General features: G+C 69.4%; 50 protein-coding genes and 1 tRNA gene (2 of these 51 only partly in view). 25 read left to right on the top strand and 26 right to left on the bottom strand.

Translation table 11 applies throughout. The annotated features are described in order from the left end of the window. The 3 genes from DOE79_RS11025 to DOE79_RS11035 form a co-directional block, all read left to right on the top strand. Nucleotides 1-2,428: the 3' portion of an excinuclease ABC subunit UvrA gene (locus tag DOE79_RS11025; protein WP_162942712.1), read on the top strand. The gene continues 158 nt to the left of window position 1, outside the view; the window shows 2,428 of its 2,586 coding nt (coding positions 159-2,586); the start codon falls outside the window, past its left edge; the stop codon is at nt 2,426-2,428. Nucleotides 2,429-2,511: 83 nt separating this feature from the next. Then, a complete protein-coding gene (locus tag DOE79_RS11030; RefSeq protein ID WP_120338527.1) occupies nt 2,512-3,738 on the top strand; it encodes an aminotransferase class V-fold PLP-dependent enzyme in 1,227 nt (408 codons plus the stop codon). Nucleotides 3,739-3,774: 36 nt separating this feature from the next. Continuing rightward, entirely contained in the window at nt 3,775-4,797 is a 1,023-nt protein-coding gene (locus DOE79_RS11035) for a DsbA family protein (protein ID WP_162942713.1), read from the top strand. A 186-nt stretch (nt 4,798-4,983) separates the two neighbouring features. Here the strand turns inward: DOE79_RS11035 and DOE79_RS11040 are convergent, their stop codons facing one another. The 6 genes from DOE79_RS11040 to DOE79_RS11065 form a co-directional block, all read right to left on the bottom strand. After that, a complete protein-coding gene (locus DOE79_RS11040) occupies nt 4,984-5,733 on the bottom strand; it encodes an ABC transporter ATP-binding protein (protein WP_120338529.1) in 750 nt (249 codons plus the stop codon). Beyond that, a complete protein-coding gene (locus DOE79_RS11045; RefSeq protein ID WP_120338530.1) occupies nt 5,730-6,521 on the bottom strand; it encodes an ABC transporter ATP-binding protein in 792 nt (263 codons plus the stop codon). The genes DOE79_RS11040 and DOE79_RS11045 overlap by 4 nt, the downstream gene beginning before the upstream one ends. Beyond that, complete coding sequence (locus DOE79_RS11050; protein WP_120338531.1) at nt 6,518-7,375, bottom strand: ABC transporter permease; 858 nt, start codon at nt 7,373-7,375, stop codon at nt 6,518-6,520. The genes DOE79_RS11045 and DOE79_RS11050 overlap by 4 nt, the downstream gene beginning before the upstream one ends. Beyond that, nucleotides 7,372-8,334, bottom strand: coding sequence for an ABC transporter permease (locus DOE79_RS11055; protein WP_120338532.1), 963 nt, complete (start codon nt 8,332-8,334; stop codon nt 7,372-7,374). The genes DOE79_RS11050 and DOE79_RS11055 overlap by 4 nt, the downstream gene beginning before the upstream one ends. A gap of 54 nt (nt 8,335-8,388) precedes the next feature. Beyond that, nucleotides 8,389-9,885, bottom strand: a complete 1,497-nt coding sequence (locus DOE79_RS11060) for an ABC transporter substrate-binding protein (RefSeq protein ID WP_120338533.1) — start codon at nt 9,883-9,885, stop codon at nt 8,389-8,391. A gap of 86 nt (nt 9,886-9,971) precedes the next feature. After that, nucleotides 9,972-10,748, bottom strand: coding sequence for a DUF1684 domain-containing protein (locus DOE79_RS11065; RefSeq protein ID WP_120338534.1), 777 nt, complete (start codon nt 10,746-10,748; stop codon nt 9,972-9,974). Nucleotides 10,749-10,962: 214 nt separating this feature from the next. Here DOE79_RS11065 and DOE79_RS11070 point away from each other — a divergent pair, with 214 nt between their 5' ends. Next, nucleotides 10,963-12,249, top strand: a complete 1,287-nt coding sequence (locus DOE79_RS11070; protein ID WP_120338535.1) for an ATP-binding protein — start codon at nt 10,963-10,965, stop codon at nt 12,247-12,249. 7 nt (nt 12,250-12,256) lie between these two features. Here DOE79_RS11070 and DOE79_RS11075 read toward each other — a convergent pair whose 3' ends face one another. Continuing rightward, a complete protein-coding gene (locus DOE79_RS11075; protein ID WP_120338536.1) occupies nt 12,257-12,994 on the bottom strand; it encodes a FadR/GntR family transcriptional regulator in 738 nt (245 codons plus the stop codon). Between the two features lie 253 nt (nt 12,995-13,247). On the opposite strand from DOE79_RS11075, the gene DOE79_RS11080 reads away from it, so the two are divergent. Together DOE79_RS11080 and DOE79_RS11085 are read left to right on the top strand one after the other, a co-directional pair. After that, nucleotides 13,248-14,642, top strand: a complete 1,395-nt coding sequence (locus DOE79_RS11080; protein WP_120340293.1) for a GntP family permease — start codon at nt 13,248-13,250, stop codon at nt 14,640-14,642. A gap of 2 nt (nt 14,643-14,644) precedes the next feature. Further along, a complete protein-coding gene (locus tag DOE79_RS11085) occupies nt 14,645-15,223 on the top strand; it encodes a gluconokinase (protein ID WP_120338537.1) in 579 nt (192 codons plus the stop codon). A gap of 166 nt (nt 15,224-15,389) precedes the next feature. Here DOE79_RS11085 and DOE79_RS11090 read toward each other — a convergent pair whose 3' ends face one another. After that, on the bottom strand, nt 15,390-16,019 hold the full coding sequence (locus DOE79_RS11090; protein ID WP_120338538.1) for a hypothetical protein: 630 nt from the start codon (nt 16,017-16,019) through the stop codon (nt 15,390-15,392). A gap of 348 nt (nt 16,020-16,367) precedes the next feature. Beyond that, the gene (locus DOE79_RS11095) at nt 16,368-16,883 is read right to left on the bottom strand and encodes a mycothiol transferase (protein WP_120338539.1); all 516 of its coding nucleotides are present in this window, start codon (nt 16,881-16,883) and stop codon (nt 16,368-16,370) included. A gap of 227 nt (nt 16,884-17,110) precedes the next feature. On the opposite strand from DOE79_RS11095, the gene hutH reads away from it, so the two are divergent. Genes hutH through hutI form a run of 5 tightly spaced genes read left to right on the top strand, consistent with a single transcriptional unit; the run spans nt 17,111 to nt 24,415 of the window. Further along, entirely contained in the window at nt 17,111-18,691 is a 1,581-nt protein-coding gene (hutH, locus tag DOE79_RS11100; RefSeq protein WP_120338540.1) for a histidine ammonia-lyase, read from the top strand. A gap of 40 nt (nt 18,692-18,731) precedes the next feature. After that, a complete protein-coding gene (gene hutU / locus DOE79_RS11105) occupies nt 18,732-20,528 on the top strand; it encodes a urocanate hydratase (RefSeq protein ID WP_120338541.1) in 1,797 nt (598 codons plus the stop codon). Continuing rightward, the gene (locus DOE79_RS11110; protein WP_120340294.1) at nt 20,521-21,729 is read left to right on the top strand and encodes an allantoate amidohydrolase; all 1,209 of its coding nucleotides are present in this window, start codon (nt 20,521-20,523) and stop codon (nt 21,727-21,729) included. The genes hutU and DOE79_RS11110 overlap by 8 nt, the downstream gene beginning before the upstream one ends. Beyond that, the gene (locus DOE79_RS11115; RefSeq protein ID WP_281270237.1) at nt 21,726-23,204 is read left to right on the top strand and encodes a formimidoylglutamate deiminase; all 1,479 of its coding nucleotides are present in this window, start codon (nt 21,726-21,728) and stop codon (nt 23,202-23,204) included. Before DOE79_RS11110 ends, DOE79_RS11115 begins: the two co-directional genes overlap by 4 nt. Beyond that, nucleotides 23,204-24,415, top strand: a complete 1,212-nt coding sequence (gene hutI / locus DOE79_RS11120) for an imidazolonepropionase (protein WP_120338542.1) — start codon at nt 23,204-23,206, stop codon at nt 24,413-24,415. The genes DOE79_RS11115 and hutI overlap by 1 nt, the downstream gene beginning before the upstream one ends. A 61-nt stretch (nt 24,416-24,476) precedes the next feature. On the opposite strand, the gene DOE79_RS11125 is transcribed toward hutI, so the two are convergent. The 5 genes from DOE79_RS11125 to DOE79_RS11145 all read right to left on the bottom strand — a co-directional run bounded on the left by DOE79_RS11125 (nt 24,477) and on the right by DOE79_RS11145 (nt 29,874). Beyond that, nucleotides 24,477-26,033 carry a Mur ligase family protein gene (locus tag DOE79_RS11125; RefSeq protein WP_245976899.1) on the bottom strand — a complete coding sequence of 519 codons (1,557 nt, stop codon included), beginning with the start codon at nt 26,031-26,033 and terminating at the stop codon, nt 24,477-24,479. 137 nt (nt 26,034-26,170) lie between these two features. After that, nucleotides 26,171-27,079, bottom strand: coding sequence for an ABC transporter permease (locus DOE79_RS11130; protein ID WP_120338543.1), 909 nt, complete (start codon nt 27,077-27,079; stop codon nt 26,171-26,173). After that, a complete protein-coding gene (locus DOE79_RS11135; protein ID WP_245976900.1) occupies nt 27,066-28,049 on the bottom strand; it encodes an ABC transporter ATP-binding protein in 984 nt (327 codons plus the stop codon). Before DOE79_RS11135 ends, DOE79_RS11130 begins: the two co-directional genes overlap by 14 nt. Next, nucleotides 28,046-29,107 carry a LolA family protein gene (locus DOE79_RS11140; protein ID WP_181445819.1) on the bottom strand — a complete coding sequence of 354 codons (1,062 nt, stop codon included), beginning with the start codon at nt 29,105-29,107 and terminating at the stop codon, nt 28,046-28,048. Before DOE79_RS11140 ends, DOE79_RS11135 begins: the two co-directional genes overlap by 4 nt. A 98-nt stretch (nt 29,108-29,205) precedes the next feature. Further along, nucleotides 29,206-29,874: a histidine phosphatase family protein gene (locus DOE79_RS11145; RefSeq protein WP_162942714.1), complete on the bottom strand. Its 669-nt coding sequence runs from the start codon at nt 29,872-29,874 to the stop codon at nt 29,206-29,208. Nucleotides 29,875-30,099: 225 nt separating this feature from the next. On the opposite strand from DOE79_RS11145, the gene DOE79_RS11150 reads away from it, so the two are divergent. Beyond that, a complete protein-coding gene (locus tag DOE79_RS11150) occupies nt 30,100-30,711 on the top strand; it encodes a CueP family metal-binding protein (protein WP_120338545.1) in 612 nt (203 codons plus the stop codon). Nucleotides 30,712-30,800: 89 nt separating this feature from the next. On the opposite strand, the gene DOE79_RS11155 is transcribed toward DOE79_RS11150, so the two are convergent. From DOE79_RS11155 to DOE79_RS11175, 5 genes are all read right to left on the bottom strand, one after another. Then, nucleotides 30,801-31,658 carry a Cof-type HAD-IIB family hydrolase gene (locus DOE79_RS11155; protein ID WP_162942715.1) on the bottom strand — a complete coding sequence of 286 codons (858 nt, stop codon included), beginning with the start codon at nt 31,656-31,658 and terminating at the stop codon, nt 30,801-30,803. 79 nt (nt 31,659-31,737) lie between these two features. Next, nucleotides 31,738-33,159 carry a glycoside hydrolase family 1 protein gene (locus DOE79_RS11160; protein WP_120338547.1) on the bottom strand — a complete coding sequence of 474 codons (1,422 nt, stop codon included), beginning with the start codon at nt 33,157-33,159 and terminating at the stop codon, nt 31,738-31,740. Between the two features lie 83 nt (nt 33,160-33,242). Further along, nucleotides 33,243-35,093 (bottom strand): beta-glucoside-specific PTS transporter subunit IIABC, encoded by a 1,851-nt coding sequence (locus DOE79_RS11165; protein WP_120338548.1) that lies wholly within the window; start codon nt 35,091-35,093, stop codon nt 33,243-33,245. A 196-nt stretch (nt 35,094-35,289) separates the two neighbouring features. Beyond that, nucleotides 35,290-36,189, bottom strand: a complete 900-nt coding sequence (locus tag DOE79_RS11170) for a PRD domain-containing protein (RefSeq protein WP_120338549.1) — start codon at nt 36,187-36,189, stop codon at nt 35,290-35,292. A 110-nt stretch (nt 36,190-36,299) separates the two neighbouring features. Then, complete coding sequence (locus DOE79_RS11175) at nt 36,300-36,815, bottom strand: DinB family protein (protein WP_120338550.1); 516 nt, start codon at nt 36,813-36,815, stop codon at nt 36,300-36,302. 239 nt (nt 36,816-37,054) lie between these two features. On the opposite strand from DOE79_RS11175, the gene DOE79_RS11180 reads away from it, so the two are divergent. The 4 genes from DOE79_RS11180 (at nt 37,055) to DOE79_RS11195 (ending at nt 42,910) form a co-directional block, all read left to right on the top strand. Further along, nucleotides 37,055-38,557, top strand: coding sequence for an MDR family MFS transporter (locus DOE79_RS11180; RefSeq protein WP_120338551.1), 1,503 nt, complete (start codon nt 37,055-37,057; stop codon nt 38,555-38,557). A gap of 226 nt (nt 38,558-38,783) precedes the next feature. Further along, nucleotides 38,784-39,581, top strand: coding sequence for an HAD family hydrolase (locus tag DOE79_RS11185; protein WP_120338552.1), 798 nt, complete (start codon nt 38,784-38,786; stop codon nt 39,579-39,581). Beyond that, nucleotides 39,578-42,094 (top strand): glycoside hydrolase family 65 protein, encoded by a 2,517-nt coding sequence (locus DOE79_RS11190; protein WP_066591530.1) that lies wholly within the window; start codon nt 39,578-39,580, stop codon nt 42,092-42,094. The genes DOE79_RS11185 and DOE79_RS11190 overlap by 4 nt, the downstream gene beginning before the upstream one ends. Before the next feature lie 261 nt (nt 42,095-42,355). Then, the gene (locus tag DOE79_RS11195; protein WP_162942716.1) at nt 42,356-42,910 is read left to right on the top strand and encodes a DUF4287 domain-containing protein; all 555 of its coding nucleotides are present in this window, start codon (nt 42,356-42,358) and stop codon (nt 42,908-42,910) included. 9 nt (nt 42,911-42,919) lie between these two features. On the opposite strand, the gene DOE79_RS11200 is transcribed toward DOE79_RS11195, so the two are convergent. The 3 genes from DOE79_RS11200 to DOE79_RS11210 all read right to left on the bottom strand — a co-directional run bounded on the left by DOE79_RS11200 (nt 42,920) and on the right by DOE79_RS11210 (nt 44,691). Further along, on the bottom strand, nt 42,920-43,354 hold the full coding sequence (locus DOE79_RS11200) for a DUF2269 family protein (protein ID WP_120338554.1): 435 nt from the start codon (nt 43,352-43,354) through the stop codon (nt 42,920-42,922). A gap of 141 nt (nt 43,355-43,495) precedes the next feature. Continuing rightward, a complete protein-coding gene (mtnN, locus tag DOE79_RS11205; RefSeq protein ID WP_120338555.1) occupies nt 43,496-44,242 on the bottom strand; it encodes a 5'-methylthioadenosine/S-adenosylhomocysteine nucleosidase in 747 nt (248 codons plus the stop codon). Beyond that, nucleotides 44,239-44,691: an S-ribosylhomocysteine lyase gene (locus tag DOE79_RS11210; protein ID WP_120338556.1), complete on the bottom strand. Its 453-nt coding sequence runs from the start codon at nt 44,689-44,691 to the stop codon at nt 44,239-44,241. The genes mtnN and DOE79_RS11210 overlap by 4 nt, the downstream gene beginning before the upstream one ends. Nucleotides 44,692-44,838: 147 nt before the next feature. On the opposite strand from DOE79_RS11210, the gene DOE79_RS11215 reads away from it, so the two are divergent. Next, nucleotides 44,839-46,212 carry a hypothetical protein gene (locus DOE79_RS11215; RefSeq protein WP_120338557.1) on the top strand — a complete coding sequence of 458 codons (1,374 nt, stop codon included), beginning with the start codon at nt 44,839-44,841 and terminating at the stop codon, nt 46,210-46,212. Nucleotides 46,213-46,220: 8 nt separating this feature from the next. Beyond that, the gene (locus DOE79_RS20545; RefSeq protein WP_162942717.1) at nt 46,221-46,376 is read left to right on the top strand and encodes a hypothetical protein; all 156 of its coding nucleotides are present in this window, start codon (nt 46,221-46,223) and stop codon (nt 46,374-46,376) included. Nucleotides 46,377-46,455: 79 nt separating this feature from the next. Here DOE79_RS20545 and DOE79_RS11220 read toward each other — a convergent pair whose 3' ends face one another. Together DOE79_RS11220 and DOE79_RS11225 are read right to left on the bottom strand one after the other, a co-directional pair. Further along, complete coding sequence (locus tag DOE79_RS11220; protein ID WP_120338558.1) at nt 46,456-47,394, bottom strand: aldo/keto reductase; 939 nt, start codon at nt 47,392-47,394, stop codon at nt 46,456-46,458. A gap of 213 nt (nt 47,395-47,607) precedes the next feature. Continuing rightward, a tRNA-Leu gene (locus DOE79_RS11225) sits at nt 47,608-47,691 on the bottom strand. A 226-nt stretch (nt 47,692-47,917) separates the two neighbouring features. On the opposite strand from DOE79_RS11225, the gene DOE79_RS11230 reads away from it, so the two are divergent. The 7 genes from DOE79_RS11230 to pknB all read left to right on the top strand — a co-directional run bounded on the left by DOE79_RS11230 (nt 47,918) and on the right by pknB (nt 56,839). Beyond that, complete coding sequence (locus tag DOE79_RS11230; protein WP_120338559.1) at nt 47,918-48,661, top strand: FHA domain-containing protein; 744 nt, start codon at nt 47,918-47,920, stop codon at nt 48,659-48,661. Then, the gene (locus DOE79_RS11235; RefSeq protein WP_120338560.1) at nt 48,658-49,248 is read left to right on the top strand and encodes an FHA domain-containing protein FhaB/FipA; all 591 of its coding nucleotides are present in this window, start codon (nt 48,658-48,660) and stop codon (nt 49,246-49,248) included. The genes DOE79_RS11230 and DOE79_RS11235 overlap by 4 nt, the downstream gene beginning before the upstream one ends. 3 nt (nt 49,249-49,251) lie before the next feature. Further along, a complete protein-coding gene (locus DOE79_RS11240) occupies nt 49,252-50,481 on the top strand; it encodes a PP2C family protein-serine/threonine phosphatase (RefSeq protein ID WP_120338561.1) in 1,230 nt (409 codons plus the stop codon). After that, nucleotides 50,465-51,865: an FtsW/RodA/SpoVE family cell cycle protein gene (locus DOE79_RS11245; protein ID WP_120338562.1), complete on the top strand. Its 1,401-nt coding sequence runs from the start codon at nt 50,465-50,467 to the stop codon at nt 51,863-51,865. Before DOE79_RS11240 ends, DOE79_RS11245 begins: the two co-directional genes overlap by 17 nt. Continuing rightward, a complete protein-coding gene (locus tag DOE79_RS11250; RefSeq protein ID WP_120338563.1) occupies nt 51,866-53,317 on the top strand; it encodes a peptidoglycan D,D-transpeptidase FtsI family protein in 1,452 nt (483 codons plus the stop codon). Further along, on the top strand, nt 53,314-55,056 hold the full coding sequence (locus DOE79_RS11255; protein WP_120338564.1) for a protein kinase domain-containing protein: 1,743 nt from the start codon (nt 53,314-53,316) through the stop codon (nt 55,054-55,056). The genes DOE79_RS11250 and DOE79_RS11255 overlap by 4 nt, the downstream gene beginning before the upstream one ends. Nucleotides 55,057-55,207: 151 nt before the next feature. After that, complete coding sequence (gene pknB, locus DOE79_RS11260; protein WP_245976901.1) at nt 55,208-56,839, top strand: Stk1 family PASTA domain-containing Ser/Thr kinase; 1,632 nt, start codon at nt 55,208-55,210, stop codon at nt 56,837-56,839. A gap of 31 nt (nt 56,840-56,870) precedes the next feature. Here the strand turns inward: pknB and DOE79_RS11265 are convergent, their stop codons facing one another. Beyond that, nucleotides 56,871-57,509, bottom strand: coding sequence for an anthranilate synthase component II (locus tag DOE79_RS11265; protein ID WP_120338566.1), 639 nt, complete (start codon nt 57,507-57,509; stop codon nt 56,871-56,873). Further along, a protein-coding gene (locus DOE79_RS20550; RefSeq protein WP_162942718.1) for a hypothetical protein crosses the window boundary here: on the bottom strand, nt 57,506-57,518 show its final stretch. 149 nt of this gene lie beyond the right edge of the window; 13 of the gene's 162 nt are visible here — the last part of the coding sequence; its start codon lies beyond the right edge, outside the window; its stop codon occupies nt 57,506-57,508. Before DOE79_RS20550 ends, DOE79_RS11265 begins: the two co-directional genes overlap by 4 nt.

A 57,518-nucleotide genomic window follows, 5' to 3' on the forward strand; every position in this document is an offset into this window, starting at 1 on the left:
CTCCGGCTCCGGCAAGTCCTCGCTCGCCTTCGGCACCATCTTCGCCGAGGCCCAGCGTCGTTTCTTCGAGTCCGTGGCGCCCTACGCGCGGCGCCTGATCCAGCAGGGCCACACCCCGCACGTCGACCTCATCACCGGGCTACCGCCCGCCGTCGCGCTGCAGCAGCGCCGGGGGTCGCCCAGTTCACGCTCCAGCGTCGGCACGGTCACCACACTGTCCAACTCGATGCGGATGCTGTACTCCCGCGCCGGCACCTACCCGGCCGGGTCCGACCTGCGCCTGGACTCCGACGCGTTCTCGCCCAATACGGCTACCGGTGCCTGCCCGGTGTGCCACGGTCTGGGCATCTCGCACACCGTGACCGAGTCGCTGCTGGTGCCCGACGCGAGCCTGAGCATCCGTGACGGCGCGATCGCGGCCTGGCCCGGCGCCTGGCAGGGCAAGAACCTGCGTGACGTGACCGCGGGGCTGGGCTACGACATCGACGTGCCCTGGGCGTCGCTCAGCCCGGAGGACCGCGACTGGCTGCTCTACACGGAGGAGCAGCCCGTTGTGGAGGTCACCCCGCAGCGCGACAGGGTGGCCAAGCCCTACAAGGGCCGGTTCTGGAGCGCGAAGAGCTACGTGATGCATACCCTGGCCGACTCGAAGAGCGCCCAGATGCGCCAGCGGGTGCTCGCCTTCGTGCAGACCGGCCCGTGCGAACTCTGTGGCGGCAGCGGCCTGCGGGCCGAAGCCCTCGCGGTGACGTTCGCCGGTCGACCGATCAACGAGCTCAACGCCCTCACCCTCAGCGAGCTCGCCGACGTCCTCCGCCCGACAGCGGAACTCACCGATGCAGCCAGCTCACACCGCTCCATCCAGTCCGGCGAGGTCACCGAGGTGGCCGTCACCGTGGCCGGCGACCTGGTGCGCCGGCTGACGGTGCTCATCGATCTCGGGCTCGGCTACCTCAGCCTGGGCCGCGCCACCCCCACCCTCTCCCCGGGCGAGATGCAGCGCCTGCGCATCGCCACCCAGCTGCGCAGCGGCCTGTTCGGCGTGATCTACGTACTCGACGAACCCTCCGCCGGCCTGCACCCCGCCGACGCCGAGCCGCTGCTGCTGGTGCTCGAACAGCTCAAGGCATCCGGCAATTCGGTCTTCGTGGTCGAGCACAATATGGATGTCGTGCGCCGCGCCGACTGGCTCGTGGACGTGGGGCCGCGAGCCGGCGACGGCGGCGGCGAGGTGCTCTACAGCGGGCCGGTCGGCGGCCTGGCCGAGGTCGAGACCTCGGTCACCCGCGGCTACCTGTTCCCGACGAGCCCGAGCGAGGCGCCGCCGGCACCGCGCGAGGCTGCCGCCTGGCTGGGCCTGACCGGCGTCACCCGACATAACCTTGTCGATCTCGACGTTCAGGTGCCCCTGGGCGTACTCACGGCCGTCACCGGGGTCTCAGGGTCGGGCAAGTCGACCCTGGTCAGCAAGGTGCTCGCGGATGCCGTGGGCCGGGAGCTCCGCCAAGGCTCTGTCGACGCCGTGCCCGCGGGCGCTGCCGCGGTCGATGCCGACGACGACGAGGCGACCGACGAGGACGAGGCCGGCACCGACCGGGCCACCACGATCGTCGACGCCGTCACCGGAGCCGGCGCCATCGACCGGCTGGTGCGCGTGGACCAGAAGCCCATCGGCCGGACCCCGCGGTCCAACCTGGCCACCTACACGGGCCTCTTCGACGCCGTGCGCGCCACCTTCGCGGCCACAGCGGCGGCTAAATCGGCCGGGTTCACCGCGAGCCGGTTCTCCTTCAACGTGGCCGGCGGTCGCTGCGACACCTGCCTGGGCGAGGGCTTCGTCGCCGTCGAGCTGCTCTTCCTGCCCGGCAGCTACGCGCCATGCCCCGCATGCGGCGGCTCCCGGTACAACGCCGAGACCCTCGCGGTGCACTACAACGGCAAGTCCGTCGCGGATGTGCTCGGCCTCACGGTGGATGCCGCCGCAGCCTTTCTCGCCGACGTGCCCAGCGCCTCCCGCAGCCTGGAGACCCTGCGCGAGGTGGGCCTGGGCTACCTGCGGCTCGGCCAGCCCGCCACCGAGCTCTCCGGCGGCGAAGCGCAACGCATCAAGCTGGCCACCGAACTGCAGCGCGCCCGCCGCGGGCACACGCTGTACCTGCTTGACGAACCCACCACCGGGTTGCATCCAGCCGATGTGGACCTCCTGATGACACAGCTCGGCCGGCTCGTCGACGCCGGCAACACCGTGGTCGTGGTGGAGCACGACATGGGCGTGGTGGCCGCCGCTGACTGGGTCATCGACCTGGGGCCGTCCGGCGGTACTGCGGGCGGGCGCATCGTGGCCGAGGGCACCCCGGCCACCGTGGCGGCGCATCCGCACAGCCGCACTGCCCCGTACCTCGCCCGACGCTTGGAGCTAGCTGTGTAAAGGGCGTCTCACCCGGTCAAACGGGACTTTGGTCCCCACTCCCGGTTCGGCGGCAATTCTAAGCTGAGCCGGGAGTTGAGAAAATGAAGCGCAGCACGCTGTTCCGCCGCTCGCCCGGCCCGCTCGAGACGAGCCGCACCGGCGACTTCGGCTATCTGCAGCCGGGCGAGGTCTATCTCGATGCCGCCTGCCAGAGCCTCCGGCCGCAGAGCGTCATCGACGCCCTCACCGACTACTACACGAGCTACAACGCCTGCGGCGGACGCGTGAAGTACGCCTGGGGACAGAAGGTTGACGCCCAGGTGGCCGACACCCGCAAGGCGGTCCTCGGCCTGCTTGGACTCTCGGCCAGGAACCACGCCGTCTCGTTCACGCTCAACACCACCTACGGCCTCAATCTGCTGTTGCAGCAGCTTCCGCTGGGGCGTTTCGACCGCGTCGTGACCAGCCACATCGAGCACAACTCGGTGTTCCTGCCCACCATCACGGCCGCCCGCCGGCTGGGCGTTGAACGCCTGGTGCTGGATCGCGCCGCCGACGGCGCCCTGATCTACGAGCCGGCGCAGCTCGAGAAGGCCGTCGTGGTCGTCAACGCGGCGTCCAACATCGACGGCCGGCAACTCACCAACCTCAGCGACCTGGTGCGCGACACCCACGCCCGCGGCGGCATCGTCATCGTCGACGCCGCGCAGGCCATGGGGCATGCGCGGGCGCTGCTGCAGAAGACCGACGCGGATGCACTCTGCTTCTCCGCACACAAGATGTACGGCGCGAGTCTCGGCGTCGTCGTGGCCCGGCACGAGCTGCTGGCCTCGCTCGAGCTCACCTTCGTGGGCGGCGGCATGGTGCAGGACGTGCGCGAAGAGGACTTCGACCTCGTGCAGGGTGACCCTGCGGCGCTGCTCGAACCGGGCCTGCAGGCGTGGGGCGAGATCATCGCGCTCGGCCGGGCGATCGAGTGGCTCGGCGGCATCCGCCCCGGCGGTCTCAACCCCGCCGAGCACATCAGCGGCCTCTCCACCCGACTCTTCGACGGTCTCGCCGCGGTCCCAGGGCTCACCCTGCTGAACGACGTGCCCAGCCCGGTGATCAGCGTCTACGCGCCTGCGCATGACTCGCACCGGCTCGCGGTGTTCCTCTCGCACTCCCAGATCATGGTGCGCAGCGGCTATTTCTGTGCGCACCACCACCTCAAGGAGCAGCTCGGCCTCCCGCCGCTGCTGCGGTTCTCCCTCGGCCTGCACTCGACGGAGGCGGACATCGACTCCGCCACCGGGGCCCTCACTCGGCTGATGAAAGGCCTCTCCTAAGTGTTCTGCATCGCGGCATTCATCATCCTGGTCATTATGGCCGCCTTCTCGGCGCGGTACCGGCGCTACGTCGGTAAGGCCTGGAACTGCACGTGGCGGAAGGTCACCTTCCGGCCCTGCGACACCACCTTCAAGCAGGACATCAAGGATCACCTGCTCGCCCCGGTCGCCGCTCGTCGGCCCGGCCTGGTGAAGCCGGCCAGCATCGGCCTGGAGATCCTCGCCGTGCTGGTTCTGCTCACCACCATCTGGTCTGGCTACACAGTGGTCAAGAGCGCCGTCAACCTCTACGTCTACGGCACCTGCAACAAGCAGGATTCGGCATCCTGCACGCTGGGCGCCGAAGCTTGCTCGATCCCCGACGAGACCCCCGGCTTCATGGAGTCACTGGGTGCGTTCGATGTGGTCGGCGCCTTCGGCAACGAGTTCGCCAGCCTCGGCGAGACCTTCGCGGCCATTCCGGCCCGCCTCCAGAACTGGACCTCAGAGGACTACCTGCCGGCCAACGCCACCTACCTCACCGAGGATGCCGCCAACCCGATCGCCGTCGAGGTCATCGACCCGGGCTGCACCTTCTGCAAGGCGCTCTTCGCGAACATCGAGGAGTCCGGCTTCGAGTCCACCCACAACCTCACCTACATCGCGTACCCGATCAAGGGCACCGACGGCTACAAGTTCCCCAACTCGCTGCTCGTGACGCAGTACCTCGAGGCCCTGCGGCTGCACCCGCTGGACGGCGCCGACACCCCTGTCGACTGGCAGATGCTCAAGCGCATCTTCACCGAGAAGACGGATGCCGGCCTGCCCTGGCAGGGTGCGATCAACTCCATGGATGCCAAGGAGGCCACCTCCACCCTGGTGGGCTGGCTCGACGAGTTCGGCCTGAGCGCCGACCAGATCGACGTGGTCGTGGCCGAGGCCGGCTCGGACAAGGTGACCGACATCATCGACGCCAACAAGACGCTCGTGGAAGAGAAGATCGCGACCATCAAGATTCCCACGATCATCTTCGACGGCCGGCGCCACGACGGCCTGGTCTCGGTCGACGGCCTGCGCTGACCCCCGGCCGCCGGTCGAGCGCAGCCGCTGGTCGAGCGCAGCCGCTGGTCGAGCGCAGCCGCTGGTCGAGCCTGCCAGCCCCCTGACCCGAACTCAAGACGCACGCTGCATCCGGTCGTCGACTCACGAGGTCCCGACAGGCTCGACCAACGCGCAGGGCGTCGTCGAGGTCGACTCGCGTTCGGGTCAGGGGGCTGGCAGGCGCGGCACGGCCGCGACGAGGCGCCGGGTGTAGTCCTCGCGGGGCGCGGTCAGGATGCTCGCGGTCGGCCCGGACTCCACCACCCGGCCCTGGTTGAGCACCACGGTCTGCTCGCACAGCGCCGCGATGGCGCTGAGGTCGTGCGAGACCATCAGGATGGCCAAGCCCGTGGAGGCCCGCAGCTCGGCGAGCAGGTCGATCACCTGGATGCGCGTGGTCACGTCGAGCGCACTCACCGGCTCGTCCGCGAGCAGCAGTCGCGGGTGGCACACGGTGGCCCTGGCGATGGCGATGCGCTGCCGTTGGCCGCCGGAGAACTCGTGCGGGTACCGGCCGAGCACATCGGCGGGCAGCCCCACCGCGGCGAGCGCCGCCGTCACCTGCGCCCGCGCCTTGTCACCGCGGGCCAGCCCGAGTGAGCGCAGCGGTTCGGCCACGATGCTCTCGATGTTCTGGCGGGGGTCCAGCGACGAATACGGGTCCTGGAACACGGTCTGCACGGCGGCCCGGAACCGCCGGATCGACGCCGGCGCGATCGGCTGCCCCTCGAAGAGCACCGACCCTGTGGTGGGCCGGGCCAGCGCGAGCATGAGCCGCACGATGGTGGACTTGCCGCTGCCCGATTCGCCGACCAGGCCCACACTCTGCCCTGCGGCCACGCCGATCGACACGTCGTCGAGGGCGAGCGCGCCCGCCCGGTACCGGTAGGAGACATTGCGCAGTTCCAGGATCATGCGCGCTCCCCCAGCATCTCGTCCAGCGACCGGGCGCTCCGCACGAGTTCGGCGGTGTACGGATGCTGCGGTGCCCGCAACAGGTCCCCGATCGCCCCGCGTTCCACGGCGCTGCCCGCCGACATGACAATGACGTCGGTGGTCATCGCCGAGACCACCGCGAGGTCGTGGCTGATGAACAGCAACGCCATGCCACGCGCCTCGACGAGGTCACCGAGGAGGCGCAGCACCTGCGACTGAACCGTCACATCCAGTGCCGTGGTCGGTTCGTCGGCGATGAGCAGCTGCGGGCGGCTGGCCAGGGCGATCGCGATGGCCGCCCGTTGCCGCTGACCGCCGGAGATCTCGTGCGGGTAGGCGCGGCTGAGGCGCCCGTCGTCGAGGCTCACCTCGGCGAGCGCCTCGGCGACGCCCGCGCGGAGGGCGCTGCCGGTCAGACCACGGTGCCTCCGGAGGGGTTCGGCCACCTGCCGGCCGATGCGCATCAACGGGTCGAGCGCGGTGAGCGGCTCCTGGAACACGACGGAGGCCACCCGGCCGCGAAGCGGGACGAGCGTGCGTTCAGCGGCTCCCACGACCTCTACCCCGTCCAGTCGAACACTGCCGCTGGCCGTGAGACCCGGGGCGAGCAGCCCGGTCACGGCCAGCGAGGTCACCGACTTGCCGGAGCCGGATTCGCCGATGAGCCCCAGGCGGGCGCCGGCGGCCAGGTCGAAGCTGAGGTCGTGCACGAGGACGCGGCCCGTGGAGGTGCGCACGCCGAGATTCGTCACAGAGAGCAGGGTCATCGGCTGTCCCGTCGGGAGGGGTCGGCGACGTCGCGCAGGCCGTCGGCGATGAAGTTGACGCCGATCACGAGCATGATCAGGGCGATGCCCGGAGCCACGGCGCCGAGCGGGGCGGTCACGACGGTTCCCTGGGCCTCCTGCAGCAGCCGGCCCCAGGAGGCGTTGGGCGGCGGGGCGCCGAGCCCCAGGTACGACAGACTGGCCTCGGCGAGCACCGCCACCCCGAACTGCAGGGCGAGGTTCACGCTCAGGGTCGGCCAGATGTTGGGCAGGATGTGCCGGAGCACGATGCCGGGCCAGCGGGTGCCCGAGGTGCGGGCCGCCGTGACGTACTGCTCGGCGAGCACCCGCTTGGTGAGCACCCGGGTGAGCCGGGCCACCACGGCCGACATCGCCAGGCCGATCGCGACGATCACGGAGACGAGCGAGGCGCCCTGCGCGGCCACGATGAGCATCGCCAGCAGCAGCACCGGGAAGGCGATCACCACGTCGAGAGCGGCCGAGATGGTGTCGTCGAGCCAGTCCGCCGCGAACGCGGCGAGCAGGCCGATCGTGACACCCAGCAGGGCGCCGACGGCGACGGCGCCCAGGCCCACCACCAGGGCGATGCGGGCGCCGATCATGAGCTGGGTCGCGAGATCCCGGCCGAGCTTGTCGGTGCCGAGCCAGTGCGCAGGGTTGGCGCCCTCCAGCCGGCTCCCGGTCGTGTCCGCCGGGGCGTACGGCAGCCAGACCAGGGAGAGCAGGGCGATCGCCACGACCACGCCCACGAGCACCAGCCCCACCCCGAGGGTCCAGGAACGACTCCGGCGCGGGGCGACGACGCTGGACTCGGCCAGCACGGGGGCGCTCATCGGTTACCCGAAATGCTCACGCGCAGGCGCGGGTCGACCAGTCGCTGCGCCACGTCACCGAGGAAGCCGATGACGAGCACCACGAGGGTGCTCACGAAGAGCACGCCCTGGATGTTCGGGTAGTCGTGCTGCTGGATCGCCTTGAGCAGCATGCTGCCCAGGCCCGGCAGGCTGAAGACGCTCTCCACCACCACGGCGCCGAGGAACGTCGTGGCCAGCTCGATGCCGAGGATCGCAATCACCGGCACGGCGCCGTTGCGCAGCCCGTGCCGCCAGAGCGCCTCACCGCGGCCGGAGCCCTGGGCGCGGGCCGAGCGCAGGTAGTCGCTGCCGAGCACGTCGAGCGTCGCCGACCGCACGTACCGGGTGAGCGAGGCGCTCATCACCACGGCCACCGTGATCACGGGCAGGGCCAGCGACCGCAGCGCATCGGCCGGATCGGCCCAGTCGTCCCGGGGGAACCCGCCGGAGGGTAGCCAGCGCAGGCCCACCGAGAACACGCTCACCAGCAAGATGCCCACCCAGAACACGGGCACGGCCACGCCGAGCTGCGAGATACCGGAGATGAGGATGCCGTACCAACGGTCGGCCCTGGTGGCGGCGACGAAGCCGGCCACCAGCGAGATCACCAGGGCCAGCGCGAAGGCCAGCAGGGTGAGCGGCACCGTGACCGCGAGGCGCGCCGAGATCTCCGGGCCCACGGGCAGCGAGCTGATGAACGACTCACCGAGGTCGAAGCGGGCGAGCTGGCCGAACCAGGTCGCGAACTGTTCGAGCACCGGGCGGTCGGCGCCCACCTGGGCCTGCGCGGCCGCGATCTGATCCGGCGTGGCGGTGACCGAGAGCAGAGCATTCGAGGGATCCCCCGGCAGCAGCCTCAGCAGCACGAAGATGGCCACCATGGCGATGACGAAAGACACCAGGAGGAAGGCGCTCCGGCGCAATAGGTAGGAAATCATGCGACCTCAAGGCTAGCCCCCGCGAAGGGGGCCAGCCGTGCCGGTTGGTACCGGTTAGTTCAGGGCGATGTCGTAGACGAAGAACTGCGAGTTGAGCCCGTTGACCGGGTATCCGCTCACATCGCTCGCCGCCACGACGATCTGCGGGTAGAGGTACAGCCAGACGCTCGCGGCATCCTGCGCGATCTGCTCATTGACGAGCTTGAGCTTGGCGGTCTGCTCATCCGTGGTGGTGGACGCCTCGGCCTCGGCGACCCACTGGGTCACCTGCGGGTTGTTGTAGCCCCAGTAGAAGTCGGGGTTGCCGTACCAGACCACGTCGCGGTCGTTGACGTGTTCCTGCAGCGTCGCGGTGAAGTCCTGGGCCTTGTAGACCTTGGTGTACCACTCGTCGGCGCTGATGGTGTTGATGTTCACGGTCACGCCGACCTTGGCCAGCTCGCTCTTGACGAACTCGGCGACCACGGGGTGCGGGTCGTAGCTGGGGGTGTCCAGGGTGAACTCGAAGCCGTCCGGCTGTCCGCCAGAGGCCAGCAGCTGCTTGGCCAGGTCGGGGTCGTAGGGGTTCACCTGCGTGAGGTCCTCGTACCAGGGGTCGGTCGGGGGCACCATCGAACCGATCAGGGTGCCGTAGTCACCCCAGATCGAGTTCAACAGCTTCTTGGTGTCGATGGCCGAGTAGAGCGCCTTCCGCACGTCCACGTTGTCGAACGGGGCGACGCGGTCGTTGAAGACCAGGATCTCCTTGGTGGTGGAGTCGCCGTCGCTGACGACGTAATCGGCATTGTCGGTGAACTGGCTGAGCGCGTCCGGGCTCTGCACGCTCGTGACGATGTCGACCTCGCCGGTGAGCAGCGCGTTGCTCAGCGCGGTGGCGTCGGTGAAGTAGTTGAACACCACCTCGCTGTTCGCGGCCGCATCTCCCCAGTAGCCGTCGAAACGGGTCAGGCTCAGCGAGCTGCCGCGCTTCCAGTCCCCCAGCGTGTACGGGCCGGTGCCGTCCTCGGTGCTCTCGAGGTCGGTGGCGTCGGCGTTGATGATCCAGACGTAGCTGAGGTTGTAGATGAAGGAGATCGAGCGCTCGGCGAGCGTCACGACCACCGTTGCATCATCCGGCGTCTCGATGCTCGTGATCGCGCCGAAGCTGCTCTTGCGCGCGGACTGCGAGTCGTCGGCGAGCACGGCGTCGATGCTGGCCTTCACGTCGGCGGAGGTGAGCGCCTTGCCCGAGTGGAAGGTCACGCCGTCCTGCAGCGTGAAGGTGTAGGTGAGGCCGTCGTCGCTCACGGTGTTGCTCGCGGCGAGCAGGGGCGCGACGCTGCCGTCGTCGGTGAGCTTGTAGAGGCCCTCATAGACGTTGCCGTTGAACGCCTCGGTGACGCCCTGGCCGCCGCCGCCGAAGTTGCTCAGGTTCTGCGGCTCGTAGAGCGATCCGATTTCGATCGTCGCGTCGCCGGCGGATGCGGTCGACGAGTCGGCGCCGCTGGCGCAGCCGGCCAGCAACAGGGTGGTTGCGAGGCCGAGCGCGACGAACGCGATGTTCTTTTTCATGGTGCTCCTGGGTGCTGTGTGCGGGGTGCTGTGTGCGGGGTGTGACGTGTGGGGAGGAGTTGCGGGCTTGGCGCCGGCAGATCGGGTTAGAGGGCGTAGATGTCGAAGTCGCCGCCGAAGACGACCTCGCGCTCGCCTGCCTCGATGGGCCCGGTGAAGCGGTTCTGCGCCGGCGGCAGCGGACAGTTGTACTGCACCGAGAAGCCGCAGGGCGGCACGAAGGCCCGGTTGAAGTCCAGCGTGACCGGTCCGGCGTCACCGAAGCCCAGACCGTCGGCCGTCTCGGGCCGGCGCACGAAGAGGAAGCGACCCGACGAGTACGTGGCGGTGTCGCCGGTCTGCCGGTTCGTCGCGTCGCCGAAGACCAGCAGCAGGGTGCCGTCGTCGTCGAAAGCGCTCAGCGAGTAGTCGACGCCGTCGCGGCTGAAGGTGATGTCGCCGGGCACCGGCAGCTGGCGGCTGCCGCCGTTGTCACGGATGTGCTCGAACGGGATCGTGCGTTCCGCCGCGACGGGCGTGAACTGCGCCTCGATCACCCAGTCGGGGTTGTAGTCGAAGGCCGTGATGGCATCGAAGGCCTGCACCGCGGGCGAGGCTGAGTCCCAGAGCCGAAGCCCGTGCTCCGGTTCACCGGTGTCGAGGTTCCGGCGGGTGAGGGCGGTCACGGTCACGGTGGCGGGCGCCTCGGCTGTGGCCAGGGCGAAAGCCTCGGCGGGGTCGGCTCCGGCGGGCAGCCAGCGGGTTTCGATGAGCGCGAGATTGCCCGTCGCGGCGGTCACGGCGCGGCGCCTGGCCGCATGCCAGCGCAGCAGGGCGGCGAGGAGGGCTTCGCTGTTCGGGGCGGCTGAGGAGGGCACGGTCATGGCAATCTCATTTTCTGGTAGCGCGGGCGGCGGGGCACAATCGTGTGTCGCCGCATGACTGGTGAAAGTCGCAAACGGTGCCGGAATATTCCGAATCGGTTGCTGACCGGCCCACCCACCGGCCTGCCGCGCCGCTTGCGCTCCCCGGCACGATGACGCACAGTGCTTCCAGACGGGACACCGGCGCCCGTCCACAGCTGTGAAGGGGCACCGAGTGAACGAGTGGCGCATCCGGGACTTCCACGCCGACGACCTGGACGGCATCCTTCGGCTGTGGGAGGAGATCAGCGCCGCCCGCACCGATCACGTGTATGCGTTGTCCGAGGTGCTCGCCTCCTGCCAGAAGGACGACGCCGTGGTGGCGGTGCACGGCGACGAAGTGGTCGGCGCCGCGGTGGGCCGGGCCGCCCACGCCCAGGGCTGGATCGTGTTCCTCGCCACGACCGGGCCATGGCAGAGCCGTGGGATCGGCTCGGCCCTGCTGGCCGCCCTGGAACAACGGATGGCGCCGCACGGCCTCACCAAGCTCTCGGCACTGATGCCGGAGACCGCCACCAGGGTCGACGCGTTCCTCAACCGCGGCTTCGAGGTGAAGAGTCACCTCAGTTACTTCGAGCGCCGCATTCCGGTGCAGGGCCAGGAGCTCAGGGCTTTGGCCGATCTGGGCGGGCGCCTCCTGCCGCGGGACCTGTGGGCGGGCGTTGGCGGCATGGTGCGGGAGAAGGAGCTGCTCGAGCGGCGCCTGGTGATGCCGCTGGCCAGACCAGAGATGGCCGACCGGTACGGCGTCATGCCGCCCAAGGCCGTGGTGCTGTTCGGCCCGCCCGGCACCGGCAAGACCACCTTCGCCAAGGCCATCGCCTCCCGGCTGGACTGGCCGTTCGTCGAGGTCTTCCCCTCCAGGCTGGCCACCGACCCGCAGGGGCTCGCCGGGGCGTTGCGCGAGACGTTCCACCGGATCGGCGAGCTCGACCACGTCGTGGTCTTCATCGACGAGGTCGAGGAGATCGCCGCCAAGCGCGGCGGCGAACCGCCCTCCCCGCTGCAGGGCGTGACCAACGAGCTGCTCAAGCTCATCCCCGCCTTCCGGGAACAGTCCGGGCGGTTGCTGGTCTGCGCCACCAACTTCATCCGCACCCTCGACTCGGCGTTCCTGCGGCACGGCCGGTTCGACTACGTCGTGCCGATCGGGCTGCCGGATGCCGCCGCCCGGCAGGCCATCTGGGAACGGTACATCCCGGCCGCGGTCGCCGGCACTGTCGACCTGTCGGCGTTGGTGGCGGCCAGCGACGGTTTCTCGCCGGCCGACATCGAGTACGCCGCCCGCCGGGCGTCGCAGCAGGCGCTCGAGGAGGCCTTGTCCCGCGGTGTGGCCGAGTCGGCGCCGGGCGGGCCAGGCACGGCGGACTACCTGGCCGCCATCCTCGGCACCCGCATGACGGTGTCGGCGCAGGTCGCGGCCGAGTTCCTCGAGGACATCGAGCGGCTCGCGCGGCTCTGATTCCCGGCTAGCCCGCGGTCGCGGAGCCGGCCGACTCCTGCACGAACTCGGCGAGGGTGGCCTCGAGGGTGGCGTACGCCCAGTGGTAGGCGGCATCCTCGTCGCCGGCGACGATGGCGGCGGCCAGGTCGTTGTGCCGGTGCGCGGATGCCGGGGTGTACTCGGTGATCGTGAACCGTTTCTCCTGCTCCCTGGTGCGCAGCAGCGCCGCCACGGTACCCGCGAAGTGCCCCATCACCGCGTTGCCGGAGCCCTGCAGGATCAGGGTGTGGAACTCCACGTCGGCCTCGAGGTACCGCCGGCCGTCCTGGGCCGTGTCGGCCTCCACCATCACGGCGGCGGCCAGGGAGATGGCGGCGCGTTCTGCGGGCGTCATCAGCCGGGCGCTCAGCCGGGCGGCCACCGGTTCGATGCCCAGCCGCAGTTCGAGCATCTCGCGCATCTGGGCGAAGTAGTCGCCCTGGCCGCGCCACTGGATGATCTGCGGGTTGAAGAGGTCCCACCGGTCGCGCGTCAGCACCTGGGTACCCACGCGTTGGCGCGGCTCCACCATCCCCACCGACTGCAACACCCGCAGCGCCTCCCGCAGCACCGACCGGGACACCGTGAATCGTTCGCTCAGCCGGTCCAGGTTGAGGATGTCGCCGGGAGCATGCACCCCGTCGACGATCTCCTGGCCGAGGGCGTTCACCACCTGGGCGTGCAAGCCCCGGTCCCGCCACGTTTCGGCGCCCACTGCAGCCATCCGTCACACCTCTACTCACTCGGGACGAGCCGAAGCCGCACCGATTCTTCACCGGCCGCGTCATCGCAGCCTGCCGGAAACGCCCTTGACCACGTCGCCACCGTTGTGTAACACTTCATAAATCAGATTAATCAGATTAATCAGATCACGTGTTTCTCCTTTCACTATGCCGCATCACGCGCCGTGACAGGACCCACGTGCTCAGCACATGACGAAGGGGTCGCAGGGACGCGGCCTCGGAACGGATTTCGAGATGAATGTGACCCGTGCGATTCAGGCGGTCGAACCGGTGGTTCCGGCCGGGAGTACCACCCAGCTCATCCTGGCGGCGGTGATCGGCGTCGCTGTGATCATCGTGCTGATCACCTGGCTCAAGGTGCACCCCTTCCTGGCCCTGTCCATCGGCGCCGTCGGTGTGGGCGTCGGTGCGGGCATGGCCCCGAACGCCGCGGTCACCAGCTTCGGCGCCGGCTTCGGTGCCACCATGGCCGGGGTGGGTGTGCTCGTGGGCTTCGGCGCCATGTTCGGCAAGCTGCTGGCCGACTCCGGTGGAGCCGACCGCATCGTCGACGCCCTGGTGACCCGGTCGAGCGTGCGCACGCTGCCGTGGACCATGGCGCTCATCGGCGGACTGATCGGGCTGCCGATGTTCTTCGAGGTCGGCCTGGTGCTCCTCATCCCCGTGATCATCCTCGTCGCGCGCCGCAGCGGCCAGTCGCTCATCCGCATCGCGATCCCGGCGCTGGCCGGCCTGTCGGTCATGCACGGCCTCGTACCGCCGCATCCAGGGCCCCTCGTCGCCGTCACCACCCTGAACGCCAACCTCGGCCTCACCCTGGCCATCGGCGTGCTCATCGCCATCCCCACCGTCATCATCTCCGGCCCGCTGTTCAGCAAGTTCGCGGCCCGCTGGGTCAAGGTGCCGGTGCCCGAGATGTTCATCACCGCAGCCGACCAGGGCCTCGATGAGAACGTCAAGCGCCCCGGCTTCCTCGCCACGATCTCGGGAATCCTGCTGCCCGTCGTACTGATGTTGGCCCGCTCGATCGCCGACGCCATCAACCCCGGCTCCACCGACCCGCTCAACTCCGCCCTGGACTTCCTCGGCACCCCGATGATCGCCCTCGGCATCGCCGTGATCTACGCCATGATCGTCTACGGCCGCGGCGGCGGCATGGACCGCGCGGCCGTCTCGAAGTCGCTCGCCGACTCGCTTCCCCCGATCGCCGGCATCCTGCTCATCGTCGGCGCCGGCGGTGGCTTCAAGCAGGTACTCATCGACACCGGCATCGGAACCGTCATCGCCGACGCAGTGAACGGCTCGAGCATCTCGGTGCTGATCCTGGCCTGGGTCGTCGCCGCACTCGTGCGCGTCGCCACGGGTTCGGCCACCGTCGCCACGGTGACCGCCGCCGGCATCCTCGCGCCGGTCGCCGCCAGCCTCGGTGCCACGGATGTGTCACTCATGGTTCTGGCCATCGGCGCCGGTTCGCTCTTCCTCTCCCACGTCAACGACGCGGGCTTCTGGCTGGTCAAGGAGTACCTGGGCACGAGCGTGCCGCAGACCCTGAAGACCTGGACCGTCATGGAATGCCTCATCTCCGTGACCGGCCTTGCCGGTGTCCTCCTCCTGAACATTGTGATCTAGCCATGTATGACAATCAGCAGCCCGTGCTCGTGATCATGGGCATCTCCGGCTCCGGCAAGTCCACCGTCGCCGGCATCCTCGCCGGCCAGCTCGGCTGGGACCTCGAGGAAGGCGATGACCTGCACCCCCAGGAGAACATCGACAAGATGTCCTCCGGCGAGCCGCTCAACGACGAGGACCGCGCCCCGTGGCTCGACACGATCTCGTCGTGGATCATCGAGCACACCATGGCGGGCGTGCCCGGCATCATCACCTGCTCGGCGCTCAAGCGTCGCTACCGGGACGTGCTGCGGGAGCACAACGTGATCTTCGTGCACCTGACCGGATCGAAAGACCTGATCGGACGACGCCTGGCCACCCGGCACGACCACTACATGCCCACCTCGCTGCTCGACTCGCAGGTGGCCACGCTCGAGGTGCCGGGCCCGGACGAGAACGCGATCACCATTGACGCGGGCCGCAAGCCCGCCGAGGAGGCCGCCGAGATCGTCCGCCGCCTGGGCCTGACGCCCAGCCCCGGCTCTTCGAGCTTCGGCGCCCGCGACCCCGGCCAGTCCTCGGTCGTGCGCCCCGCGGTCTAACGCGAGCGCCCTCCCTCCCGCATCTGGTCCCGCTGCGGACAATTGCGCCCGGTACGCCGGGCGCAATCGTCCGTTTCGGGAACAGTTTGCGCGTGAAGTGAGCGCCGGCCGGGCGGCAGCGGATGCGCGGCAGTAGAGCGCAGCGTCAGAGGTGCGGCGGCTCGGGTCAGGCCAGCGCGGGATGCCCGGCCGGCAGCGAGTGGCGCTGGCCGGCGGCGTGGAGCTTGAGGTTCTTCGCCTCCCAGTCGCCCAGCGCCTGGCGCACCGGACCCAGCGCCCGGGTCTCGGGGCAGGCGGCGACCGACGTGCCGCATCCGCAGTGCTGTGGGTCGGCGGGGTTCACGGTATGCAGCCGGTCGATCTGCCAGAGCACGGCCATCGCGGCATCCGTGCGGCGCTGGCCCAGCTCGGCCTTGCGCTCGGCGCGCTTGAGCACCTCGGTCTCGAGCAGGCCGCGTAGCCCGGCGTCGGGGCCGCGGTCGAAGCGACCGGCCACGATGCCGGTGAGGTCGGCCACCTGCGCGGCGAGCGCGGCGATCTCGGCATCACGTTCGGCGATCGTGGCGGTGCTGGTGGCCTCGAGCTCGTGCAGGGTCTCCTGTTGGGCGGCGAACTGCCCGAGCCAGAGCTTGATGTGGTCGGCGTCGCGCTGCTCGGCCTTCTCGGCGCCGAGGTGGCGCAGGCAGTGGCCGCACACCACCTGATCGGTCGCCGAGGTGAAATGGAACGGCTGCAGCGACTGGCAGCAGAAGCACTGCGCCAGCACATTCACATACAGCGGGTACGAGTGGGCCACAGGGTCTCCAGGGTCGAGGTGCTGTCTCCGAGCCTAGCCGGGCGCCCCTTCGCCCGATTCGCGAGAGCGGCGAAATGGTCACCACAGCACAACGAGGCAACCGTATGACCGCTCTCGCGAAACCACCCCACCTGTTCGCGGAGCCGCTCCGCTCGCGAGAGCGGCGAAACGGTCACCACAGCACAACGAGGCAACCGTATGACCGCTCTCGCGAAACCACCCCACCTGTTCGCGGAGCCGCTCCGCTCGCGAGAGCGGCGAAATGGTCACCACAGCACAACGAGGCAACCGTATGACCGCTCTCACGGACCGTGGTGCCGCTCCCGGCCGCCGGGCGCCCGGCACGGCTCAGTGCAGGCCGGCCCGCTGCGCCAGCCCGCGCACGAAGGCGGCCTGGCCGGCGTGCTCCAGGTCGTCGCCGATCACGCTGACCAGCCGCACGGCCACGGTCACCGGTGGCGTCCAGCGGGTGTCGACCACGCGGCCGAAGTCGTCTTCGCGCAGGGTGCCCAGGTAGGCGATGGTGCGCTCGTGCACGGCATCGAAGTAGCCGCGCAGCAGGTCGGAGCCCGCCCGCACGGCCGCGACCTCGCCCGCGCTCTGGCGGTACCCGGTCGCACCGACAGCGAAGGGCAGGTCGAAGCGCTTCTGCCAGCCGGCGGTCGTCCAGAGCTGGGGCTCGCCCATGAGGTCGGCGACGTGGTCGTCCTGCACCCGGGTGAGGTGCCAGACCAGCCAGGCGATGGTGTTCGCCTCGGGGTCCGCACGGAACTCGAGCAGATCGGACCCGGCGCCCAAGAGCACGGCATGCACCGCCTCCTGCACCCGGCCGAAGGCATCCGTCATCAGATCGGTCGACAGCATTCGGTACCTCCAGTGGATTGAGGCCCACCCTAGTCCGACGAGGTCTGATCTGAGCTGCGCGGGCACAGCGCCGGTACGCGGGTGGCACGCCACGCGCGCATCGGCGCCCCTCCCGCGCGTCCGACACCGGGTGCACCCGGCCAGCATGGGCGCCACTGTCTCGTATACGAGACACCAACCGGGTGAAAGCCGCTGCGCCGGGCCACGCGCAGGAGTCAGATAGGAGCATGCACACCGTCGACACTGTCCTGCCCGCCGCCAGCACCGCTCCTGCGCCCGTCACCGTGGGCACCGGCCCGGTCTCGGTGGCGGATGTCGTGGCCGTCGCCCGCCACGACGCCCCCGTGCGTATCGGCGACGATGCCCGCGCCGCCGTGGCCGCCAGCCGCGCCACCATCGAGATCCTCGCCACCGACGTGCAACCGCACTACGGCATCTCCACCGGGTTCGGCGCCCTGGCCACGACCTTCATCACCGCGGCCGACCGAACCCGGCTGCAGCAGAGCCTGGTGCGCTCGCACGCGGCCGGCTCCGGCGCCGAGGTGGAGCGGGAGACCGTGCGCGCGCTCATGTTGCTGCGCCTGTCGACCCTGCTCACCGGGCGCACGGGCATCCGCCTGTCGACGGCCGAGGCCTACGCGGGCCTGCTCAACGCCGGCATCACCCCGATCGTGCGCGAGTACGGTTCGCTCGGTTGCTCGGGCGACCTGGCCCCGCTGGCGCACTGCGCCCTGGCGCTGATGGGCGAGGGCACCGTGCGCGACCGTGCCGGCATCCAGCTGCCCGCCGCCGACGCCCTCGCCGCGGCCGGCCTCGAGCCCGTGCTGCTGGCCGAGAAGGAGGGTCTGGCCCTCATCAACGGCACCGACGGCATGCTCGGCCAGCTCAGCCTGGCCCTGCACGACCTGCACACCCTGCTCAGCACCGCCGATGTGGCCGCCGCCATGAGCATCGAGGCGTTGCTCGGCACGGATGCCGTCTTCGCCGCCGACCTCGCCGGCCTCCGCCCGCAGCTGGGCCAGCAGGCTGCCGCCACGAACCTGCGCCACTTGCTCGCCGGCTCCCCCATCGTGGCGAGCCACAAGGGACCGGAGTGCACCCGCGTGCAGGACGCCTATTCGCTGCGCTGCGCCCCGCAGGTGCACGGCGCCGCCCGCGACACGATCGAGCACGCCGAACGCATCGCCGACCGCGAACTGGCCAGCGCCATCGACAACCCCGTCGTCACGGTCGACGGCCGGGTCGAGTCCAACGGCAATTTCCACGGCGCCCCGGTCGCGTACGTGCTCGACTTCCTCGCCATCGCCGTGGCCGACGTGGCCAGCATGTCCGAGCGCCGCACCGACCGGATGCTCGACCCGGCCCGCAGCAACGGCCTGCCCGCTTTTCTCGCCCACGACGTGGGGGTCGACTCCGGCCTGATGATCGCCCAGTACACCGCTGCGGGCATCGTCTCCGAGCTCAAGCGCCTCGCGGTGCCGGCCTCGGTCGACTCGATCCCGTCCTCAGCCATGCAGGAGGACCACGTGTCGATGGGCTGGCACGCCGCGCGCAAGCTGCGCACCGGCATCGACGGGCTGGCCCGGGTGCTCGGCATCGAGGTGATGACCGCGAGCCGTGCCCTCGACCTGCGCGCACCCCTGACGCCCGGCCCCGCCACCGGCGCCGTGGTCGCCGAGGTGCGCCGCGAGGTCGCCGGCCCCGGACCGGACCGGTTCCTCTCCCCCGACATCGAGTCCGTCGCCTCCTCCGTGCGGAGCGGCGCCGTGCTCGCCGCCGCGCAGAGCGTCACCGGCGCGCTGTACTGACCCGTCCCATCCCGCAGCTCTCGAGAAAGCAGACCCGCTCATGCCCGACCTGACCGAGACCGGCACCACTACCCCAGTGACGGATGCGACGCCCGCCGACCAGCATCCGCCCCGCGTCGTGCGCGCCGCTCGCGGCACCACACTCACCGCCAAGAGCTGGCAGACCGAGGGCCCGCTGAGGATGCTGATGAACAACCTCGACCCCGAGGTGGCCGAGCACCCGGAGAAGCTCGTCGTCTACGGCGGCACCGGCAAGGCCGCCCGCAATTGGGAGGCCTACGACGCGATCGTGCGCACCCTCACCACGCTCGAGAAGGACGAGACGCTGCTCGTGCAGTCCGGCAAGCCCGTGGGCGTGTTCCGTACCCACGAGTGGGCGCCGCGGGTACTGATCGCCAACTCCAACCTCGTCGGCGACTGGGCCACCTGGCCGGAATTCCGCAAGCTCGAGGCCCTCGGCCTCACCATGTACGGCCAGATGACCGCCGGCTCCTGGATCTACATCGGCACCCAGGGCATCCTGCAGGGCACCTACGAGACCTTCGCCGCCGTGGCCGCGAAGAGGTTCAACGGCACCCTGGCCGGCACCCTCACCCTCACCGGCGGCGCCGGCGGCATGGGCGGCGCCCAGCCCATGGCGGTCACGCTCAACGAGGGTGTCGTGCTCATCGTCGACGTGGACCCGTCGCGCCTTCAGCGCCGGGTGGAACACGGCTACCTCGACGAGATGACCGACGACATCGACGACGCGATCACCCGGGTGCTCGCCGCCAAGGCAGAACGCCGGCCGCTGTCGGTGGGCCTGGTCGGCAACGCCGCAACGGTCTTCGCCGAGCTGCGCGCCCGCGAGGTGCCCATCGACATCGTCACCGACCAGACCAGCGCGCACGACCCGCTCGCCTACCTGCCCGAGGGCGTGACGGTGGCCGAGTGGCACGCCTACGCGGCCGAGAAGCCTGAGGAGTTCACCGAACGGGCCCGCGCCGCGATGGCCAAACACGTGCAGGCCATGGTCGATTTCCAGGATGCCGGCGCCGAGGTCTTCGACTACGGCAACTCCATCCGGGCCGAGGCGCTGCTCGGCGGTTGCGAGCGGGCATTCGACTTCCCCGGCTTCGTGCCCGCCTACATCCGCCCGCTCTTTGCCGAGGGCAAGGGCCCGTTCCGCTGGGCCGCGCTCTCCGGCGACCCGGCGGATATTGCGGCCACCGATAAGGCCATCGTCGACCTGTTCCCCGACGACGAACACCTGCGCCGCTGGATCACCGCCGCCGGCGAGAAGGTGCACTTCGAGGGCCTGCCCGCCCGCATCTGCTGGCTCGGTTACCAGGAGCGCCACCTGGCCGGCCTCAAGTTCAATGAGATGGTCGCCTCCGGGGAACTCAGCGCCCCGATCGTCATCGGCCGCGACCACCTCGACTCCGGCTCGGTGGCCTCGCCCTACCGCGAGACCGAGGGCATGAAAGACGGCTCGGATGCGATCGCCGACTGGCCCCTGCTGAATGCCCTGCTCAACACAGCCTCCGGCGCCACCTGGGTGTCGATCCACCACGGCGGCGGGGTTGGCATCGGCCGCAGCATCCACGCCGGCCAGGTGATCGTGGCCGACGGCACCCCGCTGGCCGCCGAGAAGATCTCCCGAGTGCTCGTGAACGACCCCGGCACCGGCGTGATGCGGCACGTCGACGCCGGCTACGAGCGCGCCGAGGAGGTCGCCCGCGAGCGCGGCCTGCGGGTTCCGATGTGGGAGACGGATGCGGCAGCAACGGATGCGCCCGCTGCTCCGGCCCCTGCCGCGCCCGTTTCTGCCGCGCCGGCGGATGCGCCCGATGCCTGACCTCATCGCCCACGGGGTTCTCGCCGGTCTCGACGAGATCGCCGGCACCGGCCGCGACCTGCGCGCCGGCGGCTACTCGCGGCACCTCTGGCAGAGCGCCGAACTCGAGCTGCGCGCCTGGTTCACCGAACGCGCCGAACGGCTCGGCCTGGCCGTTGACACCGACCGCAACGGCAACATCTGGGCCTGGTGGGGAGCGCAGGGGCCGGACGCCGTGGTGCTGGGCAGTCACCTCGACTCCGTGCCGGGAGGCGGCGCCTACGACGGGCCGCTCGGGGTGGTCTCCGCACTCGAGGCCGTCGCCCGGCTGCAGGCCACCGGCTTCGTGCCCAGCCGGCCGTGCGCGGTGCTGGTCTTCGCCGAGGAGGAGGGCTCGAGGTTCGGAGTCGCCTGCCTGGGCTCGCGGTTGCTCTCGGGCGCCATCGATGCCGACCACGCCCGAAACCTCACCGACCGGGCGGGCGTCACCCTCGCCGAGGCGGCTGCCACCGCCGGTCTCGACCCGGTGCACCTCGGTCGCGACAGCGAGGCACTGGACCGAATCGGCATATTCCTCGAACTGCATGTGGAACAGGGCCGTGGCCTGATCGACTTCGGTGAACCCCTCGCGGTGGCCTCCTCGATCCTCGCGCACGGCCGCTGGCGCATGAGCTTCACCGGCCAGGGCAACCACGCCGGCGCCACCCTGATGGCCGACCGCCGCGACCCGATGGTCGCCGCGGCGCAGGCCATCCTGGCCGTGCAGGAGGCGGCGCTGGCCAGCCCGGGCGCCCGCGCCACCGTCGGCCGCATCGAGGCCGTGCCCGGCGGCACCAACGTGATCCCGTCCGCGGTGACCGCCTGGCTCGACGCCCGCGCCGAGACCGACGACGCGGCCCGCGCCATGGTCGCCGACATCACGGGCCGGCTGCAAGCCCAGCACACGGCCTGCGCCGCCACGGTCGTGGAGGAGTCCTGGACCGGCACCGTCACCTTCGACCCCGAACTTGCCGCCCGGTTGGCCCTGTCCCTCGGCGGCATCCCCGCCCTGTCAACGGGCGCCGGCCACGACGCGGGCGTTCTCGCCGCCCGGGTACCCACCGCCATGCTGTTCGTGCGCAACCCCACCGGCATCTCGCACTCGCCCGAGGAATTCGCCACCCTGGCGGATTGCCTCGCTGGTGTCGAGGCGCTTGACACCCTGCTCCGGGAACTGCTGTGAGCGCCATCGGCGGGGACCCGACCGGCTACTGGTGCGAGACGCTGCTGGCCGACGGAATCCCCAGCGCAGGCGTGCGCCTGACCGTGGGCGCGAACGGCCGCATCATCGACCGGGCCGACGGTGTTGCGGCCGCACCTGGCGACATCCGCCTGGGCACCGTGTTGCCCGGCCTGGCCAATGCCCACTCACATGCCTTCCACCGGGCGCTCCGCGGCCGTACCCACGACCAGGGCGGCGACTTCTGGCGCTGGCGCGACTCGATGTACCAGGTGGCCCAGACTCTCACCCCCGAGCTCTACCTCGAGCTCGCCAGGGCCGTGTTCGCCGAGATGCTGGTCAGCGGCTACACCGCCGTGGGTGAATTCCACTACCTGCACCACCAGCCAGACGGCACCGCATACCTGCAGGCGCATGCGATGGAACTCGCGCTGGCGACGGCGGCGCGCGAGGTCGGCATCCGCCTGGTGCTGCTCGACACCAGCTATCTGGCCGGCGGCCTTGACGTCCCGCTGCTGCCGGAGCAACGCCGCTTCGGCGACGGATCAGCGGCAGGCTGGCTGAACCGCTGGGCCGCGCTCCGGTCGGTGATCGAGACGGATGCGGCGGCCCGGCCGGCCGGCCCCGCGCTCGTCACCCTCGGCGCGGCCCTGCACTCGGTGCGGGCCGTGCCGCAGGACGCCATGCGCGAGATCCTGGCCGGGCTCCCCGCGGACGTGCCGCTGCACATCCACCTCTCGGAGCAGCCCAGGGAGAACGCCGATTGCCTGGCCGCGTATGGCGTGAGCCCCACCGGAGTGCTGGCCGGGCTCGGTGCGCTGAGCCCGCGGCTGAGCGTCGTGCACGCCACCCACCTCAGCTCCGACGATGTGGCGCTGCTCGGCGCCCACGGCGTCACGGTGGTGATGTGCCCGAGCACCGAGGCCGACCTCGGCGACGGCATCGGCCCCGCGCACGCGCTGGCCGCCGCGGGAGCGCCGATCGCCCTCGGCTCCGACCAGAACGCCGTGGTTGACCCGTTCCTCGAGATGCGCGGCCTCGAGATGGGCGAACGGCTCGCCTCCGGCTCCCGGGGCCGATTCGGCCCGGCGCAGCTGCTGCGCGCGGGCGGCACCGACGGGTACGCCTCGCTCGGCCTCGGCCGGCCCGGCCTGGCACCGGGTGACCCGGCCGACCTCGTCGAGCTCGATGCGCGCAGCATCCGCACCGTCGGCGCCGACCCCGGCCAGCTGGTGCTCGCCGCCACGGCCGCCGACGTTCGCCGTGTGATCGTGGCCGGCCGCCTCGTGGCCGACACCGGCCGCCTCGTGGGCACCGCCGCCGCCGCCCTCGCCACCGGGGACCCCCTCAGCACCGCCGGCTCGCCCGCCGCGCTCCTCCGCGACGCGCTGGCCGCCCTCGACGCCGCCGCCGCATCGGCATTCGTTCCCAGTGCCCACTCCGCTCCCCTCGCCCACCCCACCCGGAAGGCCCACTGATGACCGCCGAATTGCTCACCGGGATCGGCGAGCTGACCACCCAGTCCGCCGAGTTCAGCCACGACGACGACAGGCTCACGGATGCCGCGCTCGTGATCGAAAACGGCCGGATCGCCTGGATCGGACCTGCTGTCGAAGCCCCGCCGTCCGATAGCAGAGTGGATGTCGGCGGCCGGGCCGTGCTGCCCGGCTGGGTGGACAGCCACACCCACCTGGTCTTCGCCGGGGACCGTGCCGCGGAGTTCGAGGCGCGGATGGCCGGTCAGCGCTACGCGGCCGGGGGCATCGTCGCGACGATGACGGCCACCCGGTCCGCGAGCGAGGCCGACCTGGTCGCCAACGCGCGACGGCTCCGCCGCGAGGCCGAGGCCCAGGGTACGACGTTCCTGGAGACCAAGACCGGCTATGGCCTCGACCTGCACGGCGAACTCCGCAGCGCGCGGGCGGCCGCCGAGGTGGCCGACCTCGTGAGCTTCCTCGGCGCCCACGTGGTACCGCCGGGCATCGACCGGCGTGACTACCTCGACCTGGTCACCGGTCCGATGCTGGCCGCCGTGGCCCCGCACGTCGACTTCATCGACGCCTTCTGCGAGACCGGGGCATTCGACGTCGACGAGTGCCGCGAGGTACTCCTCGCCGGCCGGGCCGCCGGGCTCGGCCTGCGCCTGCACGGCAACCAGCTCGGCTTCAGCGGCGGGGTGCGCCTGGCCGTCGAGCTCGGCTGCGCGAGCGTGGACCACTGCAACCGCCTGGACGACGCCGACATCGACGCCCTCGCCGGCTCCGGCACCGTGGCCACGCTGTTGCCGGCCTGCGACCTGTCCACCCGTGAACCGTTCCCGCCGGCCCGCCGGTTGCTCGACGCCGGAGCCCACATCGCCCTGGCCAGCAACTGCAACCCGGGCACGTCGTTCACCACGTCGATGCCGCTTTGCGTGGCCACGGCGGTGCTGCAGATGGGCCTCACGGTGCGCGAGGCGGTCTGGGCTGCCACCCGGGGCGCCGCACGGGCGCTCGGTCGCGAGCACGGCCCGGATGCGGTGGGCTCGCTGCGCGTCGGCGGCCGGGCCGACCTGCAGGTGCTTGACGCCCCCACCGTGGCCCATCTCGCCTACCGGCCGGGCGTGCCGCTCTGCGTGGCCACCTGGACCGAGGGCATCCGCGCCCCCGCCCGCCCCCGCCCCCTCGCGAGCCATGATTCAGGCAGCTGAAACACGAGTTTCCGGTGCTTGAGTCACAGTATGCGGGAGGGACCCGGGAGCAGGACGCGGGTCAGGAGGGCTGCTGGGCGGGCCAGCCGTGCCGGGCGAGGGCCTCCCGGGCCAGTTCCCGCGCCGAGTACGGCGTGCGCACCCCGCGGATGTCCCGGTAGTCCTGGTGTCCGGGTCCGGCCCAGAGAATGGCGTCGCCATCCCTGGCCAGGTCCACCGCGTAATCGATGGCGGCCTCTGGCGGCGAAACCTCCACGATCTGCTTGCCGGGGAACGCCTCGCGGGCGGCATCGACGAGCATCCGCCGGATGTTGGCCGGGTCTTCGAAGCGCGGGTGGTGGTCGGTGACCACCACGATGTCGGAGCCGGCCGCCGCGACCCGGGCCATCTCGGGGCGCTTGACCGGGTCCCGGTCGCCGTCGGCGCCGAAGAGCATGATCACCCGACCGGGGGTGACCGCGCGCACGGCCCGCAGGGTCTTCTCGAACGCGTCTGAGCTGTGCCCGAAGTCCACGTACACGCGCGGACCGGTCGGCCCGGACACGCTCTCGGTGCGCCCGGGGATGTACACCCGGATGCCGTCCTGCACGGCGGCCTGCACCTGCGCGGCCGGGTAGCCGGCCTCGACGATCATCGCGATCGCCAGGCCCGCGTCGGCCACCAGGTGGTCGCCGAGCAGTGCCACGGTCGTCTCCACGCTGTCACCGGCACGGTTCTGCACCCGGAACCGGGTCGCCTCCGGCAGGGATTCGAGAATCTCCAGCCGCCAGTCCGGGTCGGTTTCGGCATCCGCCGAGATCGACGACACCGGTATCGTGGGCTGACTGAGCAGCCGGAGGCCCCACGGGGTCTCCATGCTCACCACACCGGTGCGCGAGCGCTCCGGGCGGAACAGGATCTCCTTGGCCTCGAAGTAGTTCTCCATCGTGCCGTAGTCGTCGAGGTGGTCGACCGAGAGGTTGGTGAACCCGGCGCAGTCGAAGACGATGCCGTCCACCCGGCCGTGCGTGAGACCCTGGGCGCTCACCTCGAGCACCACCGCCTGCACGTTCTGCTCCTTCATCCGGGCCAGGAGTGCGTGCACATCGGTGGCCTCCGGCGTCGTGAGCTTGGACACGAAGACCTCACCGGCGATGTGCCGCTCGGCCGTCGTCGACAGGCCCGTGACCAGGCCCATCTGGCCGAGCACCGCCTCGAGCACATGGGCGGTGGTGGTCTTCCCGTTCGTTCCGGTGATGCCGAAGATCACGAGGTCGCTATCGGCGGTGTCGTAGATGAACGCGCTCAGCTCGCCGAGCCGGTCACGCAGGTTGTCGCTGATGACGCAGGGCACCCCGGCGGCCCGCGCCTGCGCCTCACCGGCGGCGTCCGTGAGCACCGCGGCGGCGCCGGCCTGCACGGCCTGCGCGGCGTACTGGGCGCCGTGACCGTTCTTTCCGGGCAGGGCAACAAAGAGGTCCCCCGGCTGCACCGACTGCGTCGACAGCGCGATCCCGGTCACCACCGTCTCGGCATCGGCGGTGCTGCACACCGCACCCGCCCGACCGGCGACATCCTCCAGGCGCACCCGCGGCGGGGCACTGGGTCGTACGACGGGTGGGGTACTTTCGATTGCCAAAACAGCTGCCTCCGGATATCACCCCCCAAGTGAGGGCACAATATAACGGTAGGCGGGCGAGATACAAGGGTGCTGAAATGCATGCCTGAATTGGCATTCTCATATCAAGGTCATATAAACCGGCGGATCCGGCGGGGTCAGCTCAGGATGTCCTTGGTCATGAAACGCCCGTAGGCGAGCGCCCCGAAGACGAGCAGATAGCCGCCCTGCAGCAGGGCGTTCGCGCCGAATGAGGTCACGTCCACCGGTTGGCGCAGCAGGTCGGCGAAGTCCAGCCAGTAGTGGCTGAACAGCCACGGATGCAGCCACTCCAGTTGCGGCAGCGAGTCGAGCACCTGCGCCACGACTGACAGCACGATCGTGGCGGCCATGGCGCCGACGGGCACCACGGTGAGGGTGGAGAAGAAGAGGCCGATCATCGAGAGGCCGAGCAGCGACACCGTGACGTACCCGGCGATGAGCAGGGCGCGCAGGAACGATTCGCCGAGGCTGATCGTGTCGCCGGAGAGCAGGGTGAGCGGGCCGACGGGAAACAGGGCCAGCCCGGAGAGAACGCCGGCGGTGACCACCGTGAGGGTGGCCGCCAGGCAGAACACGGCGGCGCCGACGTACTTGACCACGAGCAGCCACACTCGGCCGGCCGGGGCGACGAGCAGGTAGCGCAGGGTGCCCAGGCTGGCCTCGCCGGCGATGGTGTCGCCAGCCACGACCCCCACGGTGAGCGGCAGGAACAGCGGGATCGACACGATGAGTCCCGTGAAAGCCACGAAGAGCCCGTTCTGGGTGACCTGGTCGAGGAACGGCGGCCCGCGGCCGGGAGTCGGTTCCTGCGAGGAGAGCCGCACGGCCACGGCGATGAGCACGGGGATCGCGGCCAGAGCGAGCAGCAGAGCCCAGGTGCGCCGGCGCCTGAAGAGCACGGTGAGCTCGGAGACGAGCAGGGCCCAGGCTCCGCCGGGCCGAGCCTCGGTAGGCCGAGCGTCAGCGGGACGAGTGTCAGCCGGCGTGGCTTCGGCGGCCGGCAGAACCGGCTCAACGGACGACATCAAAACCCTCCCCGGTGAGCGCCACGAACCGTTCTTCCAGGCTGGCGTCGTCGATCTGGAAGCCGCGCACCCGCACCCCGGCGGCCACGAGTGCGGCCACGAGGGACTCGGCCGGTTGGGGATCCGCGTCCAGGGGCGCGCTCACCCACGGGTCGGCGCCCGGCCGGGCGGGCACCTCGGGCGTCTCCAGGCCGGCCGTGAGACCGGCGGCGGCCAGCACGCGGATCGCGGCGTCGGCATCCGGCGTGCGCACCCGCACCCGGGACTCGCCGGCCCGCAGCTCGTCGAGGGTGCCCTGCACCAGCAGTCGTCCGGCGCTCATGATGGCCGCGTGGGTGCACATGTGCTCCACCTCGGCGAGCAGATGGCTGGAGACGAAGACCGTGGTGCCCTCCCCGGCCAGTGAACGCACCAGGGCGCGCACCTCGCGGGTGCCCTGCGGGTCGAGCCCGTTGGTAGGTTCGTCGAGCACCAGCAGGCGGCGCGGCATCAGGAGGGCGTTGGCGATGCCGAGGCGCTGTTTCATGCCCAGCGAGTAGGCCGACACCTTCTTGCCGGCCGCGTTCGACAATCCGACCCGGTCGAGCGCGCGGTCTACCCGGGCGCGGCGGGTGCAGCCGGGGGCGGCCCGGTCGGCGGTGTCGAGGCGGCGCAGGTTCGCCGCCCCCGATAGGAACGGATAGAACGCCGGCCCCTCCACCAGCGCGCCCACCTGGGGCAGCACCCGGGCGAGCCGGCCCGGCATCGACTCACCGAGCAGGCTGACATCACCGCTGGTCGCGGCGGCCAACCCCAGCATCACCCGGATGCTCGTCGTCTTGCCCGAGCCGTTCGGGCCAAGGAACCCGAAGACCGAGCCCATCGGCACCGCCAAATCGATGGCGTCGACGGCGGTCTGCTGGCCGAATCGTTTGGTGAGAGCCCGGGTCTCGATGGCCAGGTCGCCGGCGGCCCAGCTGGGCAGTGTCACTCCTGGGCGGCGGCGGCCTGCAGCCGCTCCACGGGCACCGAACCGGCGAAGATCCGGCCGTCGTCGGTGATCAGCACGCTCACGAGCGTCGTGGTCAGGGCCCGGCCGCCGTCCACGGCGTCGGTCACCTGGGTGTAGAGCGGTGAGGCGGTGAGGTCGGCCATGGCCTGGGCATCCGCCCCGGCCGGCACGGCCACCACGGCATCCCAGCCGGTGCCGATGACGGTGGCGCCGCTCTTGTCGCCCTCGGGGTGTTCGGCGTCGCCCTTCGCGGGCAGCGCCTGCTCGGACACGTCGGCCCCGGCCGGCGGGCTGAAGGTGAACAGGTCGGCCGACGGGGTGTCGAGGCTGAGCGAGGTGAAGGCCAGGCTGAGCGCCGGTTCGGTGGCGCCCGTGGCTTCGACCTGCACCCGCAGCGGCAGGCCGGTCTCGGCGTCCACGGCGATGGACACGGAGCCGACCAGGGTGGTCTCGGTGTTGGGCGTCAGCACGAGCTCGTAGGCGTCGCGGCCGGCCACCTGGGTGTTCTCGGCCAGGCTCACCTCGGTGCTCGGGGTGACCTCGGCGAGGAATTTGTCGGCCACCTCGGCCGGCGTGTAGCCGGCGCCGGGCGTCGCACCGGCAGCATCCGTGTCGGCGGGCACGGTGGCGTGCGTTGCGGTGTTGTCGGCCGAGTCGTAGACCCAGAGGTCGCTGCCGTTGCGGATCAGGTTGCGCTCCGACATGGTGTCCTGCACCTGCACGCGGCTCTGGTCGGCGCCGGACTGGTACACCCGCACGGTGTGGTCGCCGGTGAGCAGGTCGAGGGCGTCGGAGAGGTCACCGGCGGCGGCATCCCCGCTGCTGGGCACCTCGGGCAGCCCGAGGTCGGAGGTCTGCTCGAGGGTTCCGGAGAACGTGTCGACGGTGCTGCCGGCGGCCAGTTGCAGAACCTCCTGCGGCGTCTTGTCTGGCAGGTCCACGGCCGCGCCCGCCTGCAGCGGAACGGCCAGCACCCCCACGGCGATGACGGCGGGCACCACGGCGGCGGGCATCCACTTCAGCCAGGTACGGGACATGACGAGCAACCTCCAGTGTCGCACTACGTATCACTGACACTACGCTCCGATGCTGGAAATTCCACCGGACTTTTGCCGGGCCGCCCCGGTCGCGTGCGTCAGGCGCAGGATGCGTCGATCTCGCCGGCGATCGCCTGGCCCTCGGTCCACGTCACGGTGACGATTCCGCAGTTGGGAAAGCCCGTGCGCGGCCGCGTCGCCGGCACCAGGGTGTGCAGGATGCTGCCGAGGACGGACCCGTGGGTCACGACGAGCACATCGCCGGTATCCTCCAGTGCCGCCAGCTCGGCGGCGGCCACGACGGTCTCCAGCGCCGCGTCGACGCGGGTGCGCACATCCGCTGCCGAGTCGGCGCGGCCGCTCGGGTCGTTGCGGTGGATGGCGTCGATCACGCTGTCGAATCCGTTCGCGGTGATCGTGGCGAACGTCCCCGGCGCGTAGGTGGCGTCGTGGTCGGCGAAGACCGGGTTCCACAGCGAGGCGTTGGGCTGGCCTTCCCAGCCGCCGAAGTGCCATTCGCGCAGGTCCCGCAACGGGGTGGGCACCAGGTGCGGATGCCCGGCGAGGGCGCCCGCCATGGTGGTGCGAGTGCGGGTGAGGTCGCTCATGAACGCGGCCGCCAACGGCACGTCGCGCATCCGCTCACCGAGGGCGGCGACCTGGCCTTCGCCGCGTTCGGTCAGCGGGGCGTCGCACCAGCCCTGCAGCATCCCGTTGACGTTGAAGAGGGTTTCGGCGTGGCGGACGAAGTGGATCCGGGCGCTCATGCGTCGGGGGCGGTGCGCTGGGGCATGACGGGTGGTGCCTCTCGGTTGGTGCCGTGGCTGTTCGGGTGCATGCTCGACCGGTCGCATGTCCGCCACGACGGTAACACGCGTGCGGTGCCGTTCGAAGCGCCACCCGCGGCCACGCATCCCGCCCGAAGCTGGGAGTGTGGGTCGCCGGGTCCAAAGACACTACGACCGCCCATCGGGCCCGCGCACGCTGGAGGGATGTTCCCTTCCAAGACCGCAGCCAGCCTGAGCGCGCTGATCCTCCTCCTGTCCCTCACCGCCTGCACCGGATCCGGGGCGGACGTCGCCCCGGCCGCCACAGGCGCATCCGCCGGCCTGGGCGCGGAGGCCGACGCGATGCTCGCCGGTTACGACATCACCGCCCCGGCCACCGTGACCGACCTCATCGAGCAGCTGCAGGCCCAGCCGCTCGCGGAGCGTCCGAAGGGGCTGATGGCCTCGGTGCGGGTCGACGAACTCCTCCTCTCCAGCGGTGGCAGCGAACTCAGCCTCCCGCTACCGGATGACCTGTTCCACCTGTCCGTCGCGCCGTATCTGAGCACAACCCACGAGTGCTTCTACCACTCGCTCACCACCTGCGTCGGAGAGCTCGGCAGCGAGGATCTCCACGTCACGATCACCGACGACGCGACCACCGACGTGCTCCTCGACCGCGACATCAGCACCTACGAGAACGGGTTCTTCGACGTCTGGCTTCCCGCCGGGCTCGACATCACGGTGCTCATCGACGACGGCGAGCACACGGTCGAGCTGCCCCTCGGCACCCGCGCCGACGACCCCACCTGCGTCACCTCCGCGCTCCTCACCTGACCTCTCCCCTCCCTCCCGCGAACCGTGAGTTAAGCCCCGAGAATCGGGGCAAAGTCAAGCGGTGGGAGCAACGCGGGTGCTGCGCGGGGCTAGATCAGGCCGTGGCGGCGGAACGCGTTCCAGACGCCGTCCTCGAGCACGCTCGTGGTGACCTCGTCGGCGTGCGCCTTCACCGCATCCGTGGCGTTGCCCATGGCGATACCCACACCGCAGACCTGCAGCATCTCGATGTCGTTGTTGCTGTCGCCCACACCGATGGCGCTTGACGCATCCAGGCCGAGCTTGTCGAGCAGTTGCAGAATCGTCGAGCCCTTGTTCACCCCGCCGAGGGTGACTTCGCCGCTGCCCTTGCCCATGTGCGGGATGGTGCCGGTGATCACGTGGAAGTCGCCGCCGAGCGCCTCGGTGACCCTGTCGAAGGCGAGGAGGTCGCTGGCCAGGAAGACGGATTTCGCGATGCCGGTGTGGCTGAGCGGCCGCACATCGGCGAACGCCTTGAGGGCAGGGTGCTCCCGGGCGTCGGTCACCGACGCCAGGTCGGTACGGGTTTCACCGCGGCGTTCCTGGTCGTCTTGGAGGTAGCTGGCGAAACGTCCCCGCACTCCGGGGCTCGGGTACAGCTCGGCGAACGCCTGCAGGTAGAAGTCGTAGCCGGACTCCTCGTAGAAGCCGACCATCCGCGCCACCGCGGCCTCGGGCATGGTGCGGGAGATCACCAAGTCGTCGCCGATCTCGGCGAACCCGCCGCCGGCGCTGATCGCTCCGTCGAAGCCTATGTCGCGGATCTTCGGGTAGATCTCCACGCTGGCCCGGCCGGTGCAGAGGTACACCAGGTGCCCGTTCGCCCTGGCGGTCTGCACCGCTTCGATGGTGGAGTCTGCGATCACCTCACCCGAGTCGATGAGGGTGCCGTCGACGTCGAGGAAGGCGATGCGGGGGGAAATCATGTGGAGCTCCAAACGAGCCGGCCGCCGGAGGGGAATCGTTCCGGCGGCCGACCAAGGGGTGAAAACGTGTCCTTCGACGCTAGCGCGTGAGGCTGGCGCCGTTAGACGAGATGACCTCGGCGTACCAGTCGAAGGACTTCTTCTTGTAGCGGTCCAGGGTGCCGGTGCCGTCGTCGTTGCGGTCCACATAGATGAAGCCGTAGCGCTTGCTCAGCTGCGCGGTGCTGGCGCTGACGATGTCGATGCAGCCCCACGAGGTGTAACCCATCACGTCGACGCCGTCGGTGATGGCCTCACCGACCTGCACGAGGTGGTCGTTGAGGTAGTCGATGCGGTAGTCGTCGATGACGGTCTTGCGGCCGTCGACCTCTACGAGCTGGTCGCGGGCGCCCAGGCCGTTCTCCACGATGAAGAGCGGCTTCTGCCAGCGGTCCCAGAACTGGTTGAGCACGATGCGCAGGCCAACGGGGTCGATCTGCCAGCCCCATTCGGATGCCTGCAGCGTCGGGTTGGACACGCCGCCCATGATGTTGCCCTCGCCGATGATCCGCTTGGAGTCGTCGGAGGTCTCGGCCACGCTCATGTAGTAGCTGAACGAGACGAAGTCGACGGTGTGTTCCTTCAGCAGCGCACGGTCCTCGTCGGTGATGACCAGCTCCACCCCCTGGTCGCGGAGGCTGCGCAGGTAGTACCCGGGGTACTCGCCGCGCACGTGGATGTCACCGAACGCGAGGTTGGTGCGCTCGGTGGTCAGCGACGCCATGACGTCGTCGGGGTCCGGAGTCAACGGGTACGCGGGCATCGCGAGCACCATGCAGCCGATCTGGGCCTGGGGGGCCAGTTCCCTGGCCGCCTTGGTGGCCAGGGCGCTGGCGACCAGCTCGTTGTGGATGGCCTGGTACAGGTCGGTCTGGGAGAGCTGGTCCTTCGGGGTGTTGATGCCGCCGGACATGAGCGGAGCGTGCAGCACCGAGTTGATCTCGTTGAAGGTGAGCCAGTACTTCACCCGGGTGCCGTACCGGGCGAAGAGCACCCGGGCGTATCGCTCGTAGAAGCCGATGAGGTCGCGGTTGACCCAGCCGTCGTAGGTCTCGGTCAGGTGCAACGGGGTCTCGTAGTGCGAGATGGTGACGAGCGGTTCGATGCCGTGCTTCTCGCACTCGTCGAGCACCCGGTCGTAGAAGGCGAGGCCTTCCTCGTTCGGTTCGGCCTCGTCGCCGAGCGGGAAGATCCGGCTCCAGGCAATGGAGAAGCGGAAGGTCTTGAAGCCCATCTCGGCGAACAGCGCGATGTCCTCGGCGTAGCGGTGGTAGAAGTCGATGGCCACCTGCTTGAGGTTGTCATCCGTCGGGCCCTCGGTGCGCGGCGTGGCGATTCCCTGCGGCATGACGTCCTGGATCGACAGGCCCTTGCCGCCCTCGTTGTAGGCGCCCTCGATCTGGTTGGCCGCCGTGGCGCCGCCCCAGAGGAAGTCAGCGGGGAAAGGTGTGGAACTGGTCATTCGTGTACTCCTTTTATTACTCACTGCATGGGGTGGAGGGGCGCAAGCGGACCGCCCCTCCACCGTTGTGTCCTGCGCGTCGCCTAGGCGAGCGCCAGTTCTTCTTCGGCGATCGCGAGGAAGAGCGCGTCGCCGTGGGCGACCGGGCCCGCCGTCGCGGAGCCGATGGCGGGGTACCGCTTGGTGTTCGTCACGATGATGGGCGTCGTGATGTCGTATCCGGCCGCGGTGATGGCCGCGATGTCGAACTCCACCAGGAGGTCGCCGGCCGCGACCTGCTGGCCCTTCTCGACCTTGACGGTGAAGTGCTTGCCGCCGAGCTTGACCGTGTCGATGCCGATGTGGATGAGCACCTCGGCGCCGTCGGCGTGCTTCAGGCCGATCGCGTGGCCGGTGGGGAAGGCGGCGGCCACGACGGCGTCGAACGGGGCGTACAGGGCGCCGACCCGGGGAACCACGGCGACGCCCTTGCCCAGCGAACCGCCGGCGAAGACGGCGTCGGGAACCGCGGTGAGCGGAACGGCGGTGCCGTCCAAGGGGCTCAGCACCTGGAGGTCGCGGCTTTCCACGGGGGCCGCGATCTCGGCGACCGGGTCCTTGAAACCGACGATGACGGTGAGCAGGAACGGCACGATGATCGCGACGGCCAGGCCGAGGAACAGCATCACGATGCTGCCCTGGCTGAGCAGGGCGGGAATGGCCAGGCCGGACGGCAGCACGAAGGCGTTGGCCGCGATGCCGCCGGCGGAGATCAGGCCACCACCGAGGACACCACCGATGACGCCGAACACGAACGGGCGCTTCAACGGCAGGTTGACGCCGTAGATGGCCGGCTCGGTCACGCCGGCGAGGAAGCCGGACAACGCGGCAGGGGCGGCGAGGGACTTGAGGTTCTTGTCCTTGGTGCGCACCCACACGCCGGTGACGGCGGCGGCCTGGGCCAGGACGGCAGCGAACAGCGGGGCAACGAGATAGATCAGGCCGCCGGTCTGCAGCTCAGCGGTCATCAGCGGCACGAAGCCCCAGTGCAGGCCGAAGATCACGAAGACCTGCCACAGTCCGCCCATGATGGCGCCGCCGAGCCACGGCACGGCAGTGAAGATCCAGCCGATACCGCCGGCGAGCCCGCCGCTGATCAGGTTGGACAGCGGGCCGATGACGAGGAAGGTGAGGGGAACGAGGATCAGTACCAGGAGCATGGGCGTCACGAAGCGGCGTATCGCGGAGGGCAGCTTGGCGTAGAGAACCCGCTCGGCGTGGCTCTGCAGCCAGACGATGACGATGATCGGGATGACGCTCGAGACGTAGCTGACCATGGTGACCGGGATGCCGAAGAAGGTGATGTCGGGCACACCGTTGAGGGCCACGATCGACGGGTAGACGAACGCGCCGGCGATGGCGAGCGAGGTGAACTGCTCCGCCTTGAAGTACTTCGCCGCGGTGATCGCGAGCGCGAGCGGCAGGAAGTTGATGAAGGCATCGGAGAGGGCGTTGAGGATGACGTAGGTGGTGGTCGTGTTGTCGAGCCAGCCGAAGGTGACCGCCGCTGCGAGGAACGCCTTGAGCAGGCCGGTTCCGGCTAGTGCCCACAGCAGCGGGGTGAAGATGGCCGAGATCATCGCGATGAACCGGTTGAGCAGGTTGCCCTTGGGGCCGTCCGTCGTCTTCACGTTCGCGGACGGACCGGCGAGCTTGGAGATCTTGGCGATCTCGGCGAAGACCTCGGGGACTTCATTGCCGATGACGACCTGGTATTGGCCGCCGGCTTCCGCAGTGGCGATGACGCCAGGGCTGGCCTTCACGGCTGCCTTGTCGATCTTGCTCTCGTCCTTCACGACGAACCGCAGCCGGGTGGCGCAGTGCACGAGGGAGGAGACATTCTCCTCGCCGCCCACGCCCTTGAGAACCGCAGCAGCGGTTGTGGAGTAATCCATCGGGTTGATTCACCTTCCGCCGCGACATCGCGGCTTCACTCTGGCAAGAAGCACCCGACCGGATTCTGGGCAAAAAAAAGACCTGAACTCGAAACGCCGAAATGGCGATGAGTTCAGGTTTTGCCCGCTGTGCGGTAACAATCCGTGAGTGCTTCGCAGGTCGTCCTCGCCCTGCGTCGATCACGCTATCACACCGTCAGGCGGTGCTGCCATCGACCACCTGATTCGCCAGCCGTTCCACGTGCACGATCACGTAGAGCAGTTCCTCGTCGGTGAGGTCGGAGCCGGTGGCGGCGCTGACGTAGGACTTCACGTCGGCGGCGATGGCATAGGAACGCGGGTAGCTGAGCTTGGCGAACTCGAAGAACGAGGTGTCCGACCCGCGCAGCATCGACTGCGCCACGAGCCGCTGGAGCAGGAACTGCACGTGCAGGATGAACCGGGCGTAGTCGGGGCTGGCCGGGTCGAGCCGCACCCCGAGGCCGCTCTCGACTGTCGTCACGACGTGTTGCACCCGGCGGAACAACAGCGCCGCGGTGCCGTTGGGTTCGTCCCGGGTGGCGTTCAACAGATGCATCGTGAGGAATACAGCCTCTTCCTCGGGCAATTCGTTCTGCAGAGCGGCGCTGATCGACCGTGCCATCTGCTCCGCCGCGGCGAATTCCTGCGGGTGCAAGACCCGTAATTCCGGCATCGCTGTGGTCGGAATCCGGATTCCCTGTTGCATGCGCTCAAGGACATATTGCACGTGGTCGATGACGGCGAGAGGCAGGCGGCGGCCGAGACTGCGCCCGAGGGTGCGTTCGGCCTCGTCGACGGCGCTGGTCACGGCCTCGATGATCGGGTACGGCACGGAGGCCAAGAGCTGGCGGGCGTGGTCCGCGTCACTGCCCTGCTCGAGGATGAAGGTCTTCTCGACCCTGGCGGGGTCGATGGTGTCGGTGGGCTGCAGTTGGAAGCCGAGCCCGCGACCCATCAACACCCGTTCCTGACCGGACGAGTCGATGGAGATGACGACGTTGTTGTTGAGCACCTTGTGCACCACCGCACCCGGTGCAGGGGCCGGGGTGCGCGCCACACTGCGGTCCGTCGTCATGGCCGAAGTTTACAGCCCGGTGCCCGCGGGCAACTGTGCCCCGTGCGGACATGTGGTCCCGGTGCGCCGGGCGCGATTGTCCGCAGGGGCAACAGTTGTGGCGGCCGGGGTCAGGCGACGTCGTGCAGGTGGTGGGTGGGGTCGTGCACGAAGTACTGGGCCAGCGTGGTCACGGTGAACCGGGCGCCGTCGCTGCGCCGCCCGGTGCGCTCACGGTCGGTGGCCGGCACGGCGGCGAAGGCGTCGGCCACGGATGCCGCGGCGGCGGCCAACTCCGTCGCCACGGTGCGCGGGTCCTGCTCGTTGTAGCGCTCCGCCTCAGCCGTGGCGTCCTGGTCCCAATTGGCGAACAGGGGGTCGTCCTCGGCGAGGATCAGGCCCAGTCGCAGGTCGAAGATGCGGAACACGTCGCGCACATGCGCCGCGTACTCCAGGGCAGACCACGTCGTGTCGTCGGGCCGCACCGCCACATCCGGCCGCTCGAGGACCGGCGCCCAGGCGGCGGCGTTCTGCCGCACGAGAGCGGGAACCTCGTCGTAGCTCAGCTCGGCGGCGGAGAATCCGCACTCGGGGCAGGGGCGCTCGAGCACCCAGGTCCAGTCTTTGATGTCAGGTGTGATCGGCATGCCCACAGCCTAGGGAGCCGGCCGGCCCCGCCGACCGGGACCGACTGCCAAGAGTCGAGCATCCGCTGCCAACCTGCCCGCCGGCCCGAGGCATCTGCCCAACTGTTGCCGCTGCGGATATCTGCGCCCGGCGCACCCGACGTATTTGTGGCGATTCGGGAACATAACCGGCGCATTCTGGTTGAAACATGGGTACCTCATACTGAGGTCGCACCAGTGCCCGTTTCGTTAGGACCCCGATGACAGACTCCAGTGTCGCCACCAGCACCGCCCCCACCAGCACCTCCGCAGTCAGCACCGGCAATGCCCCGGATGCCGCGGGCACCAAGCTCGTCATCTCGCTGCTGCTGGTGTCAGCCTTCGTCGTCATCCTCAATGAGACCATCATGGGTGTGGCGCTGCCGCACCTCATGAAAGACCTCGACATCACGGCCAGCGCGGCCCAGTGGCTGACCACCGCGTTCATGCTGACCATGGCCGTCGTCATCCCCATCACGGGCTTCCTGCTGCAGCGGTTCAACACCCGGCCGGTGTTCCTCGCCGCGATGACCCTGTTCAGTACCGGCACCTTGATCGCCGCGATCGCGCCCGGCTTCGAGGTGCTCATCGTGGGCCGCGTGGTGCAGGCCATGGGCACCGCGATCATGATGCCGCTGCTGATGACCACCGTGATGACCCTGGTGGCGCCCGCTGCCCGCGGCAAGACCATGGGCAACATCTCCATCGTCATCTCGGTCGCCCCGGCCATCGGCCCCACCATCTCCGGCCTGATCCTCAGCGTGCTCGACTGGCGCTGGATGTTCATCCTCGTGCTGCCCATCGCGCTCGGCTCGCTCGCCCTCGGCGCCGCCCGGATCAAGAACGTGACCACTCCCACCAAGGTGCCGCTCGACGTGGTCTCGGTGATCCTCTCCGCGTTCGGGTTCGGCGGCCTGGTCTACGGGCTGAGCAACCTCGGCGAATCCGCCACGGGCAGCGCAGCGGCCGGCCTCGTTCCGCTGGGCATCGGCCTGGTGGCGATCGCCCTGTTCGTCTGGCGCCAGGTCGCCCTGCAGCGCACCGACCGGGCCCTGCTCGACCTGCGCACTTTCACCTCGCGCACCTTCACCTTCGCCATCGTCATGCTCGCGGTGAGCATGATGGCCCTGTTCGGCACGCTCATCCTGCTGCCCATCTACATGCAGACCGTGCTGGGCCTGGATGCGCTCACCACCGGCCTGCTGCTGCTGCCTGGCGGTCTCACCATGGGCCTGCTCGCCCCCTTCGTCGGCCGGTTCTACGACAGGTTCGGCCCCACCGTGCTCCTGGTCCCGGGCTCGATCATCGTCAGCGGCGCGTTCTGGTTCCTCACCATGCTCACCGCCAGCACCCCGTTCTGGTACGTCCTCGTGGCCCACGTGGCGCTGAGCTTCGGCCTGGCGTTCCTGTTCACCCCGCTGTTCACGTCCGGGCTGGCCTCGCTCAAGCCCTCGCTGTACTCCCACGGCAGCGCCGTCGTCGGCACCGCCCAGCAGCTCGCCGGTGCGGCCGGAACGGCCCTGTTCGTCACCGTGATGTCCTCCACCGCGGCGACCCAGATGGCCAACGGCGCCGGCGAGGTCGCCGCCACCGCGGCGGGCACCCAGAGCGCGTTCCTCTACGGCGCGATCATCTCGCTCTTCGCGATCCCCCTGGCCTTCTTCGTCCGCAAGCCGGCCGTGTCGGTCAACGACCCGCACGCGCCCGCCCCCATGGCGCACTGACCGGGCCGGCAAACCGGGAGCCGTCACACCCAATGGCAACAGAACGTTAACACGGGGACGACACCTGCGACGGGTCGAAGTTCTAGGATCGATGTGCACCCACGATGGCGGCCGATCCGGCAGTTGGTGTGCCCGCGGAGAATTTCGTGATCCGCGGGGCAAGTGACAAGCTCGACTACCCGGTTTTAGCCACCTTCTTCATGCAACTACCAAGCAGGGCACCATATTGACTTCCCCCCACTCCCCCCTCACGCCCGCTGAGACCCGCGACCGGGTACTCGGCGCGCGCGGCGTTCTGTTCGACCTCGACGGCGTGCTCACTCCCACGGCCGAGGTGCACATGAGCGCCTGGTCGCGTCTGTTCACCCCGTTCCTAGCCGGTCACGGCGTGAAGCCGTACACCGACGCCGACTACTTCGCCTATATCGACGGCAAACCCCGGTACGACGGCGTCCGGTCCCTGCTGGCGTCGCGTGGTCTGTCACTGCCCGACGGCGAGCCCACGGACGCGCCGGAGCAGGAAACCGTCTGCGGCCTCGGCAACCGCAAGAACAAGGCCTTCAACGAGACCCTCGCCGAGGACGGCGTCAGCCCGTACCCCGGCTCGCTCCGGTTCCTCGACGCCGTCGTCGCGGCGGGCCTCGAGGTCGCCGTGGTCACCAGCTCGCTGAACGGTGAGATGGTGCTCACCGCCGCGGGCCTCCGCGACCGGTTCGAGATCGTCGTCGACGGCGTGCGCGCCCGCGCCGAGAACCTCGCCGGCAAGCCCGCCCCCGACACCTACGCCTTCGCCGCCGGGCTGCTCGGCCTCACGGCGGCCCAGTGCGTCGTCGTCGAAGACGCCGAATCCGGCATCCAGTCCGGCCGGGCCGGTGACTTCGGCCTGGTCCTCGGCGTCGACCGCGGCGTCGGCCCCCAGGTGCTGCTCGAGGCCGGAGCCGACACCGTCGTCGCCGACCTGTCCGAGTTGCTGCCGCTGATCGGCAGCACCATCCCCTCGACCGGAAGCGGAGTCCACGTATGACCATCGATGCCGCCATCCAGGAACTCACCGACCCGCTCGACCGCAGCCGGTTCCCGCTCGACGAGTGGGCTCTGGTGGAGACCGACTTCTCCGGCGACGACATGGGCCGCACCGAGACCCTGTTCGCCGTCGGCAACGGCTACCTCGGCCTCCGCGGCAACGTCGACGAGGGCCGCGACGGCCACGTGCACGGCACCTTCATCAACGGGTTCCACGAGACCTGGCCCATCCGGCACGCCGAAGAGGCGTTCGGCTTCGCCCGGGTCGGCCAGACCATCGTCAACGCCCCGGATGCGAAGATCATCCGCATCTACGTCGACGACGAACCCCTCGTGCTCACCCTCGCCGAGCTGCTCAGCTACGAGCGCCGGCTGGACTTCGCCGACGGCATCCTGTCGCGGTCGCTGGTCTGGCGCACCCCGTCGGGCAAGCAGGTGCTCATCCGCTCGCGCCGCCTGGTCTCGTTCACCGAACGTCACCTGGCCGTGCTCGAGTATGAGGTCACCATGCTCGACTCCGACGCGTCGGTCGTCATCTCCAGCCAGACGCTCAACCGGCAGGACGGCATCGGCGAGTACGACCGGCCCAAGTCCGGATCGGCCAACGACTGGGACCCCCGCCGCGCCGAGACCTTCACCGACCGAGTGCTGCAGCCGCGGTTCAAGCGCGCCAACAACGGCCGCTACATCCTCGGCTTCCGCTGCACCAACTCGGGCATGACCGTCGCCACGGCGTCCGACCACTCGATCGACACCATCAACGACTTCGACGAGTCCTCGCAGCTCGGCGACGACCTCGCCAAGCACGTGTACAAGGTCAAGGCCAAGATGGGCAACCCCATCCGCATCACCAAGCTGCTCAGCTACCACACCTCCGCCGGGGTGCCCACGCACGAGCTCGCCGACCGGTGCGACCGTACCCTCGACCGCGCCAAGGAGACCGGCGTCGCCGCGATCATCCAGGAGCAGCGCGACTGGCTCGACGCGTTCTGGGCCCGCACGGATGTCGAACTGCCCGGCCAGCCGGCCCTGCAGCAGGCCACCCGGTGGAACTTCTTCCAGCTCGCCCAGGCGTCCATGCGCGCCGACGGCCAGGGCGTCTCGGCCAAGGGGGTGTCCGGCTCCGGCTACGGCGGCCACTATTTCTGGGACACCGAGATCTACGTGCTGCCGTTCCTCACCTACACGTCGCCGAACGCGGCCCGGAACGCCCTGCGGTTCCGGCACGGCCTGCTCGACCACGCCCGCGCCCGCGCCACCGAGCTCAACCAGCTCGGAGCCCTGTTCCCGTGGCGCACCATCAACGGCCTCGAGTCCAGCGCGTACTACGCGGCCGGCACGGCGCAGTACCACATCGACGCCGACATCTCCTATGCGCTCAGCCAGTACGTGGCGGCCACGGGTGACGAGGACTTCCTCGCCCGCGAGGCCATCGACATCCTGGTGGAGACCGCGCGGATGTGGGCCGACCTGGGCTTCTGGCGAGGCAACGGCAACGACGTCTTCCACATCCACGGCGTCACCGGACCCGACGAGTACACCACGGTCGTCAACGACAACCTGTACACGAACATCATGGCGCGCTCCAACCTGCGCGCCGCGGTGAAGAGCGTGCGCCGGCTGTACTCGGTCGACCGGGCGGCGTTCGACTCGATGTGCGCCCGGCTGAAGCTGGACGAGGCCGAGGTGATGGAATGGTCCTTCGCCGCGGAAGCCATGCACATCCCCTTCGACCGCAACCTCGGCATCCACCCGCAGGACGCCCAGTTCCTCGAGAAGGAACGCTGGGACCTCGCCGCCACGCCGCCGGAGAACCGGCCGCTGCTGCTGCACTACCACCCGCTGGTGATCTACCGCTTCCAGGTGCTCAAGCAGGCCGACGTGGTGCTGGCGCTGCTCCTGCAGGGCGACCAGTTCACCCCCGAGGAGAAACGGGCCGACTTCGACTACTACGACCCGCTGACCACGGGCGACTCCACGCTGTCGGATGTCGTGCAGTCGATCATCGCCGCCGAGGTGGGCTACCACGAGCTCGCGCTGAAGTACTTCACCTCCGGTCTGTTCGTCGACCTCGCCGACCTGCACCACAACGCGGCCGACGGCGTGCACGTGGCATCCGCCGGTGGCGTGTGGAGCGCGCTGGTGATGGGTTTCGGAGGGCTCCGCGACCACAGCGGCCGCATCACCCTCGACCCGCGCCTGCCCGAGGACTGGGACGAGCTCATCTTCCGGGTCACGCTCAAGGGCACCCGCCTGCGCGTCGCGGTCTCGCAGACCAGCGTGCACCTCAGCATCGAGGAGGGCACGGAGGCCCGGCTCACCGTGCGCGGCCTGCAGGTCGTCGTCACAGCCGGCACGCCGGAGACGATCCCGCTGTCGCATCAGGGCGCACGCGACCCCGGTGCACCCACTGTGGCTCTCATCGAGGGCAACCGTCGCGCCGACGGCACCGTGATCACGTCGTCGATCCCCACGATCGCGCACATCACCGAGCAGATGCCCACGCTCGACTAGCGTTCCTGCACGGCCAGGGCCGCGCCTCCCCCACTGCGTCAGCGGCGGGCGGAGGCGCGGCCCTTCGTCGTTCCCCGCCGCCGCCGCGCCCAGTGGCGCCCCACGTTAACTGTTCCCCGTGCGGACTTCTGCGTCCGGTGCACCGGGCGCAGAAGTCCGCTTCGGCAACAGTCGCGGCGGCGGTCCCGGCGCCGGCGGGCCCTGCTACGTTAATGCCACCCGTTCCACCGTGGCCATGGGCCACCCACGATGAGGAGCACCATGACCTCCCAGGCGTACCTCGACACGATCAAGGCCAAGACCGGTCTCGGACCCGACGACTTCCGCGCCGCGGCGGCCGCCAAGGGCCTGCTGGGCCCCGACGTGAAGACCGCCCGGATCGTGGCGTGGCTCAAGGAGGACTACGGCCTGGGCACCGGCCATGCGATGGCCCTGGTGTCGGCGCTGGGCCAGGTTCCCGGCCAGCGCTTGCCCGTGGAGGAGAAGATCACCGCCCAGTTCGGCGGCACCAAGGCCCACTGGCGCCCCACCTACGACGCCCTGCTCGCCCATGCCTGGCAGGTCGGCGAGGTGACCCTCGCCCCGACCAACACGTACATCAGCCTGCTCAAGGGAACGAAGAAGTTCGCCATCGTGCAGGTCACCGCGGGCCGGCTCGACCTGGGCCTGAAGCTGCCCGGCGTCGACGGGGCCGACGCGCTGGAGGCATCCGGCAGCTGGAACAGCATGGTCACCCACCGGATGCGCCTGACCGAACCGGCCGGGCTCACCGACGACGTCCTCGCCTGGCTGCGCCGCGCCTACGACGTAGCCTGAGCCGCGCGCCTAGGGCTTCCAGACCATGAGCACGGTCACGGCGACCAGGAGCAGGGTCACGATGCCGGAGCCGGCGGCGATGCGCGGGTAGCCGGCCAGCCGGGCGGTGCCCGACGGGTTGGCCGTCACCTCCTCGGCCGAGGCGCGCAGCGCCGGAACCACCAGGAACAGGTTGATCGCCAGCGCGAGCGCGTAGAGCACGATCGAGAGCCAGATCCAGGTCGAGGCGAAGGACGCCCGCTCGCTCATGCCCAGGGCGCCGAACCCGAACAGCGCCACGACGAGCGATAGCAGCGTGAAGATGTTCACCGACTTCGCCAGCAACGTGATCTGTCCGGCCTCCCGCGCGCGAAGGGCACGCAGTCCGGTCATCGGCAGGATGGCCATCGGTCCGATGATGAAGACGGCGGCAACGATGTGCAGAATCTCAATCACAGTGTCCATGTGCTCACCCTAGAACGGATGCGCCGCCACGGCGCCCTCTCGCCCCGGCCACCTGTTCCCCGTGCGGACGACTGCGCCCGGCACACAAGGTGCAGAAGTCCGAAGTGGCAACAGTTGCGCGGGGCCGGGCGGCGGGCGCGGTCAGTCCGCCAGCCGGCGCAGGATCTCCAGCACCACGACGGCCGAGCGGTCGGCCGCGTCGTCGACGTGGGTGAGGAAGTCGGAGCCGGCCACGGGCCCGCACAGGTCGGAGATGCCCCGTACGGCCAGGAACGGCACCCCGTGCACGTGGGCGGTCTGGGCGATCGCGACGGATTCCATATCGGTGGCGAGCACGCCGGGGAACTCGGTGCGGATGCGGTCCACGATGTCGCCGCCGACGAAGGTGTCGCTGGAGACCATGGTCCCCCGGTGCACCACGATGGCCGAGCCGTCGGGCATCTGCACCGGGGATTCGGCCGCGGTGAGTGCGGTCTCCGTGCCGACGTAGCTGGCGGGCATGCCGGGCACCTGGCCGAGCAGGTAGCCGAAGGCCCGGGCATCCGCCCCGCTGTTGAGGTAGTCGCTGCCGATGACGACCTCGCCGACCCTCACGTGCACGGCGACCCCGCCGGCCGAGCCGGCGCTGATCACCAGCGGCGCGGCGTCGGGTGCCTCGGCGCGCGCGGAGAGGATCGCCGCGGTCGCCGCACCTGCCGCGTTGACCAGGCCGATGCCGCTCTGCACCAGGAGCACCTCGCGGCCGGCCAGCGTGAGGCTGTGCTGGCGGGCGTTGCCGACGGTCAGGGGTTCGGCCGCGGCCGAGGCGGCGGCGATGAACGGGGCCGCTTCCTCGTCCATCGCCACCAGGATGATCGCGTCAATGTTCATGCTGGGCTCGGCGCTCATGCGGTGACGATGGGCCAGTCCGCGCGGGCGGCGAGGAAGACCGTCACCGCATCCTGCGCCGCGGTGAGCGAGTGGTTCGCGCCCCAACCGCACTGCACCTTGTTCGCGGCGGGCACCTCGGTGGCGCCGAGGATGTCGGTCATGGTCGCCTCGATGAGATCGAGAACCTCCGCGTACTCCGGCTGCCCCTGCAGGATCAGGTAGAAACCGGTCTGGCAGCCCATCGGCGAGAAGTCGATGACCCGCGCCGAGTGGTTGCGGGAGTGCTCGGCGAAGAGGTGCTCGATCGAGTGCACGGCCTTCATATCAAGGTGGGCGACGTTGGGCTGGGTGAAGCGTACGTCGTACTTCACGATGGTGTCGCCCTGCGGCAGAACCTTGGTGTCTGCCAGGCGCACATAGGGCGCGGCGACGGTGCGGTGGTCGAGGTTGAACGACTCGACGTTCATTCGAGGCTGGTTCACTGGTGCTCCCTGAAAACTGTGGTGCCGGCCCGTTCGGGATGACCCATCGACAGTAACAGGCGAGCCGTGAACCGGCCGTGAGAGTGTCGCCACGCGACGGATGCCGTCAGCCCGGTGCGGGATACTGGCCGGATGCAGACACGGGGGTTCGTTCGAGGGTGGGCCGGCGCGGGGGTCCTGCTGCTGGCACTGGGTGTGGCGGGGTGCACCGGGTTTCCGCGCCCGCCCGCGGAGGTCACGGCGGTGGTCGACGACGCGGCAGCCATGATCCGGAGCACACCGGGAGTGGCTTCGGTCACGACGGATATCAGGGTGCGTGACCATAAAGACGGCGGGCCGTTGTCCGAGGTGGCTGCGTGGTCTGCCCTCCTCACCGTGCAAGCCGATGCGTCGGGCCTGGACCCGCGTTCCCTGGCCGCATCGGTGGCCGCCGACGGTCAGGACGGCTATGTCTCACTGACCACCGTCCTGCGGATTCCCGGCGAGCCGGGTACCGCGGACGTGCAACTGCAGTTCTCGCCCCCTCCGAACGGCGTCCTCACGAGCGTCGAACCACGGGAGATGGCCGACGCCGCCCTGGCGCTGAGCGATCTGCCCGGCATCGGCTCGGTATCGGTGCTGCAGCACGGGGAGCCGGTGATCGTCTCGGTGGACTCGCCGGCGCGCTGGGCCGACCTGACCGAGACGATGCGGGCGATCCCCGGCTTCGGCAGCGGCGCCCTGACCGCCGTGACCCTGGTCACCGAGCACGACGCCGGCGAATCCTCGTCGCTGACGTTCGACCCCCGGTCCCCGGCCGCCAAGCTGGTTCCCGTGCTCAGCGACCTTGCCGCGGCCGAGGGAGTGACCTCGGTGTCGTTCGACGGCGTCGACACGAGGAAGGAATTCTCTGCCTGGCGGCCGTCCCTCCGGGTCCTTGTCGACACCCGGAGTGCCCGTGGCCTCGTCGCGGCACGGCTCACGGGGCTGGACGAGTCTGACTCGCAGTCGAGCGGCCTGCCGCGAGCTTCTTTCACGGCCTCGACCGGCGGCGCCGATGCCTCCCAGGACCTGCGCGGCTATCTCGGGCTTCCCCTCGGCTCGGCCGAGCCCGACGACAGGCTGACCGGGCTCCCGGGTGCCATTCCCCCGGCAGCCGCCGACCCGGCAGCAGCCGCGGCCCGGCTCGAGCTGGACACGGCCCTGGTGACGACCCTGCTGGACGCCGCCGGTGATGCCGCGGGCATCCGCGGCCCGGCATCCGTGACGACCGAAACCTGCATGGACGGCAGCAACGAACAGGTGCACGGCACCGTCGTCATCCCCATCTTCGAGATCGCAGACAGTGCCGACGAGGCGTTCGACGCCATCACCACGGCGTGGGAGATCGGCGGCTACATCCGGTCCGACCGGGCCATGGGCCGGGATTTCTGGTCGGTGCCGGATGGCAGCCTGGACACTCTGTCGATCCGCGGAACCGCCGACGGCATCTCGATCATGGTCACGGCGCCGTGTGTGCTCCTATAGTTGACGGCATGGATTCCGACCAGACGAACAACCAGAAGCCGGATGGCTCCACCGACGTGACCGAAGCCGAGAAGACCCAGGCAGAGTCGCTCCCGGACGGTTCGCAGAGCGACGGCACCGCCGAGACCGACGAGGACACCGCCTCGGGCGGCCCGGCCGACTAAGCCTCGGTCCGGCCCGACCGCCCGCAGGTCACGGCAACCTCACAGCCTCACCTCGCACGTCTGCGCTGAACGGATGCGGTCAGGGCACCAGCTTGCCGGCGGCCCGGAAGAGGTCGTACCACTCCGCCCGGCTCAGTCGCAGGTCGGAGCCCTGGGCGGCTCCCGCGACCCGCTCGGGGCTGGTGGTGCCGAGCACAACCTGCATCTGCGCGGGGTGCCGGGTGATCCACGCCGTGGCGATGGCGATCGGCGGCACGCCGTAGGCGGCGGCGAGCCGGTCGATGACCGCGTTGAGTTCCGGGTACTTCTCGTTGCCGAGGAAGACCCCGTTGAAGAAACCCGCCTGGAACGGCGACCACGCCTGCACGGTGATGTCGTTCAGCCGGCAGTAGTCCAGGATCCCGCCGCCGTCGAGGGTCACCGACTGCTCCTCGTCGGCCATGTTCGCCGACACCCCCTGCGCGATGATCGGCGAGTGGGTGATCGACAGCTGCAGCTGGTTGGCCACAATCGGCTGGCGCACGTACTTCCGCAGCAGGTCGATCTGGCGCGGGGTGTGGTTGGACACGCCGAACGCGCGCACCTTGCCGGCGGCCTCCAACTCGTCGAAGGCACGGGCGACCTCCTCGGGCTCCACCAGCGCGTCGGGCCGGTGCAGCAACAGGATGTCGATCCGGTCGGTGTCCAGCGCCGCCAGCGAGCCGTCCACCGACTCGATGATGTGCTCGTAGGAGAAGTCGAAGTACGGCCCGTTCTCCCCCACGATCCCGGTCTTGGTCTGGATGGTCAGCGCGTCGCGCTGGGACGGCGTCAGCTGCATCGCTTCGGCGAACCGGCGCTCACAGCCGTGCAGCTCGTTCCCGTACACGTCGGCGTGGTCGAGGAAATCGATACCGGAGTCCCGAGCGGTGCGTACGAGTTCCCGTACCTCGTCGTCGGTCTTGTCGGCGATGCGCATCAGGCCGAGCAGCACGTTGGGCGCGACGATGTCGGTTCCGGGCATGGTGAATGTCTTCACAAGTGGTCCTTTCGAGACGGTCTTTCCACCGTAAGGAGCCGCAAGACACATGTAAAACAACTAACGCCGATGCCACTGAGAGCCGTGAGCGCTGAATCGCTGCCCCGGTCGATCGGCGGGTTTTCGAAGCCTGAGAATGACGAAAGGCCCCCGGTTTCCCGGGGGCCCTTCCGTTCGCGCGGATTTTCATCCTTCGTGCACTTCTTACGAGTGTGCGCGAGGGGGGACTTGAACCCCCACGTCCTTTCGAACACTGGCACCTGAAGCCAGCGCGTCTGCCAATTCCGCCACTCGCGCGAACTTTGAAATCCTAGCATTCCCGGGGGCTCAAACGCCATTCGGCGCATTTGTCCGCCCGCAGGACGGTCCGCAGGCCGCAAACGGGTGTCACACACCCCCTATTAGTGGTTCAGCGCGTCTACCCCCGTAGGATGACTTCCCGTGCCCTGACCCGCCCGTTGGGCGAGTTAACACGTGAGGCAAGTAACATGCTGATAGCCAAACGGACCGGATCGGGAGACCTGTGGGCATACTGGATAGCTTTGAGAAAGGTCTTGAGCGCGCCGTAAACGGCGCCTTCGCCAAGACCTTCAAGTCGGGCGTGCAGCCGGTGGAGATCACCTCAGCGCTGCGTCGTGAGCTCGACACCAAAGCCGCCGTCGTGGCCCGCGACCGTATCCTGGCGCCGAACCGCTTCACTGTGCGACTGGCCCAGGCCGACTTCCGCCGCATCACCGATCTGGGCCCGGCGCTCGTCGACGAACTCATCCAGTTGGTGCAGCAGCACGCCGCCTCGCAGGGGTATCAGTTCACCGGTGCCGTGACGATCGACTTCGAGAACGACCCGGGCCTGAGCGAGGGAATGGTGCAGGTGGATTCCACCAGCGTCAAGGGCACTGTCGCCTGGACCCCGGTTCTCGACATCAACGGCCACCGGCACGCTCTGGTCAAGTCCCGCACCGTGATCGGCCGCGGGTCTGATGCCGACATCACCATCGACGACACCGGCACCTCCCGCAGGCACGTCGAGATCATCTGGGACGGCGCCCGCGCCCAGGTGCGCGACCTCGGCTCCACCAATGGTTCCCAGCTGAACGGCGCCCCCGTCAAGCAGGCCATCCTCGAACCCGACTCGGTGATCACAATCGGTCGCACCCGCATCGTCTTCAGGGTCGTCGCCCAGGCCGGCTCCGATCCGGCGCCTCGCCGCACCGACGACGCCACCCAGCGGCACGACATAGGCGGATTCTGGGGGCCGAACACATGAACCCCAGCGAACTGACCCTGCTCGTCCTGCGCCTGGCGTTCCTGCTCGTGCTCTGGCTGTTCATCTTCGGCATCGTCTATGCGCTGCGCAGCGACCTGTTCGGTCAACGGGTGCGGAAGCTCTCGACCGACACACCGCCCGCGGCCGCCGTGCCCTTCGCCACCCCGCCGCCCGCCCCGGTTCCCGCCGGAGCGTTCGCGCAGGCGCCGGCCGCCAGCGCGTCGGCGCCCACCGAGCAGCTCTCCCGGCCCAAGCTGGCCCAGCCCGTCGCCGGGCCGGACAAGGCGACCACCCAGACCGCGACCCGCCTGGTGATCACCTCGGGGCCCAAGGCGGGCACCGAGTTCCCGCTCGGCTCCGAGCCCATCACGATCGGCCGCTCAAGCGACTCGAGTCTCGTCATCCGTGACGACTACACCTCCACCCACCACGCGCGCCTGATGCTCTGGCACGATGACTGGATGGTGCAGGACCTCGACTCCACCAACGGCACCTTCCTCGACGGAAAACGCGTGGCGGTGCCCACGTCGGTGCCGCTGAACACCACCGTCAAGATCGGCGCGACCAGCTTCGAGCTCCGGCGGTAGTGCATGGCATCGGTTAGTCACAGCGCCGCCGTGTCCAACGTTGGCAAGATTCGGGCCAACAACCAGGACTCCGGCTACGCCGGGCACACCCTGTTCGTCGTCGCCGACGGCATGGGCGGACACGCGGGCGGCGACGTCGCCTCCGCCATCGCCACCAAGCGCATCATGGAGGCCGACAAGGCCTACCACTCGGCGCAGGACGCGGAGTTCGCCCTGCAGGCGGCGCTGATCGCGGCGAACTCGCAGTTGGCCGAAACCGTCTTCGAGCACGCCGAGCTCACCGGCATGGGCACCACCGTCAGCGCCCTCGTGGTGCTGCATGACCAGGTCGCCATCGCGCACATCGGCGACTCCCGCATCTACCTGTTCCGTGACGGTGAGCTGTCCCAGATCACCACCGACCACACTTTCGTGCAGCGTCTGGTCGACAGCGGCCGGATCACAGAGGCCGAGGCCATGGTGCACCCGCGCCGCTCGGTGCTGATGCGGGTGCTCGGCGACGTCGAGTCCTCACCCGAGATCGACACGTCGATCCTGGCGACCCGTGCGGGCGACCGCTGGCTGATCTGCTCCGACGGGTTGAGCGGGGTGGTGTCCAACACCGGCATCGCCAACGCCCTCAAGAGCCCGCTGGACGCCCAGGCCGTCGCCGACCGCCTGGTCAAGGAGAGCCTCGACGGCGGCGCCCCCGACAATGTCACGATCGTGGTCGTCGACATCGGCAACGGCGGCGAACGCCAGGGCGAACCCCTCGTGGTCGGCTCCGCCTCGGCCCCGCTCGCCTTCGGTGAGGAGCCGGCGCGCGCCCGCGCCCCGCGCATCCCGTCGCTCCGACTGCACCCGGTGCGCGAGACCCACTTCGAGCCCGACTCCCAGGACTACCTCTCCGAGCTCATCGAAGAGGATGCCCGCCGGGCATTGCGCCGCAAGATCACTTGGCTGGCCGGCATCGTTCTGCTGGTCGTGGCCATCGCCGGCGCCGCCCTGCTCGGCTACCAGTGGACACAGAGCCGCTACTACGTGGGGGTCGAGGGCAGCACCGTCGCCATCTACCAGGGCATCCAGCAGGATCTGGGACCACTCAAACTCTCCAGCGTCTACGAAGACACCGACCTGGAGCTGAACCAGCTGCGCGTGTACGACCGCCAGCAGGTGGAGCGCACCATCAGCGCATCCTCCCTCGAGGACGCCAAACTCATCGTGGAACGGTTGAGCAATGCCCCGGCAGAGTAACCCGGCCACGGACGCCCGCGAGGCGGCACCGCAGACCGGCAAGATCCGGAGACTGCACCTGCCGCAGAAGCTGCGCAACCTCGAACTGTTCCTGCTGATCGTCGCGTGCGGCATCAACCTGGGCGCCGTCGTGCTCGTGCAATTGGGCGCTCTCGGCCAGATCGACACCACCCTGGTGCTGCTCGGCGCGAGCCTGTCCGGCCTGGTCTTCGCCCTGCACATCATGCTCCGCTTCGTGGCGCGTGAGGCCGACCCGTTCATCCTGCCGATCGCCACCCTGCTCAACGGCATCGGCATCGCCATGATCTACCGCATCGACATCGCCAACAACGAGTCCGGCTGGGCCAGCGCCGCCGTGCGGCAGACCGTGTGGAGCGGCCTGGCCATCGCCTGTGCCATCACGGTGATTCTGGTGATCCGCAACCATCGGGTGCTCTTCCGGTACACCTATGTGGCCGGCTTCGTCGGTGTGGCCCTGCTGCTGCTGCCGCTCGTGCCCGGTCTCGGCCGCGAGGTCAGCGGCGCCCGCGTCTGGATCGGTTTCGGTTCCTTCGCCACCTTCCAGCCCGGCGAGATCGCCAAGATCGCCTTGGCCGTGTTCTTCGCCGGCTATCTCGTGCGCAACCGCGACAGCCTCTCGATGGTGGGCAAGAAGTTCCTCGGCATGCGTTTCCCGCGCCTGCGCGACCTCGGCCCGATCCTGGTGGTTTGGGCCCTGTCGATGTCGGTCATCATCTTCCAGCGCGACCTGGGCACCGCCCTGCTGTACTTCGGCCTGTTCCTGGTCATGCTCTATCTCGCCACGGGCCGGCTCAGCTGGGTGCTGTTGGGCATGTCGCTGTTCCTCGGCGGCGCCGTCATCGCCAGCCAGACGCTGGACTACGTCAACGGCCGGTTCACCAACTGGCTGGATGCGCTCAACCCGGCCGTGTACGACGCCGACGGCGGCAGCTACCAGCTGGTGCAGGGCCTGTTCGGCCTCGCCAAGGGCGGGTTGCTCGGCACAGGCCTCGGCCAGGGCCGCCCAGAGCTGACCCCGGTGCCGCAGAGCGACTACATCATCGCCAGCCTCGGCGAGGAGCTCGGCCTGGCGGGCCTGTTCGCCATCCTCGCCCTGTACCTGCTGCTCGTCGCCCGCGGCTTCCGCATCGGCTTCGCCGGTCAGGACGACTTCGGCAAGCTCCTCGGCGTCGGCCTCTCCTTCGTCATCGCGCTGCAGTGTTTCATCGTGATCGGCGGTGTCACCCGCGTCATCCCGCTCACCGGCCTCACCACCCCGTTCCTGGCCGCCGGTGGCTCCTCCCTCGTCGCCAACTGGATCATCGTGGCCCTCCTGCTGCGGCTATCCGACACGGTGCGCAACCAACCTCGGCTGGTGGTCTAGATGAATCGTGAACTCAAGCGCGTGAGCATCGTGGTGATGCTCATGTTCGCCGCCCTGCTCACCTCCACGTCCATCGTGCAGGTCTTCCAATCCGACAACCTCTCGGCCGACGACCGCAACACCCGCACCCTGCTGGACAGCTACTCGGTCGAGCGCGGCGCCATCCTTGCCGGCGGCGAACCGATCGCCCAGTCCCTCCCGGTCGACGACAACTACAAGTTCCAGCGCACCTACAGCAACGGCCTGCTGTACGCGCCGATCACCGGTTTCATCCCGGTCAACGGCGCCCCCACCGGTCTCGAGCAGGCGCTCAACGGCGAACTCAGCGGCACCTCCAACTCGCAGTTCTTCGACCAGATCTCCAGCCTCGTCACCGGGCAGGACCCGAAGGGCGCCGCCGTGGAAACCAGCATCGACCCGGTCGCGCAGCAGGCCGCCTGGGATGCGCTCGGCGGCCTCCAGGGCTCCGTGGTCGTCACTGAGCCCAAGACCGGCCGGGTGCTGGCGATGGTCTCCAAGCCCAGCTACGACCCGAACACGCTCGCCGTGCACGACAGTGCCGCGGTGAACGACACCTACGACGCCCTGGTCAACGCTCCGGGCGACCCGCTGATCAACCGGGCCATCAACTCACTGAACCCGCCCGGCTCGGTCTTCAAGCTCGTGGTGGTCGCCGCAGCACTTGAGTCCGGTCAGTACACCCCCGACACCGCCTTCCCCAACCCGGCCACGTTCACACTGCCGAACTCGAGTTCGGTGGTCATCAACTCCGGCGGCGGCACCTGCGGTCCCGGCGACACCGTCACCATCGCCACCGCGCTGCGGCTCTCCTGCAACATCCCGATGGCCGAGCTGGGACTGCAGCTGGGCGATGACGCCATCCGCGCGATGGCCGAGAAGTTCGGGTTCAACTCAGAGTTCAGCATCCCGCTGTCGGTCACGGCCAGCGTGTACCCCGAAGATCCCGACGAGGCGCAGACCGCGCTGTCGGCATTCGGCCAGACCAGTGTGAAGGCGACCCCACTGCAGATGGCCCTGGTCTCAGCCACCATCGCCAACGGAGGGATCGAAATGAAACCCAACCTCGTCGACCAGATTCTGGCGCCGGACCTCAGCCCCCTGCAGACTTTCGAACCCGTCGCGGCCGACCGCGTGATCAGCGCCGCCACCGCGGCCACGATGACCCAGATGATGGTCAACGGGGTCCAGGACGGGGCCGCGAGCAATGCAAGAATAGACGGAGTCGACGTGGCGGGAAAAACGGGGACTGCGGAGAACGGCGCTGATGATCCATACACTCTGTGGTTCACCGGATTCGCCCCCGCGGCAGACCCGCAATACGCGATCACCGTTCTCATCGAAGATGGCGGGGGACTCGGTCAGACGGGGTACGGCAACTTGCTTGCCGCACCGATAGCGAAACAGGTACTAGAGGCGGTGCTGAATAAATGAGACCCACAGCAGGGCTCACCTTCGGGGGACGATACGAACTGCAGTCGCGCATCGCCATCGGCGGTATGGGCGAGGTTTGGCAGTCCGTCGACCTGGTGATCGGGCGCACCGTCGCGATCAAGATCCTCAAGGACGAGTACCTCGGCGACCCCGGTTTCCTCGAGCGCTTCCGCGCTGAGGCCCGGCACGCCGCGCTCGTCAACCACGAAGGCATCGCCAACGTGTTCGACTACGGCGAAGAAGACGGCAGCGCCTTCCTCGTGATGGAGCTGGTGCCCGGTGAGGCGCTCTCCACGATCCTCGAACGCGAGCACACCCTGCCCGCCGACAAGGTCCTCGACATCGTGGCCCAGACCGCCGCTGCGCTGCACGCCGCGCACGCCGCCGGGCTCGTCCACCGGGACATCAAGCCGGGCAACCTGCTGATCACGCCCGAAGGCCGCGTCAAGATCACCGACTTCGGCATCGCCCGCATCGCCGACCAGGTTCCGCTCACCGCAACCGGTCAGGTGATGGGCACCGTGCAGTACCTCTCGCCCGAACAGGCCAGCGGACGCTCGGCCTCGCCGACCACCGACATCTATTCCCTCGGCATCGTCGCCTACGAGAGCCTCGCCGGTCGCCGTCCGTTCACGGGCGAGTCGCAGGTGGCCATCGCCATGGCGCAGATCAACGAACAGCCGCCGGACCTCCCCGACACCATCTCGGAGCCCGTTCGCAACCTGGTGATCTCCTGCCTGGCCAAGAACCCGGCCGACCGCCCTGCTTCCGCCGCGCACCTCGCGCGTGCCGCGATCGCCCTGCGCCGCGGGGATGTCGCCGCCGCCGCCGCATCCGTGCCTGCCGTGATGTCGGGCATCACGCCCACAGCCGCCACCATGCTCATGCCCGGTGCCGGCAACGACCAGACCACCCAGTTGATGCCCGCCTCCGGGGGACCGGTTCAACCGGCGACGCGCGCCGAAGCGGCCGCGGCAGCGGCAGCCGGCGACCCCCAGAAAAAGAAGAAGAAGCGCAGCCCCTGGACCTGGCCGCTGGTCGCGCTCATTTCGATCTTGGCCCTGGTCCTCGTCGGCACCCTGCTCACCCTCTTCAACACCCCAGCCGCCGAAACGCCTGGCCCGGCCCCCACCGCGACGTCGAGTACCCCGTCGGCTCCCAAGCCGACGCCGACGCCCACTCCGTCTCAGGCTGCCACCACGGTGGAAGTCACCGAGGCCGACTTCCTGGGCAAGACCAGCTCCGAGGCCCGGCAGATGCTCAGCGATATGGGTCTCAGCGCCAACGTGGTGCCCGACAAGGCCGCCACCACGGCGGAGCAGGTCGACACCGTCTACGGCATCAACCCCACCGGCAGGGTCACCCTCGGCACCGCCATCAAGGTCAGCGTGTACAGCGATGTCGCCACACCGTCGGCCCCGTCCGGCACGCCCACGGCCACCCCTGCCACCGTGGCTCCCGGCGGAACGGTGACGGTCACGTGGCCCGCCCAGTCCTGCCCCACGGGTCAGGAGCTGTCCGGCTACGAGCTGCTCGCGGAGGGTGCCGAGTCACCGAGCCCGACCGACGCGGACACCACCACCGCAACGGTCACCGCCGGAACGAGCAACTTCACGGTCAAGTTCCGGTATTTCTGCGGCCAGGTCGAATCCGACTACTCCGCAGCGACATCCGTCACCGTGACCGCCCCCGCCACAACACCACCGGCGACCACGCCACCCACCCCGCCCGCCGGCTAAGTGGTGTCGCCGTCGCGCGTCCAGGGGGCCGCGCGACGGATCTTGACTAAAATGACCAACAGTGTCGCGAGCAGGGAGTTTTGCATTGACTGATGAGGGCCGTCTGCTAGCAGGTCGCTACCGCGTCGGCGCGTCGATTGGCCGCGGGGGCATGTCCGACGTGCACATCGGCACCGACTCCAGGCTGGGCCGCACTGTGGCCATCAAGCTGCTCAAGTCGTCGCTCGCCGTCGATCCCGCCTTCCGCACCAGGTTCCGGCAAGAAGCGCAAGCCGCCGCCCGCATGGCGCACCCCACGATCGTGCGGGTATTCGACGCCGGCGAGGAGACCATCACCGAGGACGATGGAACCGAAGCCCAGATCCCCTTCATCATCATGGAGTACGTTGACGGCCGCCTGCTCAAGGACATCATCAAGGAAGGCCCGATCGACTCGGTCGAGGCCGTCCGCATCATCGACGGGGTCCTGACCGCCCTCGAGTACTCCCACCGCGCTGGTGTCGTGCACCGCGACATCAAGCCGGGCAACATCATGATCACCAAGGCCGGTCAGGTCAAGGTCATGGACTTCGGTATCGCCCGCGCGATCTCCGACTCCGCCACCACGGTCGCACAGACCACGGCGATCCTCGGCACCGCGTCCTACTTCTCGCCGGAGCAGGCCAAGGGCGAGTCGGTGGATGCCCGCACCGACCTGTACTCCAGCGGTGTGGTGCTCTTCGAGATGCTCACGGGCCGCCCGCCGTTCCGGGGCGACACCCCGGTGGCCGTGGCCTACCAGCACGTGAGCGAAGCCCCGGTAAAACCCAGCTCGGTGAACCCGAAGGTCTCCCCGGCCCTGGACATCGTGGTGCTGCACGCCCTGGCCAAGGACCGGTTCGACCGGTACCAGAGCGCTGTCGAATTCCGCAACGATGTCGAAACCGCCGGCGCCGGGCACATCCCTGTGCGCCGTTCGACGGACGACCTCGCGGCCGGACTGTTCGGTGCGCCGCCCGAAGTCGAATCCACCTCCGAACTCGCCCTCAAGCAACTTGCCGAAGACCAGACCATGGCCCGCACCCAGCGGCGCCCACCGGTGATCTGGATCTGGGCCGGCATCGTCAGCGTCATCGTGATCGTGATCGCGGTGATGTTCTGGGCCGTGAGCCTGAAACCCAGCAATGAGCTGCCCGACTCCTCCCGCCGGGTTCCGGTCCTGATCGGCTTCAGCTATGACGACGCCCAGGATGCGTTGCTGGAGCTCGACCTCGCAGCGACGAAGGCCGAGGAAACCAGTTCGACGGTGGCCAAGGACGAAGTGATCCGCACCGATCCGCCGTCGGGCACCATCGCTCCGCCGGCCACGGTGATCAAGGTTTACGTGTCGACCGGTGCCGAACAAGTGGCGATGCCGGACACCACCAACCAACCCTTGGCGGAAGCCCAACCGTCCCTCGTCGAGGCGGGTTTCGTGGCCGGCTCGGTCACCACGGAGAATTCCGCGAATGTTGCGGAAGGGGTCATCATGTCAACGAGCCCCGCTCCGGGGGAGCAGGTTCCGGTGGGAACAACGGTGGACTTCACAGTGTCCACGGGTTTTGTCACCATGCCCGATGTCTTGGGCCAAGCGTTGACGGCAGCCAATGCCCTGCTGCAGGCGGACGACCTTCAGTTGGTTCCCACCCTGGCGCCCGACTACGACTGCGAGGGCGAGGACGGTTCGCCGGTCATCAAGCAGTCCCTGCCGCCGGGCGATGCGCCCCAGAAGTCCGAGGTCACACTCACCTACTGCGCCGGCTGAGGCCGCGTCGTCGGTTGAGCGTGGCGCGGCCTCAGCCCAGCTTGAGCATGGGCGTGAGGTGTTTGGCCGTTTCGCGGGCCTCCGGCAGACCGGCCAGCGCCAACCAGTTGCCCACCATCAGGTAGCCGCCCTCGGTCAGTACCGACTCCGGGTGGAACTGCACCCCGAGGATCGGCGCCGAAACGTGCCGCAGGCCCATGATGACGCCTCCCTGGGTGCGGGAGGTCACCACGAGGTCACTGGGCACCGTGCCATTCACCACGGCCAACGAGTGGTACCGGGTCGCCGTGAACGGCTGTGGAACCCCGTCGTAGAGCTCGCTGCCGTCGTGGCTGATCTGGGAAGTCTTGCCGTGCATGAGCTCCTCGGCGTTGGTCACCGTGGCGCCGAACGCCTCGGCGATGGCCTGGTGGCCCAGGCAGACCCCGAACAGCGGCAGGTTGGTGGCCACCGCGGCTTCCACGGCGGCGATCGAGATGCCGGCATCGGCGGGCTTACCCGGTCCGGGCGACACGAGCACCCCGTCGAACTCCGCGATGCGATCGGCGACGTCGCTCGCGCCGAACGCGTCATTCCGCACGACCTCGGTCTCTGCGCCGAGCTCGCGCAGGTAGCCGTTGAGTGTGTACACAAAGCTGTCGTAATTGTCGATCACGAGAATGCGGGTCATGGGGCGCCC

The sequence above is a fragment of the Cryobacterium soli genome, from assembly GCF_003611035.1.
GTDB classification, from domain to species: domain Bacteria; phylum Actinomycetota; class Actinomycetes; order Actinomycetales; family Microbacteriaceae; genus Cryobacterium; species Cryobacterium soli.

Coding starts and splice junctions, on each gene's coding strand:
- DOE79_RS11035 (WP_162942713.1), top strand. CDS start 3,775: ATGGCCGCCTTCTCGGCGCGGTACCGGCGCTACGTCGGTAAGGCCTGG.
- hutH (WP_120338540.1), top strand. CDS start 17,111: ATGCACACCGTCGACACTGTCCTGCCCGCCGCCAGCACCGCTCCTGCG.
- hutU (WP_120338541.1), top strand. CDS start 18,732: ATGCCCGACCTGACCGAGACCGGCACCACTACCCCAGTGACGGATGCG.
- mtnN (WP_120338555.1), bottom strand. CDS start 44,242: ATGAGCGCCGAGCCCAGCATGAACATTGACGCGATCATCCTGGTGGCG.
- DOE79_RS11055 (WP_120338532.1), bottom strand. CDS start 8,334: ATGATTTCCTACCTATTGCGCCGGAGCGCCTTCCTCCTGGTGTCTTTC.
- DOE79_RS11195 (WP_162942716.1), top strand. CDS start 42,356: ATGACCTCCCAGGCGTACCTCGACACGATCAAGGCCAAGACCGGTCTC.
- DOE79_RS11140 (WP_181445819.1), bottom strand. CDS start 29,107: ATGTCCCGTACCTGGCTGAAGTGGATGCCCGCCGCCGTGGTGCCCGCC.
- DOE79_RS11240 (WP_120338561.1), top strand. CDS start 49,252: ATGGCATCGGTTAGTCACAGCGCCGCCGTGTCCAACGTTGGCAAGATT.
- DOE79_RS11045 (WP_120338530.1), bottom strand. CDS start 6,521: ATGACCCTGCTCTCTGTGACGAATCTCGGCGTGCGCACCTCCACGGGC.
- DOE79_RS11150 (WP_120338545.1), top strand. CDS start 30,100: ATGTTCCCTTCCAAGACCGCAGCCAGCCTGAGCGCGCTGATCCTCCTC.
- DOE79_RS11095 (WP_120338539.1), bottom strand. CDS start 16,883: ATGCTGTCGACCGATCTGATGACGGATGCCTTCGGCCGGGTGCAGGAG.
- DOE79_RS11130 (WP_120338543.1), bottom strand. CDS start 27,079: ATGTCGTCCGTTGAGCCGGTTCTGCCGGCCGCCGAAGCCACGCCGGCT.
- DOE79_RS11085 (WP_120338537.1), top strand. CDS start 14,645: ATGTATGACAATCAGCAGCCCGTGCTCGTGATCATGGGCATCTCCGGC.
- DOE79_RS11235 (WP_120338560.1), top strand. CDS start 48,658: ATGAACCCCAGCGAACTGACCCTGCTCGTCCTGCGCCTGGCGTTCCTG.
- DOE79_RS11215 (WP_120338557.1), top strand. CDS start 44,839: ATGCAGACACGGGGGTTCGTTCGAGGGTGGGCCGGCGCGGGGGTCCTG.
- DOE79_RS11065 (WP_120338534.1), bottom strand. CDS start 10,748: ATGACCGTGCCCTCCTCAGCCGCCCCGAACAGCGAAGCCCTCCTCGCC.
- DOE79_RS11265 (WP_120338566.1), bottom strand. CDS start 57,509: ATGACCCGCATTCTCGTGATCGACAATTACGACAGCTTTGTGTACACA.
- DOE79_RS11030 (WP_120338527.1), top strand. CDS start 2,512: ATGAAGCGCAGCACGCTGTTCCGCCGCTCGCCCGGCCCGCTCGAGACG.
- DOE79_RS11180 (WP_120338551.1), top strand. CDS start 37,055: ATGACAGACTCCAGTGTCGCCACCAGCACCGCCCCCACCAGCACCTCC.
- DOE79_RS11210 (WP_120338556.1), bottom strand. CDS start 44,691: ATGAACGTCGAGTCGTTCAACCTCGACCACCGCACCGTCGCCGCGCCC.
- DOE79_RS11160 (WP_120338547.1), bottom strand. CDS start 33,159: ATGACCAGTTCCACACCTTTCCCCGCTGACTTCCTCTGGGGCGGCGCC.
- DOE79_RS11040 (WP_120338529.1), bottom strand. CDS start 5,733: ATGATCCTGGAACTGCGCAATGTCTCCTACCGGTACCGGGCGGGCGCG.
- DOE79_RS11075 (WP_120338536.1), bottom strand. CDS start 12,994: ATGGCTGCAGTGGGCGCCGAAACGTGGCGGGACCGGGGCTTGCACGCC.
- pknB (WP_245976901.1), top strand. CDS start 55,208: ATGTCCGACGTGCACATCGGCACCGACTCCAGGCTGGGCCGCACTGTG.
- DOE79_RS11190 (WP_066591530.1), top strand. CDS start 39,578: ATGACCATCGATGCCGCCATCCAGGAACTCACCGACCCGCTCGACCGC.
- DOE79_RS11145 (WP_162942714.1), bottom strand. CDS start 29,874: ATGAGCGCCCGGATCCACTTCGTCCGCCACGCCGAAACCCTCTTCAAC.
- DOE79_RS11050 (WP_120338531.1), bottom strand. CDS start 7,375: ATGAGCGCCCCCGTGCTGGCCGAGTCCAGCGTCGTCGCCCCGCGCCGG.
- DOE79_RS11250 (WP_120338563.1), top strand. CDS start 51,866: ATGAATCGTGAACTCAAGCGCGTGAGCATCGTGGTGATGCTCATGTTC.
- DOE79_RS11165 (WP_120338548.1), bottom strand. CDS start 35,093: ATGGATTACTCCACAACCGCTGCTGCGGTTCTCAAGGGCGTGGGCGGC.
- DOE79_RS11060 (WP_120338533.1), bottom strand. CDS start 9,885: ATGAAAAAGAACATCGCGTTCGTCGCGCTCGGCCTCGCAACCACCCTG.
- DOE79_RS11110 (WP_120340294.1), top strand. CDS start 20,521: ATGCCTGACCTCATCGCCCACGGGGTTCTCGCCGGTCTCGACGAGATC.
- DOE79_RS11245 (WP_120338562.1), top strand. CDS start 50,465: ATGCCCCGGCAGAGTAACCCGGCCACGGACGCCCGCGAGGCGGCACCG.
- DOE79_RS11080 (WP_120340293.1), top strand. CDS start 13,248: ATGAATGTGACCCGTGCGATTCAGGCGGTCGAACCGGTGGTTCCGGCC.
- DOE79_RS11175 (WP_120338550.1), bottom strand. CDS start 36,815: ATGCCGATCACACCTGACATCAAAGACTGGACCTGGGTGCTCGAGCGC.
- DOE79_RS20545 (WP_162942717.1), top strand. CDS start 46,221: ATGGATTCCGACCAGACGAACAACCAGAAGCCGGATGGCTCCACCGAC.
- DOE79_RS11200 (WP_120338554.1), bottom strand. CDS start 43,354: ATGGACACTGTGATTGAGATTCTGCACATCGTTGCCGCCGTCTTCATC.
- hutI (WP_120338542.1), top strand. CDS start 23,204: ATGACCGCCGAATTGCTCACCGGGATCGGCGAGCTGACCACCCAGTCC.
- DOE79_RS11155 (WP_162942715.1), bottom strand. CDS start 31,658: ATGATTTCCCCCCGCATCGCCTTCCTCGACGTCGACGGCACCCTCATC.
- DOE79_RS11255 (WP_120338564.1), top strand. CDS start 53,314: ATGAGACCCACAGCAGGGCTCACCTTCGGGGGACGATACGAACTGCAG.
- DOE79_RS11170 (WP_120338549.1), bottom strand. CDS start 36,189: ATGACGACGGACCGCAGTGTGGCGCGCACCCCGGCCCCTGCACCGGGT.